Source organism: Psychrobacter sp. AOP7-B1-25 (assembly GCF_052376195.1).
Taxonomy (GTDB): domain Bacteria; phylum Pseudomonadota; class Gammaproteobacteria; order Pseudomonadales; family Moraxellaceae; genus Psychrobacter.
In genome coordinates, this window is record NZ_JBQSVK010000007.1 from 1 (window position 1) to 57671 (window position 57671).

Annotated in this window: 41 protein-coding genes and 1 other RNA gene (1 of these 42 running past the window's edge); 24 read left to right on the forward strand and 18 right to left on the reverse strand. The window is 42.0% G+C overall.

Translation table 11 applies throughout. The features are described from left to right. From ACT3QR_RS07570 to ACT3QR_RS07610, 9 genes are all read right to left on the reverse strand, one after another. The coding region (locus ACT3QR_RS07570) for a hypothetical protein (RefSeq protein ID WP_444520738.1) at window positions 1-565 on the reverse strand (565 nt) is incomplete at its 3' end. A gap of 558 nt (window positions 566-1123) precedes the next feature. Continuing rightward, a complete protein-coding gene (locus ACT3QR_RS07575; RefSeq protein ID WP_444520739.1) occupies window positions 1124-3571 on the reverse strand; it encodes a site-specific recombinase in 2448 nt (815 codons plus the stop codon). Window positions 3572-3807: 236 nt separating this feature from the next. Next, a complete protein-coding gene (locus ACT3QR_RS07580) occupies window positions 3808-5592 on the reverse strand; it encodes an acyl-CoA dehydrogenase C-terminal domain-containing protein (protein ID WP_444520740.1) in 1785 nt (594 codons plus the stop codon). A gap of 411 nt (window positions 5593-6003) precedes the next feature. Next, the gene (locus ACT3QR_RS07585) at window positions 6004-7797 is read right to left on the reverse strand and encodes an acyl-CoA dehydrogenase C-terminal domain-containing protein (protein ID WP_444520741.1); all 1794 of its coding nucleotides are present in this window, start codon (window positions 7795-7797) and stop codon (window positions 6004-6006) included. Window positions 7798-8379: 582 nt separating this feature from the next. Then, window positions 8380-10092, reverse strand: a complete 1713-nt coding sequence (locus ACT3QR_RS07590; RefSeq protein WP_444520742.1) for a putative bifunctional diguanylate cyclase/phosphodiesterase — start codon at window positions 10090-10092, stop codon at window positions 8380-8382. A 173-nt stretch (window positions 10093-10265) separates the two neighbouring features. Then, window positions 10266-11117 (reverse strand): 16S rRNA (uracil(1498)-N(3))-methyltransferase, encoded by an 852-nt coding sequence (locus ACT3QR_RS07595; protein WP_444520743.1) that lies wholly within the window; start codon window positions 11115-11117, stop codon window positions 10266-10268. 300 nt (window positions 11118-11417) lie between these two features. Further along, complete coding sequence (gene metF, locus ACT3QR_RS07600; RefSeq protein ID WP_444520744.1) at window positions 11418-12266, reverse strand: methylenetetrahydrofolate reductase [NAD(P)H]; 849 nt, start codon at window positions 12264-12266, stop codon at window positions 11418-11420. A gap of 13 nt (window positions 12267-12279) precedes the next feature. Beyond that, window positions 12280-13704: an adenosylhomocysteinase gene (gene ahcY / locus ACT3QR_RS07605; protein ID WP_444520745.1), complete on the reverse strand. Its 1425-nt coding sequence runs from the start codon at window positions 13702-13704 to the stop codon at window positions 12280-12282. 351 nt (window positions 13705-14055) lie between these two features. Then, window positions 14056-15978, reverse strand: a complete 1923-nt coding sequence (locus tag ACT3QR_RS07610; protein WP_444520746.1) for a TonB-dependent receptor plug domain-containing protein — start codon at window positions 15976-15978, stop codon at window positions 14056-14058. 499 nt (window positions 15979-16477) lie between these two features. Between ACT3QR_RS07610 and ACT3QR_RS07615 the strand changes: the two genes are divergently transcribed. After that, complete coding sequence (locus tag ACT3QR_RS07615; protein ID WP_444520747.1) at window positions 16478-18391, forward strand: mechanosensitive ion channel family protein; 1914 nt, start codon at window positions 16478-16480, stop codon at window positions 18389-18391. Between the two features lie 70 nt (window positions 18392-18461). Here the strand turns inward: ACT3QR_RS07615 and ACT3QR_RS07620 are convergent, their stop codons facing one another. The 5 genes from ACT3QR_RS07620 to ACT3QR_RS07640 form a co-directional block, all read right to left on the reverse strand. Further along, entirely contained in the window at window positions 18462-19094 is a 633-nt protein-coding gene (locus tag ACT3QR_RS07620; protein WP_444520748.1) for a DNA-3-methyladenine glycosylase family protein, read from the reverse strand. 208 nt (window positions 19095-19302) lie between these two features. Further along, a complete protein-coding gene (locus ACT3QR_RS07625; protein ID WP_444520749.1) occupies window positions 19303-20034 on the reverse strand; it encodes a Smr/MutS family protein in 732 nt (243 codons plus the stop codon). Window positions 20035-20142: 108 nt separating this feature from the next. After that, window positions 20143-21012, reverse strand: a complete 870-nt coding sequence (gene trpC, locus ACT3QR_RS07630) for an indole-3-glycerol phosphate synthase TrpC (RefSeq protein WP_444520750.1) — start codon at window positions 21010-21012, stop codon at window positions 20143-20145. A 72-nt stretch (window positions 21013-21084) separates the two neighbouring features. Continuing rightward, the gene (trpD, locus tag ACT3QR_RS07635; protein WP_444520751.1) at window positions 21085-22206 is read right to left on the reverse strand and encodes an anthranilate phosphoribosyltransferase; all 1122 of its coding nucleotides are present in this window, start codon (window positions 22204-22206) and stop codon (window positions 21085-21087) included. Between the two features lie 97 nt (window positions 22207-22303). Then, window positions 22304-22927, reverse strand: a complete 624-nt coding sequence (locus ACT3QR_RS07640; RefSeq protein ID WP_444520752.1) for an anthranilate synthase component II — start codon at window positions 22925-22927, stop codon at window positions 22304-22306. A gap of 827 nt (window positions 22928-23754) precedes the next feature. On the opposite strand from ACT3QR_RS07640, the gene glnA reads away from it, so the two are divergent. Both glnA and ACT3QR_RS07650 read left to right on the forward strand, forming a co-directional pair. Then, window positions 23755-25164: a type I glutamate--ammonia ligase gene (gene glnA, locus ACT3QR_RS07645; RefSeq protein ID WP_444520753.1), complete on the forward strand. Its 1410-nt coding sequence runs from the start codon at window positions 23755-23757 to the stop codon at window positions 25162-25164. 213 nt (window positions 25165-25377) lie between these two features. Then, window positions 25378-26121 carry a DUF4124 domain-containing protein gene (locus ACT3QR_RS07650; RefSeq protein ID WP_444520754.1) on the forward strand — a complete coding sequence of 248 codons (744 nt, stop codon included), beginning with the start codon at window positions 25378-25380 and terminating at the stop codon, window positions 26119-26121. A gap of 104 nt (window positions 26122-26225) precedes the next feature. Here ACT3QR_RS07650 and ACT3QR_RS07655 read toward each other — a convergent pair whose 3' ends face one another. Next, window positions 26226-26942 carry an SIMPL domain-containing protein gene (locus ACT3QR_RS07655; protein WP_444520755.1) on the reverse strand — a complete coding sequence of 239 codons (717 nt, stop codon included), beginning with the start codon at window positions 26940-26942 and terminating at the stop codon, window positions 26226-26228. A 308-nt stretch (window positions 26943-27250) separates the two neighbouring features. On the opposite strand from ACT3QR_RS07655, the gene ffs reads away from it, so the two are divergent. The 5 genes from ffs (at window position 27251) to serC (ending at window position 33357) form a co-directional block, all read left to right on the forward strand. Continuing rightward, window positions 27251-27347, forward strand: an RNA gene (gene ffs, locus ACT3QR_RS07660) — signal recognition particle sRNA small type. Window positions 27348-27604: 257 nt separating this feature from the next. After that, window positions 27605-28201: a LemA family protein gene (locus ACT3QR_RS07665; RefSeq protein WP_444520756.1), complete on the forward strand. Its 597-nt coding sequence runs from the start codon at window positions 27605-27607 to the stop codon at window positions 28199-28201. Between the two features lie 13 nt (window positions 28202-28214). Continuing rightward, window positions 28215-31160, forward strand: a complete 2946-nt coding sequence (locus tag ACT3QR_RS07670) for a M48 family metalloprotease (RefSeq protein ID WP_444520757.1) — start codon at window positions 28215-28217, stop codon at window positions 31158-31160. Between the two features lie 114 nt (window positions 31161-31274). Continuing rightward, entirely contained in the window at window positions 31275-32138 is an 864-nt protein-coding gene (locus ACT3QR_RS07675) for a DNA polymerase III subunit psi (protein WP_444520758.1), read from the forward strand. A 91-nt stretch (window positions 32139-32229) separates the two neighbouring features. Continuing rightward, window positions 32230-33357, forward strand: coding sequence for a 3-phosphoserine/phosphohydroxythreonine transaminase (gene serC, locus ACT3QR_RS07680; RefSeq protein WP_444520759.1), 1128 nt, complete (start codon window positions 32230-32232; stop codon window positions 33355-33357). Window positions 33358-33372: 15 nt separating this feature from the next. Here the strand turns inward: serC and ACT3QR_RS07685 are convergent, their stop codons facing one another. Next, complete coding sequence (locus ACT3QR_RS07685) at window positions 33373-33498, reverse strand: hypothetical protein (RefSeq protein ID WP_444520760.1); 126 nt, start codon at window positions 33496-33498, stop codon at window positions 33373-33375. A 151-nt stretch (window positions 33499-33649) separates the two neighbouring features. Between ACT3QR_RS07685 and ACT3QR_RS07690 the strand changes: the two genes are divergently transcribed. The 8 genes from ACT3QR_RS07690 to ACT3QR_RS07725 all read left to right on the forward strand — a co-directional run bounded on the left by ACT3QR_RS07690 (window position 33650) and on the right by ACT3QR_RS07725 (window position 45227). Next, complete coding sequence (locus tag ACT3QR_RS07690; RefSeq protein WP_444520838.1) at window positions 33650-35482, forward strand: extracellular solute-binding protein; 1833 nt, start codon at window positions 33650-33652, stop codon at window positions 35480-35482. A 152-nt stretch (window positions 35483-35634) separates the two neighbouring features. Continuing rightward, window positions 35635-36414: a hydroxyacylglutathione hydrolase gene (gloB, locus tag ACT3QR_RS07695; RefSeq protein ID WP_444520761.1), complete on the forward strand. Its 780-nt coding sequence runs from the start codon at window positions 35635-35637 to the stop codon at window positions 36412-36414. 81 nt (window positions 36415-36495) lie between these two features. Then, a complete protein-coding gene (locus tag ACT3QR_RS07700; protein ID WP_444520762.1) occupies window positions 36496-37566 on the forward strand; it encodes a microcin C ABC transporter permease YejB in 1071 nt (356 codons plus the stop codon). Window positions 37567-37664: 98 nt separating this feature from the next. Further along, entirely contained in the window at window positions 37665-38678 is a 1014-nt protein-coding gene (locus ACT3QR_RS07705) for an ABC transporter permease (protein ID WP_444520839.1), read from the forward strand. 1 nt (window position 38679) lies between these two features. Next, complete coding sequence (locus ACT3QR_RS07710) at window positions 38680-40359, forward strand: ABC transporter ATP-binding protein (protein ID WP_444520763.1); 1680 nt, start codon at window positions 38680-38682, stop codon at window positions 40357-40359. A 272-nt stretch (window positions 40360-40631) separates the two neighbouring features. Further along, the gene (locus tag ACT3QR_RS07715) at window positions 40632-41933 is read left to right on the forward strand and encodes an iron-containing alcohol dehydrogenase (RefSeq protein WP_444520764.1); all 1302 of its coding nucleotides are present in this window, start codon (window positions 40632-40634) and stop codon (window positions 41931-41933) included. A 283-nt stretch (window positions 41934-42216) separates the two neighbouring features. Then, window positions 42217-43431, forward strand: coding sequence for a peptide-methionine (R)-S-oxide reductase MsrB (gene msrB, locus ACT3QR_RS07720; RefSeq protein ID WP_444520765.1), 1215 nt, complete (start codon window positions 42217-42219; stop codon window positions 43429-43431). Window positions 43432-43652: 221 nt separating this feature from the next. Further along, the gene (locus tag ACT3QR_RS07725; protein WP_444520766.1) at window positions 43653-45227 is read left to right on the forward strand and encodes a YadA-like family protein; all 1575 of its coding nucleotides are present in this window, start codon (window positions 43653-43655) and stop codon (window positions 45225-45227) included. A 129-nt stretch (window positions 45228-45356) separates the two neighbouring features. On the opposite strand, the gene folE is transcribed toward ACT3QR_RS07725, so the two are convergent. Beyond that, window positions 45357-45953 carry a GTP cyclohydrolase I FolE gene (gene folE, locus ACT3QR_RS07730; RefSeq protein ID WP_444520767.1) on the reverse strand — a complete coding sequence of 199 codons (597 nt, stop codon included), beginning with the start codon at window positions 45951-45953 and terminating at the stop codon, window positions 45357-45359. 541 nt (window positions 45954-46494) lie between these two features. Between folE and ACT3QR_RS07735 the strand changes: the two genes are divergently transcribed. Together ACT3QR_RS07735 and ACT3QR_RS07740 are read left to right on the forward strand one after the other, a co-directional pair. Further along, window positions 46495-47304: an enoyl-ACP reductase FabI gene (locus tag ACT3QR_RS07735; RefSeq protein ID WP_444520768.1), complete on the forward strand. Its 810-nt coding sequence runs from the start codon at window positions 46495-46497 to the stop codon at window positions 47302-47304. A gap of 137 nt (window positions 47305-47441) precedes the next feature. Beyond that, on the forward strand, window positions 47442-48125 hold the full coding sequence (locus tag ACT3QR_RS07740) for a YoaK family protein (protein WP_444520769.1): 684 nt from the start codon (window positions 47442-47444) through the stop codon (window positions 48123-48125). Window positions 48126-48223: 98 nt separating this feature from the next. Here ACT3QR_RS07740 and ACT3QR_RS07745 read toward each other — a convergent pair whose 3' ends face one another. Then, window positions 48224-48376, reverse strand: coding sequence for a hypothetical protein (locus tag ACT3QR_RS07745; RefSeq protein ID WP_444520770.1), 153 nt, complete (start codon window positions 48374-48376; stop codon window positions 48224-48226). A 448-nt stretch (window positions 48377-48824) separates the two neighbouring features. Here ACT3QR_RS07745 and ACT3QR_RS07750 point away from each other — a divergent pair, with 448 nt between their 5' ends. The 6 genes from ACT3QR_RS07750 to hrpA all read left to right on the forward strand — a co-directional run. Next, the gene (locus tag ACT3QR_RS07750; protein WP_444520771.1) at window positions 48825-50246 is read left to right on the forward strand and encodes an SLC13 family permease; all 1422 of its coding nucleotides are present in this window, start codon (window positions 48825-48827) and stop codon (window positions 50244-50246) included. Between the two features lie 158 nt (window positions 50247-50404). After that, window positions 50405-51445, forward strand: coding sequence for an alpha/beta fold hydrolase (locus ACT3QR_RS07755; RefSeq protein WP_444520772.1), 1041 nt, complete (start codon window positions 50405-50407; stop codon window positions 51443-51445). Further along, window positions 51438-52232: a metallophosphoesterase family protein gene (locus tag ACT3QR_RS07760; RefSeq protein ID WP_444520773.1), complete on the forward strand. Its 795-nt coding sequence runs from the start codon at window positions 51438-51440 to the stop codon at window positions 52230-52232. The genes ACT3QR_RS07755 and ACT3QR_RS07760 overlap by 8 nt, the downstream gene beginning before the upstream one ends. Window positions 52233-52316: 84 nt before the next feature. After that, complete coding sequence (locus tag ACT3QR_RS07765; protein WP_444520774.1) at window positions 52317-52904, forward strand: DUF1543 domain-containing protein; 588 nt, start codon at window positions 52317-52319, stop codon at window positions 52902-52904. Window position 52905: 1 nt separating this feature from the next. Further along, window positions 52906-53223, forward strand: a complete 318-nt coding sequence (locus ACT3QR_RS07770) for a hypothetical protein (protein ID WP_444520775.1) — start codon at window positions 52906-52908, stop codon at window positions 53221-53223. A 223-nt stretch (window positions 53224-53446) separates the two neighbouring features. Next, window positions 53447-57671: the 5' portion of an ATP-dependent RNA helicase HrpA gene (gene hrpA / locus ACT3QR_RS07775; protein WP_444520776.1), read on the forward strand. Its footprint extends 8 nt past the window's final position; 4225 of the gene's 4233 nt are visible here — the first part of the coding sequence; its start codon is at window positions 53447-53449; the stop codon falls past the right edge of the window.

Sequence of the window (57671 nt, forward strand, 5' to 3'; positions counted from 1 at the left end):
CTGCTTCTAATTGACCCGTCGCTACGGTATCTTCTGTGGCGGTGATAATTGAGTCTTTAGAGACAGGCAGTTCGTTAGCAGGTGGTTTTGATGAACTATCGCTTGAACCGCTGCTTATAGCTGCTACTCCTAAGGCGGCAGCGCCAATTGAACCCAATAAGACACTATTGCTGATACCGCCAATCAATGAAGCATCACCTAGCATCTCCGATACAAGCGTTGTATAGGAAGTTTCTGAAGCTACTTGTGTCGTTGTGCCTGTTTCAGTACTCACATAATCAAATTCAACAAAACCTACATCACTAACTGTGCCGAGTGCAACATTATCAGTTAGGTAATAATCCTCAATAGTGAGCAATGCCTCACCATTTTCATCTGCAATCAGTAGATCATCCGCCACTTTCTTAGCTTGTAATTTTTTAGCGGGTTGGCCTGTCTTAGCATCTACTAAAGAAATCTGCATACCTTCTTCAGCAGCTATTTTCGTAGGTTGGTTGCTATTTAATACTTGATTGATCAAGTTGACATTATTCTTTTGCAAGATGAGTTGCGTTGCTTGTGCCATTAGGTGTCCCTATTAAACTTTCTTATAAGTTAAGAAAGTTTTTCTATTTAGAAAAGTTTTTGTTTTAAGTTAGTAACATTAACTAACAGTAGTTATACTATAATAACCTACATAAGTTTAATTTAATAGTAAGCAAAACCGCAATTCTTAATTTCTTGCACAGCAAATATATAATGAGAGTCAGTATAGATCTCACGTATTATAAGAAAACGTCAGTTGTTCGACCGAACATTGCTTGACAATATTGGTGCCATGCTAATACTGTTGATATTTTCTATATGGCTATATCAGTAATAAATAGTCTGTGACACAAAAAAATACTCATGCTTTGTAAATAAAACATGAGTATAGCGACTCCATTAAGTAGAAGTGTTCTGATTATGTGGGACGAGATTTTCTCGTTAGAAAAAGACAGTTGTTCTATAAAAATGGCTAAGTTAGTAGTTTCTGAAAGTTTAGGCGGTAACTGCTAAACAATTATTGGAAGAGTATTGTCGATAACTTTGTTAACAACGTCATCAATGGCTGACCAAACCTAAAGCCACCATAACTACCCATTTAATTAGGTAACTTTGGTGGCTTTTTAGGCTTTGGCAAAGGTGTTTTTGCGTCACCATTCTGTTTATCATCAGAGTCGGTATGGTGATCGGATTCATCATTAGCAAAGTCGCTATCAATCTCATTTATCGTTTTGGTAGCTTTGTCGTATTGGATATCATCAGTATAAGGAACGCTATTTAGCTCTTCATCGACTAAGCCATCGTCCAAATCCATCACTTTATCAGGAGAGTTGTACGGCTGCGTGTGCTCATCTGTTGGTTGCTTTTCATAGTTTATGTCTGTGTTTGTCTTTGAGCTTTGCGCATCAGCATGCTTAGACTCAGGTAGTATTCTGACATCAGACAGACGCCTTACTACATAATTAGTGGGTATAGATTTTCCATTTTTCTGTGCTGATGTATCATCGAATATCATATGACCCTGGCTATCGATACGCGCATAGTCCATTGGTTTGTCACGAGGCCAGAAAAAGTCAGACGGATGACTAATGATATGACCAAACACCAATCTTGTGAGACGACTCCATTCAAAGAAGCGAACTTCTTTAGAACGCAGGGCAACAAACAGTGCCAGCGAAAAGCTAACGATTAAGTTAACCAGACCAATAAGTGCTACGCCAAGTATAGAAATCAGAATGAGGCTCCAACTTATATCATCAGCAGATATATTGAACAATCCATGCGCCAAGTTTGCTGAGGCAAAAGCAATATGACGAATATCAATTGGTAAGCCAAAGATATAGCCAATAGTCGCGGTACTACCCAAGAAAACCCCGAATAAGAAATTTCCCATGATAGCGCCCAAGTTGGCCTCTATAAAGCCGCCTAAGCGCTGAAGCCACGAGCTAGGCAATATATATTTTAGCAATTTGTGACGTTGTATACGCGCACCTACGTTATTATAAACTGCTAAGTTGTCGTAGTAGCCTGCAATCAAACCAGATAAGAACAGGTAAACCCCAGCAATGGCAGCGTGGGGAAGTGCTAATGAGTTGAATGGGTCAAGATCATGTAGTAAGTGTCCTGCCTTTTCGGTATCAATCATTGGCGCACCAGTATATTGCAGCCAAGCAAAGGATATAATCAAAGCGACTGGTACAGCGAGCATGACGTTACCCATGATAGCGATAAACTGGGTACGTAATATATCGACGACCAGTTCTGATAGCTTAGTCAACTGATGCGATTTTTTACCAGAACCTTCAGATATGGTAGAGGCAATGGCAGCAGCAGTCATGGCGGGCTGCTTGGTCGCTACTGTACCGCGAATGACATGAATGAATACAAAGCCCAAGCCATAGATCATACTGTTGATGAACGCGCGACCCATAGGGGCGAGCGCTAAGTGATAAGCCAGTATTTTTATGGTTGCCATAAATGCAATGAAAAAGCCACCAATAGAGGCTTTTTTGAACATTTTTTGGTAGCCCGATTTATCGGTGCTGATATAATGTTCGCCGACGCGACTGGCATTTTCCGTGACTTTACGAGAGAGTAGTTTGGTATTGTTATCAATCAAATAACCGATACTATAGCGACGATTGGCAGTAGTAATGAGCGCTTGTATCAGCTCGATAACGGCACGATCGCGCCGTTGGTTGTCATCTGTGACCAGCTCAGTCAAAATCCGCATACGCTGCAAACTTTGATCTAGACGCAGCATCATATTGGTTAAACGAATAGAAATACCTGTCTTATAAATTCGCTTACGTACAGTCGCAACGATATCCTCACACTGTTCAAGCATCACCAATAGTGGCGCCGGATCGACTGCTTGCTCTGGAGTAATATCTGTCAATGTATCAAGCTCATGCGCTTGACGATATTGATTAACGAATAGCACGGCTTCTTGATTTTGTGCCACAAAAGACGCTGAGTAGTTCAGCATTTGTGGATACGATTCCATCAAATCAGGATGTAAGCCGATACCACTGATGCGATAAGATAGAATGATAATCGCGTTTAAAATACTATTCTTCGCGGTAGCGACGAGATTTAAATGTTTCTCTTCTACGCGAACCAATTCAACCAACTTATCCCATTTCTCTGTTTCAATATTGGCCAGCCAGCGTTCATCAGAGCGTTTATTAAACAGATATCCTATTAGTTCAACGACAGAGTCATCTTGTGGCAATAATGGTAAAAATCGGTGCCCAATCAAACGGCGTAAACTGTTAAAAAATCCTTGATCGGACATGATGCCAGTATCGGTATACAGGGCAATTTGTCGATATTGAATAATCAGTTTTAGCACAAAACTAGATAGACCGTCCCCATATTCTGGATGCTGATGGATGATATCAATGAGGGCTTGAATTTTTTCATTGGCCAAAGCAGGTTCTTTATCACTGACTCGTAGTTCATCAATCAAGCGTTTGAGTACCGCAGGATCTGGCACGTCGCTCAAGGCGGTAATCTGTTGTAAAATGCGTTTCAATTCTGACACGTCGCACCCTTTATTATTGTTGTTTCAATCGTTTTTATTATTTAAGTCGGTATAAGTGGTTACCATAGAAATAGTTGCCAATCGTTCAATTGTAGTCGAGCGACATCTTGTATTATTTTAATCGGAACTGCCGATTGATATTGAATTATTTTGTTAGCAGTTATTTTGACAAAAAAAAGGACAGTAACATGACTGTCCTTTTAATCAAGATATTTTAGGTTAGCTTTGCCATGAGCTTAGCTCGCAGGAACGTCGAAATAAGCAAGGTCAAAGTTCATCATTGGGTCACTACCAGCTTTAACCATCTGTGCATGAGCATCAATACGCGGTAGGACACGGCCGACGAAATAATCTGCAAGTTTGGCTTTATTGGTATAAAACTCACCATCTTTACCATTAGCAGCTTCTACCATCAATGCAAACATGTAAGAGTAGGCGAGGTAGCCAAAAGCATGCATGTAGTCAACAGCACAGCCATTGATTTCGTTTTTGCGTTCGCCGATATTGTTAAGCACAGTGGTAGTTAGCTCTTCAATAGTATCTGCTGCATTCAAAGTAGCTTGCTTGATAGCATGGTCTGCTTGCATGTTGCTGACAAAGTCACGAATCTCACCTAAGAAGTGGGTGACGTATTTGCCATTATTGCGAGCAACTTTACGGCCTAGTAAGTCAAGTGCCTGAATGCCATTGGTACCTTCATAAATTTGCGCAATACGCGTATCACGAACGATCTGCTCCATACCCCATTCGCGGATATAGCCGTGACCACCAAAGACTTGTTGGCAATCAACCGTTGCTTCTAATGCTTTGTCAGTCAAGAATGCTTTTGCAACTGGCGTCAGTAGGGCGACACGAGCCGCAGCCGCTTTAGCTGACTCAGGGTCGGTACTAAATTTCTCTTCATCAAGATTTTTGGCAACGTACATAGCAAAGCAGCGAGACGCTTCAGTATTTACTTTGGCGTTCAATAGCATACGACGGACATCAGCATGATGAATGATGGCGTCAGCAGGCTTTTCTGGGCTTTGCAATTGCGTATCACTACGGCCTTGACCACGGTCATTGGCATATAACGCTGCATTCTGATAGGCCAGCTCAGAACCACCAAGGCCTTGCAAGCCCATCGTGACGCGCTCATAGTTCATCATAATAAACATTGATGATAGACCAGTGTTTTCCGCGCCAACCATCCAGCCTTTAGCATCGTCAAAGTTCATGACACAAGTCGCAGAGGCTTTGATACCCATTTTGTGTTCGATAGAGCCCACAGCTAACGTATTACGTTCGCCCAAACTACCATCTGCATTGACCAAGAATTTTGGCACGACAAACAGCGAGATGCCTTTTGAGCCTTCTGGTGCATTTGGTGTTTTTGCTAGTACCAAATGAATGATGTTGTCTGTAAGGTCATGCTCACCACCAGTGATAAAGATTTTGGTGCCAGAAATGTCATAGCTACCATCATCATTAGGCACGGCTTTGGTTTTAATGATACCCAAATCAGTACCAGCATGCGGCTCTGTCAAGCACATGGTGCCAGCCCATTCGCCGTTGTACATTTTTTCTAGATAGGTTTGCTTTTGTTCTTCAGAACCAGCTGCGTTTAGACAAAGCGTTGCACCAACGGTTAGGTTTGGATACAAGGCAAATGATTGGTTGGCAGTGAAAACCATCTCTTCGGTGAGCATGGTCACCATTTTAGGGAAGCCTTGACCACCGTATTCAGCGTTACCGCTTAAGCCAACCCAACCTGATTCAGCAAACTGTTTGTAAGCTTCTTTAAATCCTGTTGGCGTAGTAACGACGCCATCACCTTCAAAAGTTGCGCCTTCTTCATCACCGCTACGGTTAATAGGCAATAGAACGTTTTTTGACAGTTTTCCCATTTCTTCTAGAATCATATCGACAGTTTCTGTGTCGACATGAGCCAAGTTTTCATTGTTTTGCCAAAACTCTGGTGCCTTGAATACGTCATTTAAGATAAAGCGCATGTCATTAAGAGGGGCATTATAAACAGCCATAAACATTCCTTTGGTTCAAATAATTAAAATTGAAGTTGTTAAGATTATCAACTGTTCTCTTGGTATAACCTTAGCGATTAATAACCAAAGTTTAACAAATAAGCTTGTGAGCGAGTGTATTTCTTCGTGAATTGTGCGTACACCAAAAGTTAGCAGCGGCTATTGAAGTGCTTATAGACGCTTTATTGATAGCTAGAATGTGAGAAGGTAGATGGGATAGAGCTTATATACAATTGCTCCTGTTAAAAATATTTTTATAGTCATCATTAGGGCGTGTCTTTATCTCATTTCTAGTCTATTTAGGTGACTCTTGAATGAATTGAAAACACGCTCTAATATACATAAAAAACGGCAACACACCGAAGTATGTTGCCGCTTAAAATTATATTTTTACGAACTTCAGCGCTTTAATTAAAAGGCAAACTGATCAACATCCATGCTCATGTATGGCTCTACACCAGTGCTGATACGCTGTACGTGCGTAGTAGTACGTGGCAATAGCTTAGCGAAGTAGAACTGAGCCGTCTTAACTTTAGCGTCATAGAATGCTTTTTCGCCAGTACCGTTTGCGATAGCAGTTTGAGCAACCAGTGCCATGCGCGCCCATAAGTAGGCTAGGGTGACATAACCACTGAAATACATGTAGTCTACCGCCGCGCCGCCGACAGCTTCTGGAGTTTCAGTTGCTTGCATACCGATACGTGCAGTCAAATCGCCCCATTCTTTAAGATGCTTGGCAAGCGGGCGAATGAACTGACCCATCTCGTCATTTTCTTTGTTTTCTTCACAGAATTCTTGAATAACATTTACAAAGTTGGCAAGCAGCTTACCTTGTGAACCTAGGACTTTACGGCCTAGTAAGTCAAGCGCCTGAATCTCTGTAGTACCTTCGTATAAGCAAGAAATGCGCGTATCACGTACGTTCTGCTCCATACCCCATTCGCTAACGAAACCATGACCACCATAAACCTGTACGCCGTGGTTAGCAGCTTCTAGACCTGTTTCAGTCAAGAATGCTTTAGCAATGGGTGTCAATAGTGACAACATTTGGTCAGCAAACTTCAGTGCTTCGCCTTCGCCTTTTGCGACGGTATCTGCAAAGTGAGAGAGATAATACACTAGCGCACGACCACCTTCCGCAAAGGCTTTTTCAGTCAATAGCATGTTACGAACAGCTGGATGTACAATAATAGGATCAGCCACTTTTTCTGGTGCTTTTGTACCTGAAAGCGCGCGCATTGCTAAGCGGTCTTTTGCATAAGTCAATGAACCTTGGAATGCATACTCTGCTGCAGTCAAACCTTGTACGGCAGTACCGATACGTGCCACGTTCATGAAAGTGAACATGCACTGTAGGCCGCGGTTTTCAGGTCCAATCAAGTAACCTGTTGCGCCATCGAAGTTCATGACACAAGTTGCAGAGGCTTTGATACCCATTTTGTGCTCGATAGAACCACAAACGACATTGTTGCTTTCGCCAACGCTACCATCTTCGTTGACCGTCATTTTAGGAACGATAAACAGTGAGATACCTTTGGTGCCAGCAGGTGCGCCTGGTAGACGAGCCAAAACGATATGGATGATGTTGCTGGTTAGGTCATGCTCACCTGCAGAGATGAAAATCTTTTGACCTGTGATGCTATAACTACCATCTTCTTTAGGCTCAGCTTTAGTACGGATAATACCTAAGTCAGAACCCGCATGTGCTTCAGTAAGACACATAGTACCTGACCATTCGCCAGTGACCATTTTCTCTAGATAAGTTTCTTTTTGCTCATCAGTACCATGATGCTCGATGGTTTGGATAGCACCGTGTGATAGGCCTGGGTACATAGAGAATGACCAGTTAGCTGTACCGACCATCTCGTTAATGACAGAAGACAATGAGAACGGCATGTTTTGACCGCCAAAATCTTCTTCAGCAGACAAAGCCGGGAAGCCAAGCTCACAATACGCGTCATAAGCTTCTTTGAAGCCTTTTGGCGTGGTAACTTTACCGTTATCAAACTTACAACCTTCAGCATCACCGCTTTGGTTCAATGGTGACAGTTCGTTTTCAGCAAAGCTTGCAGCCATCTCAAACAGGCTGTCCATTAGCTCACGGTCAGCTTCTTGGAACGCAGGCAAAGTTTTGTAATGGCTTTCGCTATCGAGTAGTTCATGCATAACGAATTGGATATCACGTAAGGGCGCTTTGTATTGCATAACTTCCTGTCCTTTTTGGAATGTAATCGATCATAGCCAATAATGAGCATATGGTCGCACTATCCTCTAGTGCGTTATTCTTACCTAGCCAATCTGAAAATCTAAATAAATGATAAACAGTAAAGTAGGTCAACCATGCCATCGATTACATAAAATAGTATTGAAAAGAGTGGTGATCGTCAGAGCCAATAAGAGATTAAATGTACTCTAACAAATTCACTATAAAAGATAGGCTTTCACAGGTGATTATACAAGTTTGGTGACAGGACTGATAAGTCATGAACCTATCTTGCATCGGTTATGCAATCAACGTTAGGCGCTAGGAGACAGCAGCATTAAGCTTATGAAAAATTTAATGATACTAAGATGGGTAGTCCTTTATATGACCAGTATTAACATGAAAAATGACAGCCAAAAAAATAGCGTTCGCCAGAATGACAAACGCACCAGTCTAAATGACAACGCCATTTAGTAGAACCTACATGTGTGCAGGTAATGTCACATATATAAAGGTGATAAACGTCAAATAGGCTTCTATTCTATGAGTCTTAACATAGTAGTTTATAATTAGCAGCCTAGCGTTTACTCAGAAGTGTTCTGCTTAATCAGAATTTCAGTGGCAACATCAGCCGCCACGGGTTTACTAAACCAATAACCTTGACCATTTTTACAACCCATATCTAGTAACACATCACGCTGCTGCTCAGTTTCAATACCTTCAGCCACGACTTGCATGTCTAAAGCGGCGGCTAAGTCTAAAATAGCTTTTACAATCGCGTGCTGGGTACGATCAGTTTCAATATTGGAGATGAAGCTCTTGTCGATCTTGATAAAATCAAAGGGGTATTCTTGTAAGTAGCTCAACGATGCATAACCAGTACCGAAATCATCTAGCGCTAGACGTACGCCAAGTTCTCTAAGTGAGTTGAGCTGTTTTTTTACATTGTCATGACGCTGAATCAAAGACGATTCGGTCACTTCAATATGCAACTGCTGTGCAGCAACGCCATTCTCTGTCAATAGTGTGCTTACCATATCAAAGAAATCAGGGTGGCTAAACTCAGCCGCATCAGCATTGATACAGACGTGTTGATGAAACCCTTGCTGTTGCCAAACGGATAGTTGTTTGACAATTTTAATGGCCAGTTGTGAAAACAAATCAAAGGATAGCTTGTGCGCGATAATGGCATTGATAAAATGGACGGGTTTAAGCAATCCACGAGTAGGGTGTTGCCAACGTACCAATGCTTCAAAACCTGTAATAGCGCCAGTCTCTAATGAGAATTTTGGCTGGTAATAAGGAATAAATTGGCCTTCTGTAGTAGCAACTCTAAGCTCAGACTCTAGTTCTAAGCTACCAGCAGTAGCACTTTCGATGGCTTTATCGTACCAGCGAATATCATCGCCACCATGCTGTTTGACATAGTCCAGTGCTTTTTCTGCTTTGGTTAATAAACCGGTTACTTCGTTATCGTCTTTTGGAAAACAGCTCACACCCACAGAGATATGGTAGTAAATATTTGCATCTGTTGCATGATTTTTATCAGTAAAGAAGGGTCGTTCACACATTTGCATAAGCGTGTCTAGTTGATGACGCACCATATTGGCATCTTTAACTTCAAATAATAGCGCAAAATCATCACCACCAAAGTGAGAAAAAGAGCGTAAGTTATGTAATTTGAGAGTCTCTACTTCTTTCACAAAGTTTTTTATCAAATCATTAGCACCATCAGGCCCTAGTAGGCTGGCAAGATTGCGATAACGGTCAATATTTAAGCGTACGAGAACGATTTCTTGGTAACTATCTAATAGCGTGTCACTCGTCTGACTCAAAAATACTTTGCGGTTGGGAAGGCCTGTGATTTGGTCGTAGTTGAGTAAATGTGCGACCTGTTTTTGGTCTTTGATGACGGACGACATGTCTCGTAACATACCAACATGATAAGCCTTCTGCTCAACATAAATCTTGCGATAAGTGACATGGCAGTCAATCGGTTCGCCATAACGATTGACCATTGAAAAATCAAGCTCGTAAAAGCCATGACTGTCTAAGTTATTGCTAATATCTTTTAAAATCAGCTGCTCTGCGTCCGATAAAAACTCAGCAGCATAAATACCAAGTGGTCGACCGACTAAGAACTCTTCTTTATAGCCAATCATAAGCTCATAACTGGCGTTGACTGTTAAATAACGTAAGTTATCATCCAATACAAATATGGCGTCCTCAAGCTGTTCACAAAGTGTGCTCATCAACTGCTGCTTGATTGATACTGGAATAGTGTCACAATTACTCATAATAGTGGCTCACAAAAGATAAGGACTTATAAAAATAAGAACTGTATTGTCAATTTACTGATATTGAGTTGGCATCGCGTTTTACTATGCACGATGAATAACAGACGTTATTTTTGACTATAAGCATAAAAGACAAAAACTACGATAGTTATACTAGTACTTATCAGTTTTCCCTAAGTACTCAAAGCATGTAAAGTAGCTAACGCTACCACTGGTGCGGTTTCGGTACGTAAGACTCTTGTGCCGATCTGCCAAGGCTCAAAGCCAATACTCTCTGCCTGTTTACACTCGTCACCATTTAAACCACCTTCAGGTCCGATCAAGAGTTTGATATAAGGGGTTTGTTGTTTGAGAACATCGTATAAAGCGTTAGGCGTGGCAGGTTGTCCTGCTGCTGGAACGCTCATTTGCATACATAGATTTGCAGCATTTTTTAACACTTGATAATAAGGGTCACGACTAAGCGTAGAGACGACAGAGCTGACAGCTATCTCCGTTTTCGCATTGCTTAGCCATTCTTTGATAGATTGCGGCGCAAGAATGAGGGGTGGGCGATTAAGACCGCATTGTTCACAAGCGGCAATTGCCACTTGTTGCCAATGCGCCAGTTTCTTTTCCACTTGGGCAGGTTTTAATGTGACTTCGCCATGATGGCTGCTGAGTAATTGAATGGCAGTCACGCCAAGCTCAGTTGCCTTTTGGATAGCATAATCCATACGCTCACCGCGGCTCATGACTAAGCCAATTTGGGTGATAGTAGGTGCCGTACGATCGTCGCTTATATGTGCAAGTAAGGTAGCAGTGGCGTTTTTCTTACTGATTGTCTGTAGCTCTACTTTATATTCACCGCCAAATCCATCAAACAGTATACCCTGATCACCGATGTTTGCTCGTAATACACGGCACCAATGATGTACGATACTGTCTGTTACTTCGATGTTACTACCTAGCGATAATTCACCTAATTTAGGTAGTGGTGAGACATCAGCATTGTCGTTATTAACGGTATAAAAAAAACGTCGCACGTGGTCTTATTCCTATTATTAGTTTGAGTATAGTTATTATTAACTCTATAGAATATCACTTGAAACGATTAATGACATTTGTTTTATGAGAATTTTTCTTAATAAAGATAATAACGCTAAGAGAATTATTTTTACACAGTAAAGAGATTTTAAAAAATCGAATAGGATAGAGTGTATGAGTAAAGCGGTAAAGGGTCACTAATCAAAATTTTGACAATAAAAAACTGGCACTTCTAAAAGCGCCAGTCATTAACAATATATTTGAGAATATTTAAAGGTTACCCGAGAATACTTAGAGGTTTAAACGATCAAACCCAATGCTTCTACCAAGCGCTTATTTGGCTCGACCTTATTCATGCTATAAAAATGCATGGCGGGTACACCCTCATTGATCAAGCGTTCACACAAGCGATAAACCACATCAAAGCCAAACTCACGAATCGCCTTGCGGTCATCACCAAAATCCGTCAACTGCTTGCGTACATAGCGCGGAATATCAGCGCCACAGCTATCAGCAAAACGCAAAAGATTACTTGAGTTGGTGATTGGCATGATACCAGCAACTAAAGGCTGAGCGACCGTGTCAATACCGCGCTTCTCAAGCTTATCACGCAAGTATAGATAGCTGTCAGCATTGTAGAAAAACTGGGTAATCGACGCATTGGCACCAGCTTGGTACTTATTTACCAAGTTGTCGATATCAAATTCAAAGCTACGTGCTTGGGGGTGCATTTCAGGATAGGAGGCCACTTCGATGTGGAAGTGATCACCTGAATGCTCGCGAATGTATCTAACTAAATCCACAGCAAATGGTAGCTCACCCATGCCCACCTGACCTGATGGCAAGTCGCCACGTAGCGCTACCAAGCGTCTAATACCTAAAGTCTTATAATACTCGAGCAATTCAGCGATTTCAGCTTTATCATCACCAATACAAGACATATGCGGCGCGATTTCAGTGTTACCACGCGCACTTAGTGCTTGTACGATATCTAAGGTGCGGCTACGAGTTGAACCGCCCGCACCATAAGTTACCGAAAAATAAGCTGGTGACAGTTTATTCAACTCATCATAAGTACTGAGAAGCTTTTCGTGACCTTGCTCGGTCTTTGCAGGAAAGAACTCAAAGGAGAAAGCAGGCTTACTCACAGTTAGGCTCCTCTTAGTATTTATAAGCGTCAGGCTTGAATGGACCTTCAACTGGCACACCTAAATACTCAGCTTGCTTTTGGGTCAGCTTAGTTAGGGTACCGTTAAAACCTGCAACCATCGCAGCAGCCACTTCTTCGTCTAACTTCTTAGGCAGTACTTTTACGTATAAGTTGTCAGTACGCTTGTCAGCTGGCAAGTCAGCGAATTTTTCTTCAAACAGATACATTTGAGCCAATACTTGGTTGGCAAATGAGCCGTCCATCACGCGTGATGGGTGACCAGTCGCGTTACCTAGGTTCACTAGGCGACCTTCAGCAAGCAAAATCAAATAATCGTTTTCATCATCTGAGCGGAAAATTTGATGAACTTGTGGTTTGATCTCAACCCAACGCCAGTTGTCACGCATAAACTGAGTGTCAATTTCAGTATCAAAGTGACCGATGTTACATACAACAGCACCAGGTTTAAGTGCTGCTAGCATATGTTTGTCACAAACATGATAATTACCAGTAGTGGTAACAATCAAGTCAGTGTCTTCAAGCAAACGGGTGTTAATGTTGTCTGCACCGCCAGTATTGTCACCATCGATGTATGGTGATAATACTTCAAAGCCGTCCATACATGCCTGCATAGCACAGATTGGGTCAACTTCTGAAACACGTACGATCATACCTTCTTGGCGTAAGCTTTGTGTAGAGCCTTTACCTACATCGCCATAACCGACAACCAAAGCGCGGCGACCAGCAAGGAACATATCAGTAGCGCGTTTAATCGCATCGTTTAAGCTATGACGGCAACCGTATTTGTTGTCATTTTTAGATTTGGTAACTGCGTCATTGACGTTAATGGCTGGTACTTTAAGTGTACCTTTACCAAGCATTTCAACCAGACGGTGAACACCAGTGGTGGTTTCCTCTGAGATGCCATGGATATTGTCAAGAAGCTCAGCATAGTCATCATGGATAAGAGCGGTTAAATCACCACCATCATCCAAGATTAAGTTTGCGTCCCAAAGTTGGCCTGATGCTTCGCCGCCAACGTGTACTTGCTGACGTAGGCACCATTCATACTCTTCTTCGGTTTCGCCTTTCCAAGCATAAACAGAGATACCAGCAGCGGCAATCGCAGCAGCAGCATGGTCTTGAGTTGAGAAGATGTTACATGAGGTCCAGCGTACTTCAGCACCTAGCGCGACTAATGTCTCGATAAGTACAGCAGTCTGAATAGTCATGTGGATACAGCCAGCGATTTTCGCGCCTTTAAGTGGCTGGTCTGCTTCGTAGCGACGACGCAAGCCCATCAGAGCAGGCATTTCAGCTTCAGCAAGCGTAATTTCACGGCGGCCGTAATCAGCAAGGCTGATGTCAGCAACTTTATAGTCGGTGAAAGAGGGATCGATCGTATGGGCAGATGGTGTAGTAGACACTGCGTCCATAATATGCTCCTATCAGTGGTTAACGAATGATAAAAAGAATAAAAACGCAGGTGCCGTTGTTTGCGCTGTGAGCGACCAAAAATGGGGACTCTCGACAGTTAACCGAGCCTAACATAACCTGTGATTGCATAACTTTAGAATGTTAATGCAGTAAATCACTATTATGGCGCAACACCTCTCGGAGGTCGTTATTGTAATAGATGAGTGGTTAATTGTCACCTATTGACTGAGATAAATGATAAGCGGTCATGGCATAAGTACCTGTATATTTTTAGTAGGTATAAAAAAAGGCCATCTGTAGGTGACCTTTTATATTTAGATAAACGCTAGGTTTTTAACTGCTAAGTGAGCTTAGTACCAGTTGTAAGTGAGAGAGGTAAAGTAGTTAGTGCCGTCAGTGCTGTATTCTGTGCCGAACTGATTAGATAACGTGTAATCTTCGTCAGTGATATTGTCAACGCGCAAGTTAGCACGAAGATTAGGTGTAATGTAAACAGAGCCACTTAAGTTTAGTAAGGTGTAATCATCTAACTTAGTCGTATTCGCCGCGTCGGAAAATCTTTCGTCAGTATATTTAGCTTCTAACCGCACATCAAACTTTGGCTGTTGATAGCCCACATAAATTGAACCGCTATTTTTAGGGCGGTAAACGAGGTAATTACCGTAAGTAGGCTCACCAAATGCAGGTTTTATAGGGTTTCTATCTTCTGCGTCTAAATAATTATATCCAAAGCCAAATAAGAAAGAATTGATTTGCCAATCTGACGTTAAACTTAAGCCCTTGATCTTTGCTTCACCGATATTGTCTCCAGATGCTATTAAGTTTTCTGCATCAGTATGGTAACCAGTAAGTCGTGATAGCTGATTATCAGTGACATACTCCACGAATATTTCGGTGTTCTTAGTGGTTTCAGGTTTTAAGTTTGGGTTTTCATAGCCTGGGAAGTATAAATCGTTAAACGTAGGGGCACGAAACCCTGTGGCATAGCTTGTACCAATACGTACACCTTTTAGCGGACGTATAGCAGCACCTATATTGTAGGTGCTTTCATTGCCATATTGGGAATTATCATCAACACGGTAATTAGCTTGCAAGTCGTAATACGTGTCGGCTAATTGATAGCCGATAAAAGCACTTTTTATAGTGCGGCTATCGACATCGTATTCAGTAGTAGAGTCTATCTTTTGCTTTAGGTGTTCAAGTCCCAAAATCGCATGACCATCACCTGCTTTAATTTGGCTCTCTAAACGTGCATGGTCTTGCTCAGTATCAAAAACAGTGCTGTTATTTAAATCATTACCATCTTCATAAGTAGTGATTTCATCGATACTACGACCATAGCTTAGCTTAGTAGTAGCAAGATCGTTAGTGTGTTCAATAAATGCTGTTGCTGAACCATTTTTCTGATCACTATGAGCATCAGGATGTACAGCTCCAGTTGTCCAATCAGCAAATCCATCAAATTCAGAAGTTGATTTGTTGTATAAAGCGCTTAGACCTGCTTTTACATTAGGTGCGATTTTTTTTGTCACAGCAAGGCTTGCGGAAGTCATATCAAATCCATCGTCATCTGGACTGAAATTGCTTCCAGTTTCGACAGCATTGAAACCATCAGTATCAGTATGACTAATGCCTAAGCTAAGCGTTGTATCTTGATTAGTATATTGACCATTTACTCCCAAGTTATAGAGGTTGTGAGACCCTGCTCCGGCCGTGACTGAAACGTTGTTTTGCTCGACGTTAGAGCCTTTGGTAAATATTTGAATGACACCGCCCATAGCGTCAGAGCCATATATACTAGAGCCTGATGCACCATATAGTATTTCGATACGGTCAATTTGATCAGCAGAAAGTAAGTTTAATGCTGGCGTGCCTAGAGAAATAGAGCTATAGCGGATGCCATCAATAAGTACAAGTATTTGCTTGCTATCGTAACCGCGCATATAAAAGTTACTAACACTTCCCATACCACCACTTTGAGTAATGTTGATGCCCGGTTGACTCTTTAATACATCTGTTACGGTTTGACCTTGATAACGTTGTAACTCTTCCTTATTAATTACTCGTGTTTGCGCAATTACATTACTTGTCTTAGTAGGTGTGCGAGTGGCTGTCACGACAATTTCATCAAGCTCAACTTGTGGTAGGTTACTATCGTTGATGGAAGTGTTTTCAGGAGTGGCTGCCATAGTAGTATTAACTGCAAGTAGGCCAAGCGCGCTCAAAATACTTAAACGAAGATAGGTACGTGAAGATGCACGTGATACAGACATAGTCGATTCCAAAGTAATCAAATTAAAAATGCAGAAATGAGGGGTAACTATTGTGACGTAAAAATAGTCAAAAGTTACAAAAAATAGTATATAAGCAAAACTGTGCTCATTATCTACAAATTAGCCTGCTTTATAAACTATTTTGAGCTAATATTTATTCAAGATAGGATGAATGTTATTCATGTTAGCTTACGGAATAGTTAAGCTAAAAATCATTTTATGTGAGTGTTTTACGACAAACTCTTCAATTCTGTTCATAATATCTATTCTCTAAAGGTACCTACTATTGGACACACTTATAAAGTAAGAGATCAAGTAATGAGACAGTTGGCTACAAAATTGTGCAATCAAAAGTACTGCTGTTATAAATAATTGTTACTATAGTATAGATATTATTCGTTATTTTTCATGTCGTTTCTAAACTAAGAGGTTTGTTTTGTCTATCAAGCATAATCTGACCCCCAATACTTTGCATAATTCATTCTACTCTATAGCTACAATGCCATTTATAGTCATAACGTTGTTGCTGACTATGCTATTGAGTGTTGCTTTGCCAAACAACGCTTATGCTGCTGAACCTGGTGCACTTGGTGTAAGTGAAAGTAGTAGTGAAGAGTTAGTAGAGTCACCGCGACCGGATTCATTTGGACGAGACACACCGCGCCATACAGTACAGGGGTTCATCAGTGCATTGAGTGAAAATGATTACTTGTTGGCAAGTAACTATTTGAATGTACCGAAGTCTGACAACCCAACCACTATTGTAAGGCAATTTAAGCAAGCGCTAGATGCAGGTGGCCGTTTCCAGCCGGACTTGCAGATTAGTAATGAGTCTGAAGGCAATCTGACCGATCAGCTACCATCCCAGCAAGAAAACGTAGGTGTTATTAGCATTGGTGAAAAAGATGTGTCGCTAATACTCGAAAGAGTGGTATCTGATAGAGGTGAAAAGTATTGGCAGTTTTCAAGCGATACGCTCAGCTCGATACCTGAAGTAATAGAGAACACTGAACCAACTTTGGTGTCTCGCTATACTATTGATTCATTAGAAGGTAAAAAGCTTTTCGGTTATCAGCTCGCCGACTTAGTCGCTGCACTGACCATGGTTGTTAGTAGCTTTATATTGACCTATATAGGAGTATGGTTGCTATATCATTTATTGAGGATTGTATATCCTCGTTTACGTGGTACGCCATTGCCATTGCCAAACAAAGTTATATTACCTCTATCTGTTGTAGTCATGGCATTGATACTATCTGAAGTCATGGTCTATGCAGGGGTATCGGTAACACTACGTGAGCCAGTCAATCGTTTTACTGATATTGCGTCTTGGGTAGCGCTGACATGGCTATTGCTGCGAGTGATTGATGCCATATTTACTCGTGCGGTCAATCTGAGTTATAAAAAGAACTATACTGAGCGAGTCTCGATTTTGGGATTGCTTCGTAAGGTTGTTAAAGCACTGCTATTGATATTTGCAGTGATTGTCATATTTGGCAATTTAGGTTTTGATTTAACGACTGGTATTGCAGCATTGGGTGTGGGTGGTTTAGCGTTAGCACTTGGTGCACAAAAGACCATCGAAAACCTAGTTGGTAGTGTGGTCGTCGTAGCAGATTCGCCTGTGCGAATAGGTGACTATTGTAAGTTTGGTACATATGAAGGTACGGTGATTGATATTGGTATTCGCTCATCGCGTGTACGTACGCTATCGCGCACCATCGTAACAGTACCCAACGGTGACTTCTCATCCATGCAAATTGAAAACTTCACTTCTCGTGATATGTTCCGTTTCTGTCATCTGCTGTATCTAAAACGCACCGCCGACCTTAATGTAGTTTTCAAAATGGTCAATGACTTGGATAAGTTTATAAAAGAGCATGATTTGACCAATCAGGAGTGGAATCAGGTCAATATTTTAGAGTTACGTCAAGATTGCTATGTTGTTCAGTTGCAGGCTTATGTTAATGCAGTTGGTATCATTGAATTCTACGACAAACAAAATACTTTATTTATCGATGTATTAAAGAAGGTTTCAGAGTATAAAGTCGAGCATGCATTACCTACGCAGCAGCTGATTGTCAATCAAACTGAGCTTGATCATCATATGGAAAATAGCACTGCTGAAACAGAGGAAGATGGCTCAGACCATAACAGCAGTACTAATAACGATGAAGCAAATATCAGTATAGAAAATGATAATAATCATAACAATATTGATATGACTAAAAATGAGGACGAGAAAGATAGCGACAAATCTGATGATAAGCCAAGCCAGCATGGTTTTCCTCTTGCAACAGTAAGCCGGAGAGGGGCGCTTAAAGCGCTAAAACATAAAAGCCATATGTTAAGAAAAAGTAAATTTAAACATGCTAAAAGCAAATTTGGTTTTTCTATATGGAATCAGCCTTAAAAGAGATTTTTTCCTCAAGAGTGGTGGTAAATAACGCTAACGATGTTTTCTGTACAAGTTACATAGTTAGCTACAAAGGTACTGCGGTTTTATCACGTAATGAGCCATAGTATGACCAGAGCAATAAACTAGCAGCGCTGCGATAAGGTGACCAGTGCTGGGTTAAATCTTTAAGTTTTTTGGGTGTTGGTCGTTCTGCTAGACCTAATAGTTCCATACCTGCAACTTTAATGGCTAAATCATCGACTGCTAGTATGTCTGCACGTTTTAATGAAAATAATAAATACATCTCAGCTGTCCAACGTCCAATACCTGTCACAGCTGTCAAGGTTGCGACGACCTCTTTATTGGGTAAGGCTTCCAACGCTACAAAGTCTATATCATGGTCAACTAAAGAGCGTACATAACGAGTTTTTTGCTTAGACAGTCCTTGTGCTTTCAAGGTATCGTCTGTTGCTTCATGTATTGCTTGCGGTGTGATCAATTCTGCATCAACCAACCGTTTCCAGATACTTGCAGCGGCAGCTACTGATAACTGTTGACCAACCATCGCTCTTATTAACTGTTCAAACCCGCCCTCGTTATGCCTAAGGCTAGGTGTACCGACTTGCTTATGAACAGGAGCAAACTTTGGTTCAATAGCAACCAGCGCAGCAATCTGTTGTTCTAGCTCGTTAGTGTTTTCAATGGTCCGTATGTTCATAGTTATTTCGCTTTGTTAGTCAAAAGGTGTTCGAGTCAACACAATAGCAGAAGGTGAGAAGTTAGTATTAGATGGAATGAGTCTTAAAGAGAGCTTTTACTGAAGGAAGTATCGCTACAGTCCTTATCCAAACCATTAGTAAGTGATAAAAAAAGGACTGCAAATAGGCAGTCCTCTTTATGTAGTATGTTATTACTGATAGTAAAACCTATTCACCATCGGTTTTAGATTTTTTGAGTAGTACCAGCACAGCGCCATTACCACCATCTTTCGGTGGGGCGGAGCAGAACGCTAGTACTTCTGGCAATTGACGCAACCAACCATTGATGCAGGTTTTTAAAATCGCTTCGCTGCCTTTGCCATGGACAATTTTTACCATAGTTTCGTTTTTCTGCTTGGCTTGGCTCAATAGTTGAGTCATCGCTTCTCGTGCTTCTTCTATTGTACAGCCATGAATATCTACCGCATCATACCAACGCAGCTTACCTTTTTTGAGCTGATCAAAGATCTTATTTTGCAGTGTTGGTTGCTTATAAGACAAGTAAGCTTCAGCAGCGACAGGGTTTAGTAGTGCTTGCATATCTGACAAGCCAGCCCCTAGATCGCTGGCTTCGCTACCTTGAGCTGCAGCACGTTTTGATAGTGTCGCTGCATCAGGCTTACCTGCTTTGGTTGCGCTGGCAGGTGAGCGAACGTTTTTATCTTCTAGCTGATTAACACCATGCATGGCTTGCATAAATAGGACTTTATCATCATCGATATGTTCACTATCTAGCTGCTTGACTGTTTTTTTGACTTGCTTTTGAGTCGGTAGCGACACCGGCTCAGTTGGCTTTTGGTTCTCACCTTCAGGTGAGTTGGTATCACGGCCTTTGCTCAGTTGGCCTTTAAGTTCTTTGAGCTGGTCTTGCAGTTCTTTTGAAAACAGAGAGTTTGACATAAAAGTTAACGTATCGTTGATTGATGAATGGTTGATTGCACAATGTATATAGCACACATATTGTTCAATCTATCTAGTATTTATTAAAGCTTAAATTATGGAGTTACTTTACCCGTCTGCTGCGACGCCCGCAAGTAATGATTGTAACGCTTGCCCTGGGTGATCAGTTTTCATGAATTGCTCACCGATCAAAAAGTGCTGAATCTCATTATCTAGCATGAGACGAATATCATCACCACTATGAATGCCACTTTCGGTCACGATAAGTGGTTGTTGCTCAGCGCTATCAGCAGCAAGTGCATCGTTTAAAATATCTTTCAGATCAAGCGTGGTTTGCAGGTCAACATCAAAGGTATTTAAATCACGATTATTAATACCATAAATATTATGCATTGAGCGAGGTAATTGAAGCGCTCGCTCAAGCTCAGACTGGGTATGAACTTCTATCAATACGTCCATACCAAGCTCAATACTCAGTGCATGCAGTTCTTGTACTTGGGTATCATCTAGGCAAGCCATAATGAGTAGAATACAGTCAGCGCCCATTAGATAGGATTGATATATTTGATAGACATCAATCATAAAGTCTTTACGTAATATCGGTAAGCTTGAGGTATTAGCCGCCTGAATAAGATAGCTATCGTCGCCCTGAAAATAATCACGGTCAGTCAATACAGACAGACAGCTAGCACCTGCTTGCTCATACTGCTGAGCAAATAGAGCAGGGGTAAAGTTATGATTGATAATACCTTTAGACGGTGATGCTTTCTTAATCTCAGCAATAATCCCAATACCATTTTCTTTAGTGCCAGCAGCACGTAACGCCGCAGCAAAACCTCGACGCGGTTTATCGTCAGCTGCGACCTGCGCTTGCAACGCTTCCAGAGATAATGCTTTACGAGCGGCTTTTACTTCTTCTATTTTGGTTGCAACAATGCGCTTTAGCACTGAAGGGATGTCTGAATGGGTTGTGGTCATACTGGTATCCGAATATCGTTAAATGTAAATAAACAGTGTTGGCAGGGGTCACATTATATGAATGCTTATAAATTAACCCTGAGCCACTAGCTGCTGGGTATAGCTGGCCAAAGACTCAAGTTTGAGTAAAGCATCGCCATTTTGAATCACCTTTTGTGCTCGGCTAACACCGTTAGGGTAGTTGCTGGCAAGTCCTGCGGTGTATATCGCGGCACCTGCATTTAGAGCAATCATGTCCCGAGCCTTAAGAACTGCACGATCATGAGTATCGGTTCCAGATAGCGCAGCACGAATCAGCTCAAGACTTTGCGCTGGAGAGTCTACATCGAGACCCATAAGAGTTTGAGACTCAATACCAGCATCTTCTGGCATCAGATCATAAACTGATATCTCGCCATCTTTTAGTTCAGCAACCGTGGTTGAAGTAGCAAGACTGATTTCATCCAGACCATCTTTTGCGCCCACAACCATGACATGACGCGCGCCTAGATTTTTCATGACCTTGGCAATCGGCTCACATAATTGCGCAGTAAATACACCGATAACTAAGTTTGGCGTACCAGCAGGGTTGGTCAATGGGCCCAAAATATTAAAGATGGTACGCGCTTTTAGCTCACGGCGCACAGGGTTGGCATAACGCATGGCGCTATGGTGATTAGGCGCGAACAAGAATCCAATGCCTTGATTTTCGATACAGTCTTTTGCTTGCTCTGGTGTAAGTGCGAGACTGATGCCTGCCTGCTCAAGTAAGTCTGAACTACCAGATTTAGTCGAGACGCCGCGATTGCCATGCTTGGCAACTTGTGCCCCAGCCGCCGCAACAACCAACGCTGACGCAGTCGAAACATTGAACAAATTGGCACCGTCGCCGCCAGTACCAACGATATCTACTAAGTAATCGCAGTTTTGCGGTTCAATATTGGCGGCTAGTGCACGCATGGCACTGGCAGACGCAGTAATCTCGTCAATGGATTCGCCTTTCATGCGTAGTCCTGTCAAGATAGCACCCATCATAGCATCGCTACATCTGCCTTGCATGACGATGAGCATCACTTGATACATCTCATCAAAAGTTAAGTCGATGTGTTGAAATATTCTACCCAAAGCTGTGGTTAGCAATCGATGTGTTTGCTCGTCAGACAATTTTGCAATACTTTCTGGCGTGTGCGTTTCTTCTATTTTTGTCGTATTCATTGTAGTCTCACTTACTATTATTTTTTATATACATCTGTGTGAAATTTGGTATGGGCTCATGAAAGTAGTCTTTTTGCCAACATACTTTTAGTCGAGTCTAACCAACTTGTGGAAGCTTATCGGACGTCAGCGTAGCTAAGCCATGAGTCTGTAAAAAGTTATTGAGTAATTGATAACCTGCTTCGCTCAATATCGACTCAGGATGGAACTGGACGCCTTCTACAGCAAGCTCCTTATGACGGATACCCATGATTTCCTCAATACTACCATCGGCATTTTGTGTCCATGCGGTGAGCTCAAGGGAGTCTGGTAGGCTTGTCTTATCGATGACAAGCGAATGATAACGCGTCACCTGTGACGGGTTAGGTAAGCCAGCAAACACACCTTGCTCGTTGTGATAAATAGCTGATAAGCGGCCATGCATGACTTCGGCAGCTTTGACCACTTGACCGCCAAAGGCTTGACCGATAGCTTGATGACCCAAGCAAATACCCAATATAGGAATAATCCCTTTAAACGTTTCAATGGTTTGCAGTGAAATGCCCGCACGGTCAGGATCACACGGACCTGGGCCAATCACAATGGCGTCAGGTGTGAGGGTTTTAATCTGCTCAATGCTGACCTGATCATTACGCCAAACAGTGATGTCCTGCTGTAGCTCACCGAAGTACTGTACGATATTGTACGTAAAGCTATCGTAATTATCGATCATCAAAATCATTAAGGATTCAACTTATCAGTTTTATTATATTTTTAATATGAAATTTTTTCTCACTGTTATCGAGGCACTTAATTGTTAAAAACAAGCAGCTACGATGATAGCAGAGGGCGGTCTTGCACGCGGTTATCTTACCACTATTTTGTTTTCTATCAAATGTAGGGTATAGGCTATCTAAGTAAGCACCAAGTAAAAATACATTTTTTATTATTGTGTTGATAACGAGGGTAGTTTGATCAGGAATAATGTCATACATTTAACTATCGACATCGCACCAAAAAATAGCATTTAAACCATCAATGTATTTGTATTTGCACTAATATAGTGCGAAAAGTTCATGATTAGTGCTTCAATTAAGTGCTACTTTGAAACTCAATTTTATGACAATGAATTAATATTTAACGTTTCATATATTATAAATTGCTGTAATTATTAGCAATTGTGTCAATTGTCAACTACACCTACGATCAAGGTGTCAATACATTGGCATAAGCCTTGCAGTATCGCTGCTATGATTATTTTTAAAGATAGAAAGCTGGTCTAAAAATAATTATTAACAGGAGCCTTAGAGTTCAGCATTATGAGTTGTATATTGCTAGAATGTCGTTAGGAGTAAATTGGCGTATGTTAGACCATGTGCACAAATATTGGTCTGATTGAGTAAACGCTTTAGATGAGCATCTTGACTAATACATAAAATAGTGCTGATAATAAGCATAATATCGAATGCGCTATTTTAGTATTGAGAGCACATCTGACATTCTGGAACATGAACACCATATTAATAATTTTAAATCGCAATTACATGATCAACACAACGGAGACTATTCATGTCGAATAAACTATTAGATCTTATCCAATCCTCTAATGCTAAATGGGTTGATTTTCGCTTTACTGATACACGCGGCAAAGAGCAGCATATCAGCTTCCCAGCGCATACCGTTGATGAAGATGTTATGGAAGATGGTAAAATGTTTGATGGCTCATCAATCGCTGGTTGGAAGGGTATCGAAGCGTCAGATATGATCTTACGTCCTGATCCAGAAACTGCTTTTGTTGACCCGTTCTATGATGCGGTGACTGTGGTAGTGACTTGCGATATCATCGAGCCATCAACGCTACAAGGTTATGACCGTGACCCACGCTCTATCGCCCGTCGCGCTGAAGAGTATTTGAAGTCTACTGGTATCGGTGATACTGCTTACTTCGGTCCTGAGCCTGAATTCTTTGTATTCGACGATGTTAAATGGTCAGTCGATATGTCTGGCGTTAGTCATAAAATCACGGCGGAAGAAGCAGCATGGTCGACTAACGAGACTTACGAGTGGGGCAACATGGCTCACCGCCCACGTGTAAAAGGCGGTTATTTCCCAGTACCACCAATCGACAGCTCACATGATATGCGTGCTGTGATGTGTGAACGCATCGAAGAAATCGTTGGTGAAGGTTCAGTTGAAGTTCATCACCATGAAGTTGCTTCTTGCCAGTCTGAGATCGGTGTTGCATTCAACACGATGGTACGTAAAGCGGATGAAGTTCAACAATTGAAGTATGTTGTGCATAATGTTGCGCATCAGTTTGGTAAAACAGCTACTTTTATGCCTAAGCCAATCGTTGGTGATAACGGTTCAGGTATGCACGTACATATGTCAATCGCGAAAGATGGCGTAAACACGTTCTCTGGTGATGAGTATGCTGGCCTATCTGAAACAGCATTGTACTTCATTGGCGGTATCATCAAGCACGCTCGTGCATTGAATGCAATTACCAACCCATCAACGAACAGTTACAAGCGACTAGTGCCACATTACGAAGCACCTATCAAGCTTGCTTATTCAGCATCTAACCGTTCAGCGTCTATCCGTATTCCACACGTAAGCAGCCCGAAAGCGGTCCGTGTTGAAGCACGTTTCCCTGATCCAACAGCTAACCCATATTTAGCGTTTGCTGCATTGTTAATGGCTGGCCTTGACGGTATCCAAAATAAAATGCATCCAGGTGAAGCTGCTGATAAGAACTTGTATGACTTGCCACCAGAAGAAGAAGCACAAATCCCAACAGTGGCAGAAAGCTTAGATGTTGCATTGCAAGCATTGAAAGATGATCATGACTTCTTGTTAAAAGGTGATGTGTTCACTGAAGACATGCTAGAAGCATTTATCGCTTTGAAAGAAGAAGAAGTACAGCGTCTGAACGTGACTGTGCATCCAGTTGAGTTTGATATGTACTACAGCTGCTAATTAGTCACTAAAATACTCAGTTATTTTGAGCCAACTTTGAGTCAACAAAACCAGCTAAGTTATTCTTAGCTGGTTTTTTTATGCGTATTAATAAAGTGTATCAGTCCAATGGCTGAGTTTTCTTTAAAATCACTACTGATTTCATGTCAAAACTCACGCATAATAGTTTTATAAAATTATATTAATAGTAGACACTATCTAGGCTGAGCGATTATGACGTTATTAGCAAAATCGAGTTTCTTAAAAGGTAAGATGCAAGTTGGGTTATGGATGGTGGTTGCTACCGTTAGCCTTTGTGCACCTCTCACGAATGCTGCGCCTATTTATAAAGTGGTTGATGAGCAAACCGGTCAAGTTACCTTTACTGATCGTCCGCAGAGTTACGAACAACAAGCTGGCAAACAGGTTAGTCAAATAACTATTGCGACAGGTAGTGAGACGAGTAGGTCAGCGGGTCTGAATACGACAACTAATCCTAATACAAGTCGCCAATCATCAAGTGCGACGCAGACAGCGACTACTACTAAGCCGCCTGCGGTAAATCCTAAGAACACTGCGCCGGTAAACTATCAGTTAGCCATTATTGAACCTAGTGAAGAGAGAGCCTATCGTCGTCCAGTACAGAATATCGATGTCAATGTACAGATTAAGCCTGCGTTACAGGCAGGTGATAGTGCCAGTATTTATTTTGATGATAAAGAGGTTGCACAAGGTTTGAGCACGTCTATTGCTACTGTTGATATTTTGCCAGGCGCTCATACAATTAAGGCGGTTGTACAAAGCGAAACTGGCCAAACACTTGAGCAAATCACACGTACTGTATACGTGATTCAAAATACAACCACATTGCAAGACAACAAAAGAAAGGCAGAGCAGCTGTTGGCTTATCAAAAATTAGCTTGGTATCAAAAATTGATGCTAAAACTGCGTCAACAGGAAATTGCTAAGTCTCAGTAATGGTCTCAATAATGAATAGATATCGCCGGTAAAATAAAAATGCAAGCACCATTAAGGATGCTTGCATTTTTTAATGTAAATCGCTTATTTAAGTATAAGTTATTTTATTTAGTTAACTCGATGGTGCCGTTAGCGGTTACTGAGATAGTACTGTTACCAGACTCAAAGCTTTGGCTTGGCACAGACGATTCAAGCGAGTCTGCTTTCATGCTCATAGCGCTGTACATCGGACGTGGATAGTTGCTACCTGTGTTTAGGTTAACATTGATGACGCGATAGCCACGAGCATCCCAAGCGCGGGTAAGGCTTTTAGCTTGCTGCTGAAAAGCCCGTGAGGCTTCGGTCATTAACTTCTGCTCTAGAGCATCCTTTTTAGTATCTGATACACCAAAATTAAGGTTGTTCATCACTAAGGTTTCTTGTAAGTCAGCAATGAGCTGGCTAGTCGCTGAAAAGTCTGTACTCTTTAAGTCTATGTTTGCCTGACCTGTCCAGCCAATAATTTTATTATTTTTGTCGTAGCGTGGATAGGTGCGCTGCTGTCCTGTGCTCACGGTTACGCTAGGATAGCGCTTGGCGATTTTCATGGCATTATTGATTGAGGTATTGAGCATCGTAGCTAAGGTTTTAGAGTCAGTTGCTTGTGCCTTCTTGTACAAACTGGCGCGTACTTCGTCGTTCTGAATCTCTTCTTTTATCTCTGTCTGAAACGTCAGTTGGTCGTATCCTGTTGGTTCTGCATGAGCGCTACCCATCATTGCTGTCATGAGACAAACCGTACCAGAAGCGAGTGCTGCTTTATTCAATAAAGTGTTTTTCATTTTTATCTCCTAAATTAGTTCTAAAAATATATAAACGATAATTCTCAAAGCTCATCTATACATAAAAAATTGTCCCTATTACTTTCTAAACATCAACGTGGGTACAACTTCATTCACTAAAATAGCAAAATTTATATAAGTTGCTGTGAGAATTTTGTGACCTAAGTTACTGGCTTCATTCGTGCTCAGGCGTTGATAATATGAGCTGATGAACTAAATAAAAGGGCTATTTGGGGCCTAAAACAAACAGTTTTGAAATAGGGGTTGTAAAATTAAAAATTTCTTGTATAATTTGCGACTGGTGGCTCCATTGGTAGCCTCGCAACATTGTTCTATGAATCCCGCCAGGACCGGAAGGTAGCAACGGTAATAGTCACAATGTGTGCCGAGGATGTGCTTTTGGAGTCGCTTTTTTTTGCCTAAAATTTGATATTTATTCCAATAAAATATAAAAGACCTATTTGTGATGTATTAAGCCCTTCATTGTAAAGGGCTTTTTTTTGGTCAATATTTTGTCTAATGCTTATCTAATTGCTTGTTTGGTTTTAGAATCAATTTTTTGTTCGATTACCTTTCTAGTTCCAAAGTTTTATTGATTAATATGAGTTAAAATACAATGTATTAACTTTTTATTAACATTCTAGACACCTTGGAGTTCAGTTATGAAGATGTTTGTTTGGCTATTCATTGCATTTGTGGTGTTGGTCTTTGTGTTTGGGGTATCTATTTTCAATAGATTGGTACGCGCACGTAACCAAGCAAAGAACGGCTTTGCTCAAATAGATGTGCAACTGAAGCGTCGTCATGATCTGATTCCAAATTTGGTCGAAACCGCCAAGCGTTATTTGAGTCATGAAGAAGAAACGCTAACACGAGTCATTAGTGCGCGTAATCATGCCCAAGATTTACAGGACTCTAATAAGCATCAGCCAGACTCACTAGAGCATATGGCGCTATTTGCAAAAGCAGAAGGCATATTATCCAAGGCGTTGAGTCAGTTTTCTGCTGTCGTCGAAGCATATCCAGAGCTAAAAGCCGATAGTATGATCAAGGAGCTCATGGATGAGCTAACCAATACAGAGAATCGCATCGGGTTCGCGCGTCAGCATTACAATGACAGCGTGATGTTTTATAACAATGATCGCGAAGTCTTCCCCAATAACCTCGTTAGTACAACTTTTAGCTTTCGTCCACTCAGTCAGTTGGTATTTGAAGATAGAGAAGCGATTGCTCAGGCACCGATTGTCGATATGGGCTAAGGTTTAGATAATTTTGGCGAACTCTAGGCAGCCTAATCTGATGGATTTCTTTGGTGAACAGCGGATACGTACGCGTCGCAGTCTCTTACTCTATGGACTGTTTTTCCTGATTGTACTTGCTCATATGGCTGTGGGCTTGGCTGTTATGTCTATGCTGCTAACTGTGTTTACAGGCGGTATATATCACTGGGTATTGCTTCTGGTCATTGTTTTGACGTTAGGTAGTTTCGTTGGTGGTAGTTTTTTAGAGTATCGACGGCTAAGGGCGGGTGGTCGTGCTATTGCTCAACGAGTAGGAGCAGTTAGGCTGTTCATTGATAACAGTCAAGCGCCATGGGAGCACAGTCAAGGAGTCGCCCATCAACACGAAGCCGAAGAAAAGGTTCGCTATAGTTCACGTCATATAGCCGTGCGTGATGAGCGTGATTTTCCGCCCGTTTATCGTCGCTATTATGAAACTGCCCAGCAGTTAGCGATTGCGGCAGGTTTGCGCACACCGATTTTGTACGTGCTTCCTGATGAGCAGGGTATCAATGGTTTCGTCGCTGGTCGCCATAGCCAAGACATGGTGCTCGTCGTTACCCAAGGCGCGCTAGATAAATTGTCTGATGAAGCGTTATACGGACTTATTGGCCACGAATATGGTCATATACTGCACGGTGATGCTACGTTCAATCTACAGCTCATGGTGGTATTGGCAGGTTTGCAGATACTATATGACTGGAGTGACCCAATATCTAATCATCATTATTTTGATATCGATAATATCTCCCAAAAGCCGCTACCACAGAGACAGGTTGATACGCTGGCACGTAACACAGAGGCACAAACCGCCAATTTCACCACGCATAGTGAATGGGTCGCCTACTGGCAGCAGCAATCACAACAACAGCAGTCCTCAGCCAAGCGGCAGTCTAAGTGGATACAAACACCACCTATAATAGATCGTCAAGTCCCGCGTAGTATCTGGACATTGCTACTACATGGCTTGAGCTTCTCTAGTATGGCAAGCGCGCAGTTGATTAAGCACAGCTTTAATCGTGAGCGTGAGCTACTCGCTGATGCCACTAGTGTTCAATTGACACGTACACCTGCGATTATCGAAACCTTACAAGCTATTCATCAAGACTCGCTCGGCTCACGTTTGTCTGGCATTGCTGATATCAATGGACTCAGTCACTTTTTCTTCGCTAGTAGTGGGGCAGACCTAGGTGATGTGTCGTGGTTTGCCACTCATCCAAGCTTGACTGAGCGTATGAGCGCGATTAATGCGGATGCTTATCATAAGTTCGCGGTACAAATTGCCAAAGAAAAGCGAATACATCAGCAAAAGGTCAAAGAGATATATAGGCAACGCCGCTTAGGTGATTGGGGAACCACAGAAGAAAATAGCCTAAGTAAAAACCTGTCAGAAAAAAACACACAGTATTCGTCAGCCATTGAAGCTCAAACAACCGCAACGATTAATATAGGTGACAATAGCCAGAAAAGTGACAGGAAAACTCCTGCTGAGTCTACAAGCGACAATCGTAAAGATAGTGGTGAATCAGAAGTTGATGACGGTTTAGAGTTTGCCATAGACGCTGATGTAGTGGTTGATGGGCGGCTTCAGGTACAGGCCGAAGATGTTGGTACTCATCAGCTGTTAAAACCATGGCAGGCTAAACCTGACGCTGACTTACCAGAAAATACATTAATTGAAATTAGCGATATTCGAAAGGTGCCATTACCTCAGTATGTACTCAATCATAGTCATCATCCTTTAGGTGCGCTAGCATTAGTCGAAGCTGTTTTACTTTGTCATCAGCATCGACCCTTATCAACGATTGCCACTTATAATTTGAATGATATTTGGAATGATGGCTTGTCTTTTGAGACTGATACCATTAAGCATGAGCAAATATTACCGCATGCGATAGATACTAAGCTGATGACAGTAGTAACCAGTTTGGATAGACGTCTGGATAGTGCTTTGATTGAGATCGCCTTAAGTCAATTGCGTCAAAAGGATTTATCTGAACTATTTATCGAAAATCTAAAGCTCAAAAGTAAAGACGATCATAGTCACGACAGTCATCAGTACTATAAAAAACAAGAGAGATGCCGTACGATGTTGTTGCGCTATCAGCAGGGCATATTTGAGTTGTTTAACCAACATCTGACATCTGACTTAACCAAAAGCTTGGCCAACGATTCGTCAGATCAAAATATATCTAGTGATAACTCTCATGCGACTGCTCTAAATAATTCGTCAGTGTTAGCACATCAAAAATCGCCAATATTGTCACTATGGCAAGCGCTACATTTGCAGCAGTTGCTACCGATATTGTTCGAAGTTTTACAAGATACAGACGCGCAGGATCTATGGCCGCAGATACTGAAGACTGGTATAGAGGATGTAAGAGCGCAATTAGATCCTTCAGGTCAGGTATTTACAGGTCTTGATACAGCAGACGTGTCGGTTATCGTTTTATTGGCTTATCGACTATCAAAAGATGTAAAAGGCCAGATGATCTCAATGCATGACCGATCTTTATTGAGTGAATGTAACGATAGTGTGGCACATTATATTGTAGATTTGAGACGTCATGCGCGCTTGATTGATATTGATCTCATGACAGTAAGCGATCTCAATTTACAGTGGCTATTATTGACCGCACAGCACTTGAACAGTATTCAGTTATTGGCAATTATTTCTGCGGTTCCTGTCTCTGCTAAGCACTCTACCAAACGCTTGGTAGATGCTCAGAATGCTGATAATTATCGAGAGAAGCAACAGGACGGTAGCCAAATAGATTATAATGAAAGTGAGATCAACCAGCCAACTCATAATGAGTATCGACAATGGCTAAGTACATTGCATACAGTGATGTTACACGATACGATAATCAGCCAAGATGAATACGATTGTTTGCTGGTAATGTCAGAGCGTTGGTTTGGTATTCGGCAGCTGTTTTGATTGATATGTGTCTAGTATTTGATTAATAGTGTGAAGCATACTCTGTGAGAGCTGCCAAAATAATAAACACATCTATAAATGACATAAATAAAATGAATAGGATAGTAGAGTCGCATGAGTGATACCCAAGACCCGCTAACTGTATTACAGCGCCGTGTGCAGCAACGCCAAATTCTAGCGATGATGGGTATCGATCAGTGGGTACAGCCTGAATCAGAAACCATCCATATGGCTGACATTGCGACAGCTTCGGTGAAGCCAACAGATACTGACTCTACTGATATTGAGTCTAACAACAATGAAGTAGCGCGCGCTGAAGCCGTAGATACAGTTGATCAACCGACGGGTGGTCATGATATCAAAGAGTATCATGCTAACGGCTACGTTTCAGATGAGCATGATACTGATTCTCTAGCTACCATTGAACAGATGGCTAATGAACAAAGCCCTGTTACTTATAGTTTTGATACTGTTGATTCGAGTACGGTTAGTTCAAGTGCTGTGTCCAACCAAACTGATATTACCTCAACGAATGCACCTATTGAGCAACCTCAATTTGCGCAGAGTAATTTTCCGCAAAGTAATAGTGATGACCGTGTAAAAGATGAGAGCTTAAAAAAAGTAGTGCCATTTGATCTGCAGGGTGGCCGCTATGGTGACTGGGTAATATTGGTTGATATCAAAGCACTGAATAGTGACAGTCAAAAATTATGGAAAAACATCACTGAAGCGCTATCAATCACTTGCGAGATGACATCATTTCCAATTTGTGATGGCATGGATACTGCTGAGCTTGCCAATGCCAGTCTTGCAGGATATATCTTTCGACTTGGCCGCAGCGAAGAGATACAAGTTGCTGCACTGACCGCGCTACCTGACGGCCTCCAACATCCCAATCTGACTACGGTGCCGACATTAGAAGAAATGCTCGCAGACAGTGATACTAAGCGTCAGCTGTGGGAGCAGATATCTCGTTGAATTATATGAAAATTAACATCGATACCAATGCCTTTACCAACAAACTGAAATAAAAATATCCTTTTATTTCATCATACCTAGGACTGTGATTATGCCTACAACCCCAACGTCTACAGCAACTGCCACACCGCATCGCCTGCCAAATTTTTGCGCTGGCCCTGCTACCATGCCAACAGCCGTATTAGAGCGCGCGCAGAGCGAATTGCTTGATTGGCAAGGTCGCGGCCTATCGGTCATGGAAGTCAGCCACCGTAGCAAAGAGTATATGGCCATTACTGACAAAGCGGAAGCTAAGCTACGCACGCTTATGGAAATACCAGATAACTATAAAGTGCTGTTTTTGCAAGGCGGTGCTAGCTTACAGTTTTCGGCGATTCCATTGAATCTGCTAAACGGTGGACGTGGTGACTATTTGACGACAGGCGCATGGTCAGGCAAAGCGATCAAAGAAGCCAAGCGCTATGAGGCGCTAGGTCTAGGCGAGATTAACTTAGTTGCAACTGGTAAAGAGAGTAACTTTACTGACGTACCAGCGCAAAGCGATTGGAATATCAGTGAAGACGCCGCTTATTTTCACTACTGTGCCAATGAAACGATTCATGGTTTACAGATATTTGAGCCACCACAAGTAGATGCGCCAATCATTGCTGATATGTCATCTTGTATCTTGTCACAGCCGATAGATGTGTCTAAATTTGGCATGATCTACGCGGGCGCACAGAAAAATATCGGTCCTGCAGGGTTGGTTATTGTCATTATTCGTGATGACTTGATGGGGCAGGCCAGTGAATGGTGTCCTATGCTCCTGAACTATGAGCACCAAGCTGACAAAGAGTCTATGTCTAACACGCCAGCGACGTACTCTTGGTACTTAGCAGGGCTGGTGTTTGATTGGCTAGAAGAGCAGGGCGGTGTAGCTGCTATTGGTAAAACCAATCAGCAAAAAGCCGATTTACTTTATAAAACGATTGATGAGAGCAGTTTTTATAATAACCCAGTAGATCCTAAGCATCGTTCTATCATGAACGTACCGTTTACCTTAGCAGACAGCAGCCTCGATAAAGTATTCCTAGAAGAGTCAGAAGAAGCTGGCTTGTTAAATCTAAAAGGTCATCGTGATGTAGGTGGTATGCGAGCCAGTATTTATAATGCCGTACCACTCGAGTGGGTACAGCAGCTGGTTGACTTTATGATTGCCTTTGAAAAAAAGCACGCGTAAGCAAGATGGTAACTGCTAGCGTATAAAGTCTTCATACATAGAATATACATCAAGAAGGGCGCAACCGATCATGGTTGCGCCTTTTTTATACTTATAAACAGACAGTTTGGTCAAACTAGTACGTAGCGATAATAATGTCATGTGATAACCATTAAGTGATATCCGCAGCAAACCATTAGGTGAAAAAACCTAAGTTTGTTATGATAAAATTTTGCTATCACGCTGTTTTGCTGTCAGGCTTTACGTTTTGATATTTATATTGGTTAGCATAGAGGTTTGTTATAACGTCATGATAATAAAAAATGCCCTATTAAAAACCATGTTGCTAACCATTATTGTCAGCTGGATACCGAGCAGTATCGCTGCACCTATTACGACGAAAGCGCTTGGTCATAATAGCCCCACTGAGTACATCAATGCACCTTACTTACCTTATGCTAATCCAAAAGCGCCATCAGGAGGCACGCTTTCTCTAGATGCTCGCGGTACATTTAATAGCGCCAACAAATGGATGACTACAGGCGTCGCGATGATTGGCACAGACTATCTGTATGATACTTTGATGACTGGTTCATTGAATGAAGCTTTTACCATGTATCCGCAACTGGCAAGCAAAGTGACATATGATCCGGACGATACGAGCTGGATTATCTATCACCTCAATCCTGATGCTCGTTTTTGGGATGGGTCTGCTGTAACCAGTCGCGATGTAAAAGCGACCTTTGAGGCGATATTGAATAAAGGTCCCATGTATATTCGCAGTTATCTGAGCGATATCAAAGACATTCAAATTATTAATGATCAACAAGTAAAGTTTGTCTTTGCATCTGCTGAAAACAAAGAAATTTTACTAACCGTTGGGCAGTTTCCTGTTTTTGCCAAATCTTCCATTGATACCGATTTTGAAAAAATCAGTCTGACGCCATTGATGGGTAGTGGACCTTATAAATTAGGACGTGTTGAAGCAGGGCGTTCGGTAAGTTATATACGTGATCCCAATTACTGGGGTCGTGATTTGATGGTCAATCGCGGTCGCTACAATTTTGATATGATCAAGTTTGTTTATTATCAAAGTGATGAAATTGCTTTTGAAGGTTTTAAGTCTGGACAATATCGTTTTCGTCCCGAAAATAAAGCGTCGAATTGGGTAACTGGGTATAATTTTCCCGCAGTAAAAGCAGGGCTTATCCAAAAAGAGACGATAACTAGCCAAAATCCCGTACCGATGCAAGCGTTGGTGATGAATATGCGTCGCCCAATCTTTCAAGATATTAAAGTTCGTAAAGCCTTGACGGCCGTTTATGATTTTGAATGGATGAATAAAACCTTGTTTCATGGGCAGTATGAGCGCTTGCAAAGCTTTTTTCATGGCTCGGAGCTTGCCGCAACGGGTACGCCATCTGACGCAGAGATGCAGGTATTGACACCATTATTGTCCGAACTCGAACCGATTCAACGTAAAGCAACGTTAGCAGAATGGCAGTTGCCTACTAGTGACGGTAATGGTTTTAATCGTCAAGGGTTGTTAAAAGCACGCAAGCTATTGTTAGAGGCTGGGTTTTATTATGAGGATATGAAACTATATCAGCCTAATGGATCGCTTGCTCAGATTGAGCTCTTGATGACAGGTGAGACCATGGGCCGCGTGTTGTTGCCTTATATTCGTAATCTAAAACGCTTAGGATTTGATGCAACCTTACGTCAAGTCGATGGGCCGCAATATTATGAGCGTATGCGCCGTTTTGATTATGATATGGTCGTGGACGTTTTTGCCCAAAGTCTATCTCCTGGTGCTGAGCAAGCGGCATTCTGGGGTAGCGCTGCTGCTAATGAGCCTGGCAACCATAATAGTGCTGGTATCAAAAATGCAGCCGTCGATCATGTGATTGCGGCCCTTGGTAATGCTAAAAACCGTGATGAGATTGTATTATATACGCAGGTGCTAGACCGGTTGCTGCGCGCAGGGCATTATGTCGTACCGCTATACGGCAAGTCTGGTACCAATGTTGCCTATTGGGATCAGTATCGTCATACCGAAAAGCTACCGACCAATGCAGTGGGTATCGATTACTGGTGGGTCGATAAAGAGGCAGAAGAGCGCATCAATAAATATTTAAAACAATAGACAGTATTTACTATAAAGTTTGACCCTGTAACAACGGACAGCTAAGCATATATGTTGTTTTTATCAAATCTATGCTGTTGTTCTCGAATAAAAATTAGATTAGATAGTTCAAAATAACGATTAACAAAAATAACTACTGGTAAGGATTTAACATGAGTATTCGCATTCACCCAATCAAAGCATTTAATGATAACTATATTTGGACGTTGATTAATGAAAATAATAAGCAAGCAATTGTCATTGACCCAGGTCAAGCACAGCCAGTCATTGATTATCTAGGAACGCACGAGTTAGAGCTAACATCGATTTGGACCACCCATCACCATCATGACCATGTCGGCGGCGTAGCAGAGTTGCAGGAATCATATCCGATGACTCATTTGGTTGCGCATAGTGAGCATGGTGTCGATGAAGATCAAACCATTAAAGATGGTAGCACAGTGAGCGCATGGGGCTGCTCTGCGCAAGTTTGGGATGTATCAGGGCACACCGCTAGCCATATGGCCTACATCTTGGATATTGATGGACAAAAGCACTGCTTCTGCGGTGATACTCTGTTTAGTGCAGGTTGCGGGCGTGTTTTTACTGGTACGATTGAGCAACTGCATGAGAGTTTTAAGCGCTTGAACGGATTGTCTCATGAGACGCTACTATATCCTGCACATGAATATACGGCCAACAACCTGCGCTTTGGGCTGTCCATTGAACCTAACAATGAAGCGATGCAGCAAGCTTTAGCACGAGCAGAGGCGCAAACTGAGCAAGGTTTGCCAACGTTACCAGTGACACTAGAACATGAGCGCGCGATAAATGTGTTTTTACGTACGCATGAGCTAAGTGTAATCGCAGGGGTTAAATCAAAAATGCCTATCGATGATGAGAAATCATTGACGGTATTTGCAGCGTTACGTGAGCTAAAAAACAACTTTTAAAAAATATTTTTTATACACCTTCAACATAAAATATCCACTGCTGAATGCTATTGCTCTCTCTTTATTTAGGAAGTCGCCATTATGGGTCGTTATATCTTAAAAAGACTACTACTGATATTGCCGACACTATTTTTGATATTGCTTGCCAACTTTGTAATCGTACAAGCGGCACCAGGCGGGCCTGTTGAGCAGCAGCTGGCACTTATCGAACAGGGTGCAAAAGACAATGCGCTTGGTAGTAATATTGGTGCGGGCAGTGCAGGTGGTAATGACAGTACTTATCAAGGAACGCGTGGTCTCTCTGAGGAGATGGTCGCCGCGATTAATGCCCAATACGGCTTTGACAAATCCGCTCCTGAGCGATTCTGGCTCATGATAAAGAACTATGCTCAGCTAGATTTTGGTGAGTCGTTTTTTAAAGGGCAGTCGGTGACCGATCTTATCGTAGAGAAGCTGCCAGTTTCGATATCGCTCGGACTGTGGAGTACGTTGCTCATCTATATGATAGCCATTCCGCTAGGCGTCTACAAAGCGATGCATCATGGCTCAAGCATCGATAAAGCCACTGCTATGCTACTGGCGATTGGACATGCGATACCAGTGTTTGTCTTTGCGGTAATTTTACTGGTGTTCTTTGCAGGTGGCAGCTATTGGAATATCTTTCCACTGCAAGGGTTGACGTCCGAAAATTTTGATCAGCTAAGCGCGCTTGGTAAAGTAAAAGATTATTTTTGGCATTTGGCGTTACCGCTGCTAGCAAGTACGGTAGGCGGTTTTGCAAGTTTGACTTATTTGACCAAATTTAGCTTTCTAGAGGAGCTGGGCAAGCAATATGTACTGACCGCTCGTGCTAAAGGATTGGGTGAGCGTCAAGTGCTATATGGCCATGTATTTCGCAATGCGATGCTAATTATTATTGCAGGTATTCCAGCCGCTATCGTTGGTATTTTCTTTGCGGGTAACTTTTTGATTGAGATTATATTTAAACTTGATGGCCTCGGCTTGCTAGGTTTTGAAGCCATTCAACAACGCGATTATCCAGTGATATTTGGCACACTATTTATCTTTACCTTGGTCGGGCTACTATTGCAGTTAATTAGTGATTTAAGTTATCACTTAATCGACCCTCGTATTGATTTTGAGGGGCGCTAATGTCAAATAATCAATCTTCCTCACAGAATGGTACTGTTAATAGCGAAGCAAATAAATCGCTAATGCTTGAGCAGCTACCTACCACAAAAAAGCCACGCTTGAACCCTATATGGCAAGCACGCCTAAATCGCTTTCGCCAAAATCGTCTTGGGGTGATATCGTTGTTTGTTTTTGCGGTGATATTTGTCATCTGTATGGCGGCTAATGTCATTGCCAATGACAAACCATTACTAGTGCAGTATCAAGGTGATTATTACTTTCCAGTATTAAAATCCTATCCCGAAACAACATTTGGCGGTGTGTTTGAGACCGAAACCAATTATAAAGACCCTGCAGTGCAGTCGTTAATCGATGAGCAAGGGTTTTATATAATGCCGCCTATTCCGTTTGCTGATCAGACACCGAATGTCGAGCTTGGTCTGCCTTACCCAGCAGCACCCAATGCTCAGAACTGGCTTGGTACTGATGATATGGGACGCGACGTGCTGGCACGAATACTTTATGGTATGAGAGTGTCGTTACTATTTGGTTTGGCCTTGACACTTGCGGGCGCACTGATTGGGATTACCGTCGGTGCGGTACAGGGCTATTATGGCGGCTGGGTAGATCTGGCAGGGCAGCGGTTTATGGAAGTATGGGGCGGTATGCCCCAGCTGTTTATGATTATTATTTTAGTTAGTCTGTTTAATCCCAGTATTATTATGCTGTTTGCCATGATGTTACTATTTGGCTGGATGGGGCTGGTCGGTTTGGTACGAGCAGAGTTTTTGCGAGCCCGCAATTTTGACTATGTGCGAGCGGCACGCAATTTAGGCGTTTCGGATAGCCAAATTATGCTTAGACATATCTTACCCAATGCACTAGCTTCTAGTTTGTCGCAACTGCCGTTTATCTTAACGGCCAATATTATCGCTCTGACCGCGCTGGATTTCTTGGGATATGGATTACCGCCTGGCTCACCGTCTCTTGGTGAACTCATGATACAAGGGAAAAACAACCTTGATGCACCGTGGTTAGCCTTGTCAGGATTCTTTAGCTTGACCTTTATTTTATCACTGCTCATCTTCGTCGGCGAAGCATTGCGTGATGCATTTGATCCGAGGCGTTCTTAATATGACTGAAAATATTATCGCCACCGAGCAGAACAACGCCACAAGTCAAAGTCTGAATCGTGCACAAGATAAGCTTATGCTAACCGTAGACAAGCTTACTATCACGACGACTACAGGTGTCCAGCTAGTCGATGCGCTGTCTTATGAGCTAAGACAAGGACAAACCTTAGCCATCGTTGGTGAGTCAGGTTCTGGTAAATCAATTGCCAGTCTTGCGCTGTTAGGTCTATTACCAGACAGCTTGACCATTACTGGTGAGGCTCAATTAGCAAGTACGGCAGGCATGTCTACATTGCCCATCGTCAATGATAAATCACGTAATACTGCGCTACGGTCTATTCGTGGACAGCGAATTGGTATGGTGTTTCAAGAGCCGATGACTGCATTAAATCCATTGCATACGGTCGCTAAACAAATTGCTGAGTCGTTGCGTCTAAGCGGTGTACCAAAGAAACAATGGCGAAACACCAGCATCGCTTTGCTAAATGATGTCAATATTGCCGATCCTTCTGACAAGTTGAGCCGTTATCCACATGAGCTATCAGGTGGTCAGCGTCAGCGAGTAATGATTGCCATGGCATTGGCACAGCAGCCTGATATTCTAATTGCTGATGAACCGACGACTGCGCTTGATGTCACTTTGCAGCACGAGGTGTTGGCGTTATTAGATGAGCTCAAATGCAAGCACAATATGGCAATGATATTGATCAGTCATGATCTCAATTTGGTCAGGCGTTATAGTGATGAGGTCATCGTTATGAGCCAAGGTCAAACGATCGAACAAGGTCAAACGTCTGCGGTATTTGATCAGCCTAAAGCCGACTATACTCGTACGCTCATTCAGCAAGACTTTGGGCAAGCGTTAGTTATAGCAGACGATAACGCAGATAAACAATCAAGCGTACTAGAAGTGAGTAATCTTAACGTACAGTTTCCAATTGAAAAAAGTCTGTTTGGTGGTACCAAGCGCTGGTTCGATGCGGTCAAGGATGTCGATATGACGCTGCAAAAAGGTCAGGCATTGGGTATCGTTGGTGAGTCTGGCTCTGGCAAAACTACCATTGCATTGGCGCTTAGCCAACTATTGAGCAACCAAGCACGTGTGAATGGACAGATAATAGTCAATGGTCAAGACATCTCAGCATTGTCCAAAAAAGCATTGCATAATTTCCGCTCGCAGATACAAATGGTATTTCAAGATCCATTTGCTAGTATTAATCCGCGTATGACGGTCATGCAAATCGTTGAAGAAGGATTGCTGGTACAAGGCGTGGATAAAGTCACCCGTCAGCAAGCAGTACTAGATAGTCTTGCTATGGTGCATTTGCCTTTAGTATTTGCGCAGCGTTATCCGCATGAGCTGTCGGGTGGTCAGCGTCAACGCGTGGCACTGGCGCGCGCGCTCATTATGAAACCCAGTTTACTTATATTGGATGAGCCTACCTCTGCGCTCGACAGTACCACACAGGTAGCAGTTGTCAGTTTACTGCGAGAAATCCAAGAAAGACTGCAAATAAGCTATGTTTTTATCAGTCATGATCTCAAAGTAGTACGTGCTCTATGTCAGCATATTATGGTATTAAAAGAAGGCGTTTGTGTAGAGTCTGGACGTACCGAGTATCTTTTTAATCACCCACAACATGCTTATACTCAGCAACTGTTAAAGGCAAGTACTGACTAGTTTAAACGATTTGATGTAGCCACTTAGATTGATCAATCAAATCAAGCGACTAAATTAAGCGATCTGGTATAAAACCAACACATCGTAGTTCATAATAATAGCGACATACTAAAAAAAGCAGTGGTACAATAATTTTAGAAAGTCGCCTGTTTTACAATACTGTGATACGAATCTTTATGCACTTTGGCGCTCGTAAATTAGTAATATTTAACTGACTCAGCAAAACGGTCTTTATTACAGTTAAAACCATCATTAAAAAGGATTTTGTGCTCATGAAAACACAAAACAGTATTACTAAATTGGTGAAGAACAACAGTTTGCAGCATGCTGGTTATTTGGCCGTTGCTAAGACTCGGGCAAAGGTATTAAAAGCAGTGTCTTACGTGATACCTATCAGAAGACCAATGTTGTTTGTCGGTGAGACTGCCTGTGATGAGCTATGCGACATGCTTATCAATGAAGGCAATACCAATGTGTTTATTGTCACGGATAAGGTGCTCAATAAGCTGGATATACCAGCAAAAGTTACCGATTATCTAGATGCAAAAAATATCCGTTATCACATCTATGACGGTATTACGCCAGACCCTACTTTTAAGGTAGTTGAAGAAGGGCTTCGCCAATCAATAGCCGCCAACTGTGACTCTATCGTAGCCATTGGTGGCGGCTCAGTGATCGATGCAGCCAAAATGATAGCGATGTCTCAAGGCAATAAGTGCAAACCAAAGCAGCTAATTGGTATTCTCAAAGCAAGAAAGCCTGCGACGCCTTTATACTGCGTACCAACGACGGCTGGTACAGGATCAGAGGCGACACTCGGTGCAGTCGTGTCTGATGATAAAACGCATCAAAAAGCATTATCTATCGACCCAAGAATGGTACCGCTAGCCGCAGCGATTGATCCAGTTATCATGAAAGGCATGCCAGTTCATATCACAGCAGATACAGGTATTGATGTATTGACTCATGCATTAGAAGCATGGATGAGCGCTAATGCTAGTGTAGAGACAGATTACTATGCAGCCTCTGCTGTAAAGTCTGTTATGCATTATCTACCACTAGCCTATAAAGACGGTGGCAATCTAAAAGCAAGAGAAGAGATGGGTATCGCCGCTCATTATGGCGGGATTGCCTTTAACAAAGCAGGTCTGGGCTATGTGCATGCTATCGCACATCAGTTAGGTGCTTACTATAGTATTCCTCATGGTCGTGCTAACGCTATCGTGTTGCCTTATGTACTTGACGTCAATCGCAAAGCTAGCAAAAAAAGACTGGCTGCATTGGCCAAAAGAACTGGTATGGTACAGGATGGTCAAGTAGCTAATGGTGATAGTGAGATAGCAGATCACCTTATCATGCAAGTTAGAAAACTGATTGCAAATTTAAATATCGATCCGATAGTTGAGGGTATGCAAACCAGCGACTTTGATGATATTGCAAAGGCAGCTGCAAAAGAAGTTAGTGACACTTATGCAGTACCAACTTATCTATCAGCTGCTGAAATCAAAGAAATTCTAATGAAGATTAAGCTGGCTAGTGACGAACGTACTGATAATAATAAAACAGTGTCATAATCCTATGTTTATATTGAGAGCTTCGCGATAAATAAAAGCCCGTCACTCTTTCGAGAATGGGCTTTTTTAATGCATTTGAGATAATAAAGCTTTAGTCTTATTTCTATAGTTAACTCATACTAAAATATATAACCGTTATCAATTAATCCTTTAATTTATCTTGTGATTACACTCAGTTAATAAAAAATATCTTAATAAACTGTAAATATATAACAATATAGGAATGTTACAGTGACACAAAATCGTTAAGATATTTAAAGGATATTACGCTTAGGAGCTTTTTATGAACCGCATATTACCGTCTAAAATTATAGGGTTAGTTATCATAGCGAGCAGCGCGATTTACGCAGGCTGCGCATCAACTGAAAGTAGCTCTACTGTAAAAAATACAACTGCCGCTAATCCCTATGCACCGACTACACCAGGATTAGCAGTAGCCACGGTAGCGGGTGGGTGTTTTTGGTGTGTTGAAGCAGGTTACGAGAAAATCCCTGGTGTGGTAGAAGTAGTGTCTGGCTATACGGGTGGTACCGCCGAAAATCCAACCTACAAGCAGGTGTCAGCAGGTGGGACCGGCCATACAGAAGCGGCGCAGGTATATTATGATCCTAAGAAAATTACTTACAATGGTATAGTACAGGCTCTATGGAGAATCGCAGATCCTACTGATGATAAAGGTCAGTTTGTCGACCGCGGTACACAGTATCGTCCTGCTATTTTTTATGATAATGCGCAAGAAAAGAAAATTGCAGAAGCTGCTAAGCAATCACTACAAGACTCTGGGGTATACGAAAAACCAGTAGTGATTGAGATTGTTCCTACTAGTACTTTTTATCCTGCTGAAGAGTACCATCAGGATTACTATAAAAAGAATCCGATACGCTACAAAGCTTATACTTTCAACTCTGGTCGTTATCAATTCATCGAAAGTGTCTATGGTAAAAACTATGAGATTGATTTTAGTAAGTTTACGCCTACAGCAGATAGCACACAGCAAGTGATGATGAACGTCACGTCGGATAGCAAAGTAAGCAAAGGTTTTAACCCAGATACATTCGCAAAACCCTCACAAGATGCGCTAAAAAAATCGCTCAATGATATTCAGTATAAGGTCACTCAAAAAGAAGGGACCGAGCGCGCCTTTGATAATGAATACTGGGATAATAAAGCGCCTGGATTGTATGTAGATGTCGTATCTGGTGAGCCACTGTACTCTTCTCGTGATAAATACAAGTCCGGTACGGGCTGGCCGAGCTTTACTCGTCCATTGGACACTAGCTTAGTGGTGGAAAAGCCGGATCCAGGCATATTTGGAACCCGTACTGAAATCCGTAGTCGTTACGCGGACTCGCACGTAGGTCATGTGTTTGATGATGGTCCAGCACCAACAGGTAAGCGCTATTGCATGAATTCAGCGGCGCTGCGTTTCGTTCCACTTGCAGAAATGGAAGCCGCTGGTTATGGAGATTGGGTCGATGAAGTCAAACCAGTTGGTTAATTTATATTAATTTAATAAGTTTAAAACGCTCACTATTGCTTAAACAGCATAGTGAGCGTTTTTTTTGTTATTTATAATAATATTTCTAATAAGTATCAAAATGTATTCTATTAATGTCCTTTGTGTAATATAATTAATCGAAATGTATAAATTTAGTTAATAGACAATTTAAGGTTTTTAGCGTTTTGAAACATCTAAACTCACATGAGAGGGCACAAGCTATGTTAAAAAATTCACAGGATCCTGTTGTAGATACAGCCGTAGTTAATTCTACTTGTAAAGAAGATCATAAAGCAGGTAGGAAGGCATCGTATCTAGCAATGAGTATGTTAGCTATTAGCAGTATATGTCTAACAGCAGAAACTGTAGCGGCAGATTGGATGACTATTTCCGACTGTGTACATGGTTTTGGATTCGGCAGTACTGAGCCGGTTTGTAACGAACAACTGGCAGAACTGACAACTGGCGGAACTGGCGCCAAGGGGGATAAGGGCGACATCGGTCTGACTGGTGCTAAAGGCGAAACTGGCGCTCAAGGCGAACAAGGTATCCAAGGTCTGACTGGTGCTAAAGGCGAAACTGGCGCTCAAGGCGAACAAGGTATCCAAGGTCTGACTGGTGCTAAAGGCGAAACTGGCGCTCAAGGCGAACAAGGTATCCAAGGTCTGACTGGTGCTAAAGGCGATACAGGTGCCCAAGGCGAACAAGGTATTCAAGGTCTGACCGGTGCTCAAGGTGAAACTGGTGCCCAAGGCGAACAAGGTATTCAAGGTCTGACCGGTGCTAAAGGTGAAACTGGCGCTCAAGGCGAACAAGGTATTCAGGGTCTAACCGGTGCTAAAGGCGATACAGGTGCTAAAGGTGAACAAGGTATTCAAGGTTTAACTGGCGCTCAAGGTGAAACTGGTGCCCAAGGCGAACAAGGTATTCAAGGTCTGACTGGTGCTAAAGGCGATACAGGTGCTAAAGGTGAACAAGGTATTCAAGGTCTGACTGGTGCTAAAGGTGAAGCAGGTAAGGATGCTAATATCAATATTGCTGTACAAACCTCTAATAGTACAACCACACCAGCCCAAGCGACCGGCAAAGATGCTATCGCGATAGGTAATGGTGCAGTAGCTGAAGGCAGTCAATCTATTAGCATCGGCGTAGGTAATTTGGTAACAGGTAAAAACTCTGGCGCGATTGGTGATCCAAGCACAGTCAGTGGTTCAGGCAGCTATAGCTTTGGTAATAATAATACGGTAACTGGCAACAACACGGTCGTTTTAGGAAATGGCATTAGTACTACAGTCAACAACGCAGTCGTTGTTGGAAGTGATTCAACATCAACCCGTGATAACACAGTGTCAGTTGGAGCAGCAGGTAGTGAGCGTCAAATCATCAACGTAGCAGATGGCACACAGGATACGGATGCAATCAATCTCAGACAATTGAATACAGCAAGTGTTAAAGCAGTAACCGATGCTAATACCTACACGGATAATAAATATGATGTCTTGAATAGTAGTTTTCAAAACTATTCTAATGGTGTAAATCGCCGAGTAGATGATGTAGAAAAAACGGCAAATAGTGGTGTGGCGATTTCTCTAGCTACGCAACAAGCTATTCCTAATCTAAGACCAGGCAATGTGGCTGTGTTTGGTGGCATGGGTCATTATGAAGGACAAAGCGCTGTTGCTATTGGTGCTGCCACTATGTTGGATAATGGTCGAACATCAGTCAATGGTGCATTTGGTTTTGCTGATTCAAGATTCGGTGGGCGAGTTGGTGTGTCTTATATCTTCGGTCAATAAGCATTTTTTAGTTCATTCCTATATTAATCTATTGTAATCACACAGTAGGTTTTACCCAAATAAAAAGGACGCATCAGCGTCCTTTTTATTTGGGTATTGTTCAAAGCAGAATAAACAATTAACAGCAATTTAAAACGCTGGTTGACGCTTAGGCACAGCACCCAAAAACTCATTGCGTGCTTGATTATTATGTTGGTATTCGCCAAGCATAGCGGTGCTACGTGTGGTTGAATGCTGTTTGCTAACACCGCGCATCATCATACACATATGTGATGCATCCATAACGACTGCCACGCCGCGGCAGCCAGTGACATCCATAATGGTCTGTGCAATCTGCTCACTTAGGTTTTCTTGTATTTGCAAACGACGAGCATACATGTCGACGATACGAGCGAACTTTGACAGTCCTAGTACTTGTCCATCAGGTAAGTAGCCGATATGAGCGATCCCATGGAACGGTAGCATATGATGCTCACACAATGAATAAAACTCAATGTTCTGTACCAGTACCAGCTCACGATTGGCTGATGGGAAGACAGCATCATTGACTACTTCTTCTATGCTTTGATGATAGCCTTGGGTTAGATGTGCAAAGGCCTTTGCAGCACGTACTGGCGTATCTAACAAACCTGGACGATCTAAGTCTTCGCCAGTTGAAGCAATCAGTTGGCGATAAGATTCGGTACTTTCTTTATAATCTGGGGTTATGATGGGGGTGTTACTCATAAGTTTGGCAGCCATCCAAAATGTGGGTGTAGCTTAACGTTGAATCCTATCATGTGAGGATTCTTATAAAAATTGTGCAAGCTGGGAAGGGCTGTGATTATACTCGAAATCTGCTGAACTTCATACTGCTGTGGCTAGCAGTTAAGGCTTTAATCAATAAAGGGAAGTCTAGTACCTAATCTAAACGGTCATAGTGTTAATATTTGAAATACGGTTTTCACCATAATACAAGTGAAATATTATAGTCTGTGCGTTTTGTTTCGAAGCGTTGGTGCTAAAATGTATTTTAGTAACTCGCAAAAAACTCTCATTGTCGATACTACTTCAAGTAATAAGTCTTTGTTAGAGTTTTCATTCTATTGGTTGATGGTATTCACGAATCCAATAACAAGAACCAAATACAGTTTACGACTGTTTACTTAAATTAATTCGTGTATAATAACCCATCTTTTCATTTGTACTATTTAGTAGTCTCAATCTTCTAATTACTCTAAATAAATTCTTATTCTAAATCATCTCAATTGATTCAAAAGGAAATCTTATGCTATTGCAAGGACAACGATTTGTCGTAACTGGCATCGCAAGTAAACTCTCTATCGCTTGGGCTATCGCAGAAGCGCTACACCGCGAAGGGGCATCACTAATCCTGACTTACCCGAACGATAAAATTAAAAAACGCGTCGATATGGCCGCTGAAAAATTTGAAGCAGATTTGGTTTTAGAGTGTGATGTCGCCTCTGATGAGTCGATTGCTGCTTGTTTTGAACAAGTAACTGCTCACTGGGGTGACGGTATTGATGGTGTGGTTCATGCAATTGGATTTGCACCGATGGATCAGCTTGATGGAGATTTTGTTAGTGCAACGACTCGTGAAGGCAGCCATATAGCGCATGACATCTCTAGCTATAGCTTTGTTGCATTGGCTAAAGCAGCTCGTGAATTATTAGCGATGCGCCATGGTTCTATGTTGACCTTGACCTATGAAGGCAGCATTTCAGTATTGCCAAACTACAATGTCATGGGTATGGCAAAAGCCAGTCTAGAAGCCAGTGTTCGTTATTTAGCAACGTCTATGGGCGGCGAAGGTATTCGTGTTAATGCGATATCTGCAGGCCCTATCCGCACGCTAGCAGCTAGTGGCATCAAGTCTTTCCGCAAAATGCTTGATATTAGCGAAAAGATTGCGCCACTACAACGCAATATCACCCAGACAGAAGTAGGTAATGCAGCATTGTTCCTGTTATCTCCTTGGGCGTCTGGTATCACAGGTGAGATTATGTTTGTTGATGCAGGCTTCAATACGGTTGCTATCAGTGAGCAATTAATGACGCTTGATGAGCCAGCGAAGTAATAATTGTCATCAATGATATGTTTGATAATAGAAAAGACAGCCAATAGGCTGTCTTTTCTGGTTATACTATGAGTCTTTTTAGCAATGGGCTTTTTTAGCAGTGTGCCTCTTTAGCTATGTACTTTTGAGCGAGAGATATGATAACCAAATTACCAAAGTGGATACTATGGGGCGGGGCAATTCTGGCATTTAGTGCCGGTTGTGTGAATACAACGGCATTGATGGGGTTCGCTAATTTATCGGTGTCACACGTCACTGGTAATGTGAGCCTGTTTGCAGCGGCTATCGCTCATGCAGACGCACGTAGTATTTTATATATTGGTACTTTGTTGCTGTCTTTCTTGGCAGGCGCTATACTGAGCGGTTTTGTCATTGGGCAGACGTCATTGAAACTCGGTCGTCGTTATGGGCGAGCGCTATACTTAGAAGCAGCATTACTGTTGGTTAGTTATTGGTTATACCAGCAGCATGATTATTTAGGACAATTGGCGGCAGCGATGGCCTGCGGATTACAAAACGCGATGGTAGCAACTTATAGTGGGGCGGTCATTCGTACCACTCACCTGACAGGGTTGACATCGGATATGGGGGCGGCAATCGGTAATTGGCTTGCCGGCCGCTCTATCAGTAAGCCAACTTTAGGGTTTCAAGCGGTTATCTGGTATTGCTTTTGCGGCGGTAGTACAGTAGGTGCTTTCTTGTTTGCTACAATCAGCTATGATGCCTTATTTGTTCCCATTGCTATTGTTTCGACAGCAGCATTCGTATATAACTATGCTTCAGATCATCTGCCAGAAGTTAGAGAGCCAAAAAAAGGATAAGCGCTTATCATAATGATAAACGCCTATCTTATTTACTATAAACCTTCTGTAGGTTCATTTAAGTATAAAGTAGCAAGCTACTAAAACATTCTTTTATTTTAGTCTTTATGATCTTCGTGCTCATGCATTCCTTGCATCATATCAAGCATAGAGTCGTCAGTACGTTGTTGATCTTCTTTGGCTAAGCCATCTTGGTTGATGTCTTTTGGTGCCATTTTAGTCGTTGAGTCTGTTTTATTCGAGTCTGTCATAAAGTACTCCAGTGTTTTTATTTGATCTTTAATAAAGATATCTTGGCTAAAGATTTATTTATTAAGGCTTTTATTTTACTTGTCTAGTATGAAGTGTGATTATAATGTTGTACATATACAGAGTACACTTGTTTAGTGACTGTGTGTAACTGATGATGTAATCAACAATGCAACTAATAAAGTAACTGATAACTAGGTATGCCGATGGCTAGCATAAGTTGTAAAAAGACAAGTTTTAATATGCATGTCTCAAGCGCTGCTTGTAGATAGTTAAATGTAGAGTATTACCAATAATAAGTATTAATAGTAAGTCATAAGTTTTTCATCGGTGCTTTCGATTTTATGTTTTCTTCAATGGTAATGTGTTTATCAAAACACACACCAACCAGTAATTTATGTTTTTATCTTGAGGTTTCTTACACCGTCTTTTATTCAATAAGGACATTCTATGTCAGAGCAAAAGCTAGATAGCCATCTTCCTAATGATGGCAATGAGTATTTATTTACTGATACCTTCCCAAAAGGTACAGGCAAAGGGTTAATTGTTGTCGCAATTGCAGCGATTATTGCGATGGTTATCTATAATGTTTTACCATTTGATATCAATGCCAATAAAGGTCTTGCTTTGCTGTTTTTTATCGGTGTACTGTGGTTAACAGAAGCAGTGCACGTGACTATTACGGCGCTACTGGTAGTGGTGGTAGGAGCCTTGATAGGTATACCAGATTTTGATGCCAAAATAGGCTTGCAAAGTTTCGCTAGTCCGACTATTTACTTATTCTTTGGTGGTTTTGCGCTAGCTGCTGCTTTACACGTACAACAGTTGGACAAAAAAATTGCATTAAAGATTCTATCAATGTCAGGTGGTAAGCTTAGTACGGCCGTATTCTTGATATTTGGTGTGACAGCATTTCTATCAATGTGGATATCAAACACAGCCACGGCGGCGATGATGCTGCCATTAGCCCTTGGTATTTTGACACAGGTTGATCGTGAGAAAGATCGCGGTACATTTGTGTTTGTATTATTGGGTATTGCTTATTCAGCGAGTCTGGGTGGTTTGGGTACGATCGTTGGTTCACCGCCTAACGCTATTGCAGCCAAAGCACTTAATATTGCTTTCGTCGATTGGATGAAGTTTGGTATACCAATGATGTTGGTGCTATTGCCATTATTATTGGGTGCGATGTATTTATTCCTTAAGCCCAATCTAAATCGTAAAATTACATTGGTTGAAGAGACTCCTATAGCTTGGAATAAGCCACGTATAGTGACCATTACTGTCTTTGTTATTACTGCATTGAGCTGGATATTCTCTAAGAAAATCGGTGCAGCATTAGATATTTCTGATACGGATGCTATTATTGCTTTATCCGCAGCAGCAGCAGTAGTGAGCTTAGGATTGGTATCGTGGAAGCAAGTTTCTGACAATACTGATTGGGGCGTACTCATGCTGTTCGGTGGCGGTATTGCACTATCGACAGTTTTGAAAGTCTCAGGTGCGTCTTTAGTACTTGGTGAAACGGTCGCTAACGCATTGTCTGCGGCACCACTGATGGTGGTGATGATTGCGATATCTGCATTTATTATCTTCTTAACCGAGTTCGCTTCTAACACGGCATCTGCTGCATTGTTGGTGCCAGTGTTTGCTGCTATCGCTGAGCAGATGGGCTTGCCTCATGAAGTACTCGTACTAGTCATCGGTATCGGTGCATCATGTGCCTTTATGTTGCCAGTTGCGACGCCACCAAATGCTATTGTGTTTGGTACTGGTTTGATTAAACAGACAGAAATGATTCGCACGGGTGTTATATTAAATATTATTGCTACTATCGTTATTGGACTATGGGCATACTTCTTCTTAATATAATTAAGTAGTCACTATAATTACAGTCATACGTGCTTATCGATACTGAAGCCCCAATGTTCAAGACAAGTTGAACATTGGGGTTTTTTGTTGCTTATCGTATTGGATAACGGTATAGAATGTTTGTCATTCACGTCATTTTATTAAATGGATTTGATCACATGGCACTGTATTTATTAAAAGCAATGGTTCTTATAGTACTAGGTACAATTGCCCTACTGATTGTATTTATAGCGAAATATTGGGCGCCTGATCGTGCTGTCACTGAGCTAAAACGATGGCAACTGCCCAACAGTGAATTTATAGACATACAAGGTATGCAGGCACACATAGCGCTGCCAGGTAAGTGTGATACAAACCTTAATAAGGTATCAATGGTCAAAGCGTTTAACGCTGAACCTAAAATAATATCGTCTAGAATGAAACCACCTGAAACAATCGTTTTGTTACATGGAACCTCGGCAAGTCTGCATACATGGGAAGGTTGGATAAAAGCACTGTCTGAGCAGTACTGTGTCGTAAGTATGGATCTACCAGGATTTGGTCTGACCGGTCCTTATGTGGACGAACGCACACACTATAGCTACGAAAATTATGCTACGTTTGTCATTCAAGTGCTCAATCATTTGAAATTAGATCGTGTCACACTTGCAGGTAACTCATTAGGGGGTAAGGTAGCGTGGCGTACGGCAGCTTTGTATCCTGAGCGTATCAGTCGTTTAATATTGGTGGATGCAGTTGGCTATTCAGTAACGCCAAAATATGTTCCTATTGGTTTTAAGCTTGCTAAATACCCAGTGATGTCACCAATTATAAATCGTATTCTACCCAGAAGTGTCGTCGAAAAAAGTGTTTTAAGCGTGTATGCAGACGATAGCAAAGTAAACGACGCTTTGGTTGATAGGTATTATGAGTTGACCTTGCGACAAGGTAATCGGCAAGCATTAAGTCGTCGCCTAAATGAGATTGATGATGATAGTGACCAAGCGCAAATAAAGCAGTTAGATATACCGACCTTAATATTATGGGGTGCAAAAGATGACCTCATTCCTGTAGAAAATGCCATGTTGTTTCATAGAGACATACGTAACAGTCAACTTAAGATATTTGATAACTTAGGTCATATACCACATGAAGAAGATCCGTTAGCAACTGTTGAAGTTGTAAAGCAGTTTTTGAGTAGTGAGTTAGAAAATGAATAATTTAGAAAAGAAACAGATAACAACCATCGCCGCGATTTCAGATATTCACAGTAATGTCTATGCTCTTGAAGCTGTGCTTGCCGATATAAGACATCGAGGTGTTGATCAGATTGTCAATCTTGGTGATATTTTGTATGGGCCAATAGCACCTAACGCTACCTATGAGTTATTGATGGCACATCAAGATGACATTATTACCATTAGAGGCAATCAGGATAGGCAGATTTATGAAGCTACTACGGCAGAAATTACTAATAATCCAACTATGGATTTTATTGTCAAAGACCTCTCTAAAAAAGCGATTGAATGGATGCGATCTTTGCCATTTGATTATCATGTAAATGAAGATGTATACCTTTGCCATGGTTCGCCGACTGATGACATGACGTATTTGCTAGAGGATATCGAAACGGGTCAGCCAATAGTGCGTAATGATGAGACTATATTGGCGTTGCTTGGTGGTATTGATAGTGCGGTTATCTTATGTGGTCATACACATATTCCGCGAACAGTAATGCTAGCATCAGGACAAACTATTGTGAATAGTGGTAGCGTTGGCTATCCAGCTTATGAAGATAATTTACCTATCATACATAAGATGCAAACTTATTCACCTCATGCGAGTTATGCGCTTATCAAGTGTATAGAGACTCAACAAGGTAAACAATGGCAAACTGAGCATATCAAGGTCGCCTATAATCATGAAGCAGCAGCAAGTCTTACTCTAAAAAACGGACGTGAAGATTGGGCGTTTGCATTGAAGACAGGTAGAGTCGCTCCAGTATGACTGTATTTGAGCACATGCTATCTGGCAGTGATAGCATTACCTTGAGATTAACTATGAATTTTTATTTAATAGAGATGACGTAACATGCTAACACTATATATGGTTCAACTGGGTGGTCGTCCTAAGGGTCGTTTGATTGAGCAACACGATATTTTCTTTGGCGTCGCTAATCAAGTAAGTGAGCTGGTAGAAGATATCAATCAGTATTGGCCAGAGGTCAAAAATAAATGGCACATTGATTCGTATCGAGCGATTACTAACGTTGATGGCTATACGATCAAACTGGTCAAATCAGGTGCACAAGTAAACAAAAATCCTAACCTGAAATTATTTTTCATAAACTTGGGTGGCTATCAACAGGGCAGTTTTGAAGAGTTTCATTATAAGCTTCTGATTGTGGCCACAAGTCAGGCAGAGGCTATTAAGCAGGCAAAGCAAAGCGACTTTTATAAACAGTTTACCTTTAAAGATGATGATTCACCTTTCGATGCCGCGTCACATATTGATGATAAGTTCGAAGTGGATATAGATGATATCTATAATGTGAACGATCTACTCTTAAATGTTCAGCTATTGATTGAGCCTATCGTGATTACTGACGGTGTTGATCTCGAAGAGGACAAAGAATACATTGGTTACTTGAGTATTAAAAATTTAAGGAAATTACCCTAATATGTCACTAAATATGTATTATAAAAATGGAATGTTTTTAAAAACGCACTGCCAAATATCTGATGAAATGTTGCCTATCCTTTATCAGGTTCACGGTAATGCTAATTTCCCGCAATTAACGTGGTTGATTGACAATATTTATGAAAACTCACAGATTCAGCCGGATATCGCTCGGGCGTTAGCTAATGAGATGGTAGAATTTGAAAAACTAATACTCTCGTTACACCTTCCTTTTCCTAGGTTGGCACTGCAGAAAATGCACACCTTTTTTATGGGGTCTGCCACTAGCCAACAGATTATCCATACTAGTAGTGATTAGCTTTCTTATTTAGACCATTTATATGCCTTTAAGTGTTTGAAATTTAATGTTCATAGCCTAACTCCTGCTTCATTGAATACTGCTTATTAGGGTAGGGGTGCTATGGTTTTCTCGATCATAGCAAAACGCCAGCTTTGCAACCGAACATCATAACTACCTTGAATCACTCTCTATTTGCCCTCATAATCTAATCACTTCTACACAATAAATAGCCTAAGCAAATATGCCCAATAATTCCAAGCTCAATACTCCTGAAGACAACGGTTTAAACGCATCTACCGTCAATGAAACTCAAGATACTAAGAAGCCAGCAGTATCACCGGTTGATTTACCAGTTCTCGCTAAAGACAGCTATTACTTAAGTCGTCTCGAACGAGAGCTGGCACGTGCTGCTGTGTCTAAAAATAAAAAAGCTAACCATGATTCTAAGCAGAAGAATAATTCAGAGGATGTACTTGCGAAAAAACGTGCTGAGTACGAGAAAGTAAAAACGCGCTCTCAAGAAGCCGTGCAGGCGCGTATCGATAGCATTCCCAGTGATTTACCAGCTAAGCTGAATCTGGATTTGCCTGTTAGCCAACGAGCAGAAGATTTGGTACAAGCGATTATAGATAACCAAGTCATTATCGTCGCTGGTGAGACAGGTTCTGGTAAAACGACGCAGCTGCCCAAGCTTGCGATGCTAGCTGGGCGCGGTATCACTGGACAAATAGGGCATACACAACCAAGGCGCTTGGCTGCTCGTAGTGTAGCGAACCGTATCTCAGAAGAGTTAGGCGAGCCATTAGGTAATACCGTTAGTTTTAAGATTCGCTTTAATGAGCAAGGCTCAGCGCAATCTGTTGTTAAATTAATGACTGACGGTATTTTACTCGCTGAATTAGGGCATGATCGGTTTTTGAGTAAATACGATACGATTATCATCGATGAGGCGCATGAGCGTAGTCTAAACATCGACTTCATTATGGGTTATCTCAAAAAGATGCTGCCCAAGCGTCCAGACTTAAAAGTCATTATCACTTCTGCAACTCTTGATACCAAGCGCTTTAGTGAATACTTTAGCCATTATGACAATAAGCTCAAACGGCAAGTCCCTGCGCCCATTTTTAATGTAGAGGGGCGTAGCTTTCCGGTGGAGGTTCGCTATCGTCCCCTAACGGATGAGCCAGTGAACAGCTCAGAAGATGATAGCTACGATGATTTTGAAGAGAATCTACCGCGTGCTGTGGTTGCTGCTGTCGAGGAGTGTTTTAGTGATGCCCAGAGTAAAGGTCACGCCGATCAAGCGGATATCTTGATATTTGCTGCGACTGAAGCAGAAATTCGTGAAACGCAAGAAGTGCTTGAGCGTCATGGTCCACGCCATACTGAAGTCTTACCACTATTTGCACGGCAGACTTATGAAGAGCAGCAGCGTATCTTTCAGCCATCGGGCCGAGGCCGACGTATTGTTATCGCGACCAACGTTGCTGAGACTGCATTGACCGTACCAGGTATTCGCTACGTGATCGACTTAGGCTTTGCGCGGATTTCACGTTACTCGTATCGCTCGCGCGTACAACGTCTACCAATTGAAGCAATCTCACAAGCAGCTGCCAATCAGCGTAAAGGCCGCTGTGGCCGCGTTGCGCCAGGTGTATGTATTCGCCTTTATTCTGAGGAGGACTTTAGCGGTCGCCCTGAGTTTACTGAGCCTGAAATTCTACGTACTAACTTGGCATCAGTAATATTGCAAATGGCCAACCTACGTCTAGGCAGTGTGGATGATTTCGCGTTTATCGAGCCACCTGATAGTCGACTGGTCACTGATGGTCATAAATTACTAGATGAATTGGGCGCGATTACTTCTAAAAAAGACATTGCTGCTCAAAATAAAGTCAAACAGCCGAAGCGTCAAAAAGGGCTTGAGCAGTTGCGCTTGACAGCAACAGGTCAGAAAATGGCACGTATGCCAATCGATCCAAGGCTGGCACGTATGCTAGTCGCTGGTTCTGACTTTGACTGTATTCGTGAAATGCTTATCGTTGTGGCAGCGCTCGCTGTGCAAGATCCCCGCGAGCGCCCTGCCAATAAACGCACGCAAGCGGATCAAAAGCATGCGGTCTTCCGTCAAGACGATTCTGACTTTTTGTTTTATTTGAGTCTGTGGAAGGCGCTGTTTGAAAAGGATGAAGACGGTAATAAATTGTCCGGAAATCAGCGTAAGCAATTTGCTAAAAAAAACTATTTAAGCTTTCCGCGAGTACGTGAATGGCATCAAACACACCGTCAACTGGTACAGATGGTTACTAATCTTAAGTTAACCGACGTCAATGACTCAAAAGCCTCTGATAAAAATGTGGCTGTCAACGATCCAACAGCGATCGAAGACGAAGAACAAAAAGCAGTCAAATATGCCAATCTGCATAGAGCATTATTGACAGGTTTATTGTCTATCATAGCGCACAAGACTGAAAGCCGCGGTGAGTATTTGGCTGCGCGCCAGCAAAAGGCTAAGATATTCCCAGCAAGTACCGTGTTTAAACAAATACCCCCTTGGGTAATGGCATTTGAGATGGTGGAAACATCACAGGTCTTTATGCGTACCGTTGCCAAAATCGAACCTGAATGGATTACCTCAGCGGCAGGTGATTTGCTGAAATATCACTATTTCGAACCACACTGGTCTAAGAAAACAGGACGCGTCAAAGCTTACGCTCAGATTAGTTTATTTGGCCTGATTATTATTAGTAAACAGCTGACTAACTACGAGCAAGTTAATTTGGTCGAGTCACGAGAGATATTTATTCGTGATGGCTTAGTGACGGGTAATTTTGGTCGCAATGCACCGTTTTTGCAACATAACATGGATAAGATTGCCCATGTTGAGCGTATTGAAGATAAGCTGCGTCGCCGTGATTTGTTAGTCGATGAAGAGACGCTCTATCAGTTCTATGATAAGAAAATCCCTGAGCACGTTGCCAGTCGAAAAGCGTTTGAAGACTGGCGTGCAGAAGTCGAAAAGCACGATACCAAGCATCTATTCTTTACTGATGAAGATGTACTTAATAGCCAAGCGCCGACCACAGGTGACTTCCCAGAAGTTTGGAAGCTGGGCGATTTAAGATTGCCGCTTCGTTATGTTTTCGATCCCGCCAGCGATGATGACGGCGTGACCATACGTGTACCGCTTGCCGCATTACCACAGCTCGATGCGATTGAGCTACTGTGGGGCGTACCTGGTTGGCGTTATGAATTGGTCTTGCAGCTGCTCAAGTCATTACCAAAAGAGATACGCCGTCAAATCGTACCGATACCTAATACGGCAGATAGCTTGTTTGATGAGTTGCAGCCAGAAGGTGGACAAGGATTGCTGAAGCAGCTATGTCAGGCATTGCATCGTCGCGGTATCATGTCGGTGACGCCAGAGAACTTCAATCCATCGACGATTGACCGTTATTTGCAGCCACAAATTTGCGTGGTCGATGAGAAAAACCGTATCATCGAAAAAGGCCGCGACCTACAAACCCTACAGATTCGTCATGCATCTGAGACCAGTCAAGCGGTAAATGAGCAGCAAGGCGTGCATACTGAGTTTCCTGAGCATTTTGCTTTTAGTAAAAACCACCATAGCGCAGGCGTGGTGATGAAACAGTTCGCGGCGCTGGTCGCTGATGAAGCAGGAGAGGCTGTATCGATTCATCAATATACTGATGTTAATGCAGCACTCCAAGCACACCGTATTGGTGTGCTGACTTTAATAAAAGGCAAACTTGGTGCAAAGAAAAAGCAATTAACGAGCCAAATAGATAGTATATTTAAACTGGCATTTGCACCACTTGGCGATATGGATAAACTCAAAACGATTGTTATAGATGCTGCGTTAGACGCGGCTCTTGAAGAGCATTATGTTTTATTTGATCATTCTGAGAGTCTACCAGAAAGCGCTGATGATATCGCAGTTGGATTGAGTGAAGAGCTACCGTTTACCGCTGAGGAATATACCCAGACGCTTGAAGTAGTAACGAGTAACTTCTTATTAACTGGTCAAAGTATCATTAAAACACTTAAGAATGTTTATACTCGTTGGCAACGTATTCGCCAAGGGTTACTAATGTTAGATCGTGAAATATTTGGTGAGTCTATCGACGATATCGAAGATCAGTTAGAAGATTTACATTTGGCTGATTTTGTTTATCGGATGGATTATAGCCATTGGCAACAGTATCCACGTTATCTTGAGGCACTACAGATTCGACTGGAGCGTCTGGAGCACAATCTTGACGCCGACCTCGATGGGGTTTACGCGCTTGACTTGCATATGGAGCGCCTAGCAGGACGTGCGGACAAGGAAGCCATCAGTGAGTATCGCTGGATGGTAGAAGAGTATCGTATTCAACTGTTTGCTCAGCCTATGAAAACTCGTATGGCTGTATCACCCAAGCGTCTAAGCAAAATGTGGGATAAGC

What these genes read in the sequence shown, in the direction of transcription:
- ACT3QR_RS07735 (WP_444520768.1), top strand. Translation starts at nt 46,495, where the DNA reads ATGCTATTGCAAGGACAACGATTTGTCGTAACTGGCATCGCAAGTAAA.
- ACT3QR_RS07750 (WP_444520771.1), top strand. Translation starts at nt 48,825, where the DNA reads ATGTCAGAGCAAAAGCTAGATAGCCATCTTCCTAATGATGGCAATGAG.
- ACT3QR_RS07755 (WP_444520772.1), top strand. Translation starts at nt 50,405, where the DNA reads ATGGCACTGTATTTATTAAAAGCAATGGTTCTTATAGTACTAGGTACA.
- folE (WP_444520767.1), bottom strand. Translation starts at nt 45,953, where the DNA reads ATGAGTAACACCCCCATCATAACCCCAGATTATAAAGAAAGTACCGAA.
- ACT3QR_RS07710 (WP_444520763.1), top strand. Translation starts at nt 38,680, where the DNA reads ATGACTGAAAATATTATCGCCACCGAGCAGAACAACGCCACAAGTCAA.
- ACT3QR_RS07640 (WP_444520752.1), bottom strand. Translation starts at nt 22,927, where the DNA reads ATGATTTTGATGATCGATAATTACGATAGCTTTACGTACAATATCGTA.
- ACT3QR_RS07655 (WP_444520755.1), bottom strand. Translation starts at nt 26,942, where the DNA reads ATGAAAAACACTTTATTGAATAAAGCAGCACTCGCTTCTGGTACGGTT.
- ACT3QR_RS07700 (WP_444520762.1), top strand. Translation starts at nt 36,496, where the DNA reads ATGGGTCGTTATATCTTAAAAAGACTACTACTGATATTGCCGACACTA.
- ACT3QR_RS07625 (WP_444520749.1), bottom strand. Translation starts at nt 20,034, where the DNA reads ATGTCAAACTCTCTGTTTTCAAAAGAACTGCAAGACCAGCTCAAAGAA.
- ACT3QR_RS07770 (WP_444520775.1), top strand. Translation starts at nt 52,906, where the DNA reads ATGTCACTAAATATGTATTATAAAAATGGAATGTTTTTAAAAACGCAC.
- trpC (WP_444520750.1), bottom strand. Translation starts at nt 21,012, where the DNA reads ATGACCACAACCCATTCAGACATCCCTTCAGTGCTAAAGCGCATTGTT.
- ACT3QR_RS07590 (WP_444520742.1), bottom strand. Translation starts at nt 10,092, where the DNA reads ATGAGTAATTGTGACACTATTCCAGTATCAATCAAGCAGCAGTTGATG.
- ACT3QR_RS07745 (WP_444520770.1), bottom strand. Translation starts at nt 48,376, where the DNA reads ATGACAGACTCGAATAAAACAGACTCAACGACTAAAATGGCACCAAAA.
- ACT3QR_RS07685 (WP_444520760.1), bottom strand. Translation starts at nt 33,498, where the DNA reads ATGACATTATTATCGCTACGTACTAGTTTGACCAAACTGTCTGTTTAT.
- ACT3QR_RS07615 (WP_444520747.1), top strand. Translation starts at nt 16,478, where the DNA reads ATGCCATTTATAGTCATAACGTTGTTGCTGACTATGCTATTGAGTGTT.
- ACT3QR_RS07665 (WP_444520756.1), top strand. Translation starts at nt 27,605, where the DNA reads ATGAAGATGTTTGTTTGGCTATTCATTGCATTTGTGGTGTTGGTCTTT.
- ACT3QR_RS07715 (WP_444520764.1), top strand. Translation starts at nt 40,632, where the DNA reads ATGAAAACACAAAACAGTATTACTAAATTGGTGAAGAACAACAGTTTG.
- ACT3QR_RS07585 (WP_444520741.1), bottom strand. Translation starts at nt 7,797, where the DNA reads ATGCAATACAAAGCGCCCTTACGTGATATCCAATTCGTTATGCATGAA.
- ACT3QR_RS07740 (WP_444520769.1), top strand. Translation starts at nt 47,442, where the DNA reads ATGATAACCAAATTACCAAAGTGGATACTATGGGGCGGGGCAATTCTG.
- ACT3QR_RS07620 (WP_444520748.1), bottom strand. Translation starts at nt 19,094, where the DNA reads ATGAACATACGGACCATTGAAAACACTAACGAGCTAGAACAACAGATT.
- gloB (WP_444520761.1), top strand. Translation starts at nt 35,635, where the DNA reads ATGAGTATTCGCATTCACCCAATCAAAGCATTTAATGATAACTATATT.
- glnA (WP_444520753.1), top strand. Translation starts at nt 23,755, where the DNA reads ATGTCGAATAAACTATTAGATCTTATCCAATCCTCTAATGCTAAATGG.
- ACT3QR_RS07650 (WP_444520754.1), top strand. Translation starts at nt 25,378, where the DNA reads ATGACGTTATTAGCAAAATCGAGTTTCTTAAAAGGTAAGATGCAAGTT.
- msrB (WP_444520765.1), top strand. Translation starts at nt 42,217, where the DNA reads ATGAACCGCATATTACCGTCTAAAATTATAGGGTTAGTTATCATAGCG.
- ACT3QR_RS07675 (WP_444520758.1), top strand. Translation starts at nt 31,275, where the DNA reads ATGAGTGATACCCAAGACCCGCTAACTGTATTACAGCGCCGTGTGCAG.
- ACT3QR_RS07580 (WP_444520740.1), bottom strand. Translation starts at nt 5,592, where the DNA reads ATGGCTGTTTATAATGCCCCTCTTAATGACATGCGCTTTATCTTAAAT.
- ahcY (WP_444520745.1), bottom strand. Translation starts at nt 13,704, where the DNA reads ATGGACGCAGTGTCTACTACACCATCTGCCCATACGATCGATCCCTCT.
- ACT3QR_RS07725 (WP_444520766.1), top strand. Translation starts at nt 43,653, where the DNA reads ATGTTAAAAAATTCACAGGATCCTGTTGTAGATACAGCCGTAGTTAAT.
- serC (WP_444520759.1), top strand. Translation starts at nt 32,230, where the DNA reads ATGCCTACAACCCCAACGTCTACAGCAACTGCCACACCGCATCGCCTG.
- ACT3QR_RS07760 (WP_444520773.1), top strand. Translation starts at nt 51,438, where the DNA reads ATGAATAATTTAGAAAAGAAACAGATAACAACCATCGCCGCGATTTCA.
- ACT3QR_RS07765 (WP_444520774.1), top strand. Translation starts at nt 52,317, where the DNA reads ATGCTAACACTATATATGGTTCAACTGGGTGGTCGTCCTAAGGGTCGT.
- trpD (WP_444520751.1), bottom strand. Translation starts at nt 22,206, where the DNA reads ATGAATACGACAAAAATAGAAGAAACGCACACGCCAGAAAGTATTGCA.
- ACT3QR_RS07610 (WP_444520746.1), bottom strand. Translation starts at nt 15,978, where the DNA reads ATGTCTGTATCACGTGCATCTTCACGTACCTATCTTCGTTTAAGTATT.